68 protein-coding genes and 1 tRNA gene (1 of these 69 running past the window's edge) are annotated in these 53189 nt (G+C 70.0%); 57 read left to right on the top strand and 12 right to left on the bottom strand.

The window, feature by feature from the left end; translation table 11 throughout:
* The 5 genes in view from ACW4TU_RS18575 to ACW4TU_RS18555 are tightly spaced (at most 2 nt apart) and all read left to right on the top strand, a layout consistent with a single transcriptional unit that may run on beyond the window.
* Window positions 1–359, top strand: partial view of a hypothetical protein gene (locus ACW4TU_RS18575; RefSeq protein ID WP_457428941.1) — the end only. The gene continues 1276 nt to the left of window position 1, outside the view; the window shows 359 of its 1635 coding nt (coding positions 1277–1635); its start codon lies beyond the left edge, outside the window; the stop codon is at window positions 357–359.
* Entirely contained in the window at window positions 356–517 is a 162-nt protein-coding gene (locus tag ACW4TU_RS18570; protein ID WP_457428940.1) for a hypothetical protein, read from the top strand. The genes ACW4TU_RS18575 and ACW4TU_RS18570 overlap by 4 nt, the downstream gene beginning before the upstream one ends.
* A 2-nt stretch (window positions 518–519) precedes the next feature.
* Window positions 520–1086 carry a hypothetical protein gene (locus tag ACW4TU_RS18565; protein WP_457428939.1) on the top strand — a complete coding sequence of 189 codons (567 nt, stop codon included), beginning with the start codon at window positions 520–522 and terminating at the stop codon, window positions 1084–1086.
* A complete protein-coding gene (locus ACW4TU_RS18560; protein WP_457428938.1) occupies window positions 1083–1331 on the top strand; it encodes a hypothetical protein in 249 nt (82 codons plus the stop codon). Before ACW4TU_RS18565 ends, ACW4TU_RS18560 begins: the two co-directional genes overlap by 4 nt.
* Window positions 1309–2049, top strand: coding sequence for a hypothetical protein (locus tag ACW4TU_RS18555; protein ID WP_457428937.1), 741 nt, complete (start codon window positions 1309–1311; stop codon window positions 2047–2049). The genes ACW4TU_RS18560 and ACW4TU_RS18555 overlap by 23 nt, the downstream gene beginning before the upstream one ends.
* Window positions 2050–2119: 70 nt before the next feature.
* Here the strand turns inward: ACW4TU_RS18555 and ACW4TU_RS18550 are convergent, their stop codons facing one another.
* Both ACW4TU_RS18550 and ACW4TU_RS18545 read right to left on the bottom strand, forming a co-directional pair.
* Window positions 2120–2578, bottom strand: a complete 459-nt coding sequence (locus tag ACW4TU_RS18550; RefSeq protein ID WP_457428936.1) for a DUF6221 family protein — start codon at window positions 2576–2578, stop codon at window positions 2120–2122.
* Between the two features lie 5 nt (window positions 2579–2583).
* Entirely contained in the window at window positions 2584–2859 is a 276-nt protein-coding gene (locus tag ACW4TU_RS18545; protein ID WP_457428935.1) for a hypothetical protein, read from the bottom strand.
* A 184-nt stretch (window positions 2860–3043) separates the two neighbouring features.
* On the opposite strand from ACW4TU_RS18545, the gene ACW4TU_RS18540 reads away from it, so the two are divergent.
* The 39 genes from ACW4TU_RS18540 (at window position 3044) to ACW4TU_RS18350 (ending at window position 30716) form a co-directional block, all read left to right on the top strand.
* Window positions 3044–3343 (top strand): hypothetical protein, encoded by a 300-nt coding sequence (locus tag ACW4TU_RS18540; protein WP_457428934.1) that lies wholly within the window; start codon window positions 3044–3046, stop codon window positions 3341–3343.
* Entirely contained in the window at window positions 3340–4056 is a 717-nt protein-coding gene (locus ACW4TU_RS18535) for a hypothetical protein (RefSeq protein WP_457428933.1), read from the top strand. Before ACW4TU_RS18540 ends, ACW4TU_RS18535 begins: the two co-directional genes overlap by 4 nt.
* Entirely contained in the window at window positions 4053–5729 is a 1677-nt protein-coding gene (locus ACW4TU_RS18530) for a hypothetical protein (protein ID WP_457428932.1), read from the top strand. The genes ACW4TU_RS18535 and ACW4TU_RS18530 overlap by 4 nt, the downstream gene beginning before the upstream one ends.
* Window positions 5730–5731: 2 nt before the next feature.
* A complete protein-coding gene (locus tag ACW4TU_RS18525) occupies window positions 5732–5893 on the top strand; it encodes a hypothetical protein (protein ID WP_457428931.1) in 162 nt (53 codons plus the stop codon).
* Window positions 5890–6048 (top strand): hypothetical protein, encoded by a 159-nt coding sequence (locus ACW4TU_RS18520; protein ID WP_457428930.1) that lies wholly within the window; start codon window positions 5890–5892, stop codon window positions 6046–6048. The genes ACW4TU_RS18525 and ACW4TU_RS18520 overlap by 4 nt, the downstream gene beginning before the upstream one ends.
* Window positions 6049–6058: 10 nt before the next feature.
* Window positions 6059–6556, top strand: a complete 498-nt coding sequence (locus ACW4TU_RS18515; RefSeq protein WP_457428929.1) for a hypothetical protein — start codon at window positions 6059–6061, stop codon at window positions 6554–6556.
* Complete coding sequence (locus tag ACW4TU_RS18510; protein WP_457428928.1) at window positions 6553–7254, top strand: hypothetical protein; 702 nt, start codon at window positions 6553–6555, stop codon at window positions 7252–7254. The genes ACW4TU_RS18515 and ACW4TU_RS18510 overlap by 4 nt, the downstream gene beginning before the upstream one ends.
* A 159-nt stretch (window positions 7255–7413) precedes the next feature.
* A complete protein-coding gene (locus ACW4TU_RS18505; protein WP_457428927.1) occupies window positions 7414–7593 on the top strand; it encodes a hypothetical protein in 180 nt (59 codons plus the stop codon).
* Between the two features lie 139 nt (window positions 7594–7732).
* Window positions 7733–8137, top strand: coding sequence for a hypothetical protein (locus ACW4TU_RS18500; protein ID WP_457428926.1), 405 nt, complete (start codon window positions 7733–7735; stop codon window positions 8135–8137).
* Window positions 8138–8729: 592 nt separating this feature from the next.
* The gene (locus ACW4TU_RS18495; RefSeq protein ID WP_457428925.1) at window positions 8730–8987 is read left to right on the top strand and encodes a MerR family transcriptional regulator; all 258 of its coding nucleotides are present in this window, start codon (window positions 8730–8732) and stop codon (window positions 8985–8987) included.
* A 1-nt stretch (window position 8988) separates the two neighbouring features.
* Window positions 8989–9273: an HNH endonuclease gene (locus ACW4TU_RS18490; RefSeq protein WP_457428924.1), complete on the top strand. Its 285-nt coding sequence runs from the start codon at window positions 8989–8991 to the stop codon at window positions 9271–9273.
* A 2-nt stretch (window positions 9274–9275) separates the two neighbouring features.
* Entirely contained in the window at window positions 9276–9461 is a 186-nt protein-coding gene (locus tag ACW4TU_RS18485; protein ID WP_457428923.1) for a hypothetical protein, read from the top strand.
* A gap of 6 nt (window positions 9462–9467) precedes the next feature.
* Complete coding sequence (locus tag ACW4TU_RS18480) at window positions 9468–9617, top strand: hypothetical protein (protein ID WP_457428922.1); 150 nt, start codon at window positions 9468–9470, stop codon at window positions 9615–9617.
* 27 nt (window positions 9618–9644) lie between these two features.
* The gene (locus ACW4TU_RS18475) at window positions 9645–9863 is read left to right on the top strand and encodes a hypothetical protein (protein WP_457428921.1); all 219 of its coding nucleotides are present in this window, start codon (window positions 9645–9647) and stop codon (window positions 9861–9863) included.
* A 108-nt stretch (window positions 9864–9971) separates the two neighbouring features.
* A complete protein-coding gene (locus ACW4TU_RS18470; protein WP_457428920.1) occupies window positions 9972–10610 on the top strand; it encodes a hypothetical protein in 639 nt (212 codons plus the stop codon).
* Between the two features lie 16 nt (window positions 10611–10626).
* Complete coding sequence (locus tag ACW4TU_RS18465) at window positions 10627–11067, top strand: AAA family ATPase (protein WP_457428919.1); 441 nt, start codon at window positions 10627–10629, stop codon at window positions 11065–11067.
* A gap of 173 nt (window positions 11068–11240) precedes the next feature.
* On the top strand, window positions 11241–11528 hold the full coding sequence (locus tag ACW4TU_RS18460) for a hypothetical protein (protein WP_457428918.1): 288 nt from the start codon (window positions 11241–11243) through the stop codon (window positions 11526–11528).
* Entirely contained in the window at window positions 11464–12999 is a 1536-nt protein-coding gene (locus ACW4TU_RS18455) for a terminase (RefSeq protein WP_457428917.1), read from the top strand. The genes ACW4TU_RS18460 and ACW4TU_RS18455 overlap by 65 nt, the downstream gene beginning before the upstream one ends.
* Window positions 12996–13229: a hypothetical protein gene (locus ACW4TU_RS18450; protein ID WP_457428916.1), complete on the top strand. Its 234-nt coding sequence runs from the start codon at window positions 12996–12998 to the stop codon at window positions 13227–13229. The genes ACW4TU_RS18455 and ACW4TU_RS18450 overlap by 4 nt, the downstream gene beginning before the upstream one ends.
* Window positions 13226–14380, top strand: a complete 1155-nt coding sequence (locus ACW4TU_RS18445) for a phage portal protein (protein WP_457428915.1) — start codon at window positions 13226–13228, stop codon at window positions 14378–14380. Before ACW4TU_RS18450 ends, ACW4TU_RS18445 begins: the two co-directional genes overlap by 4 nt.
* Window positions 14377–15063, top strand: a complete 687-nt coding sequence (locus ACW4TU_RS18440; RefSeq protein ID WP_457428914.1) for an HK97 family phage prohead protease — start codon at window positions 14377–14379, stop codon at window positions 15061–15063. The genes ACW4TU_RS18445 and ACW4TU_RS18440 overlap by 4 nt, the downstream gene beginning before the upstream one ends.
* Window positions 15064–15207: 144 nt before the next feature.
* The gene (locus tag ACW4TU_RS18435) at window positions 15208–16575 is read left to right on the top strand and encodes a phage major capsid protein (RefSeq protein ID WP_457428913.1); all 1368 of its coding nucleotides are present in this window, start codon (window positions 15208–15210) and stop codon (window positions 16573–16575) included.
* 65 nt (window positions 16576–16640) lie between these two features.
* Window positions 16641–16970 carry a hypothetical protein gene (locus ACW4TU_RS18430; protein WP_457428912.1) on the top strand — a complete coding sequence of 110 codons (330 nt, stop codon included), beginning with the start codon at window positions 16641–16643 and terminating at the stop codon, window positions 16968–16970.
* Between the two features lie 54 nt (window positions 16971–17024).
* Window positions 17025–17582, top strand: coding sequence for a head-tail connector protein (locus ACW4TU_RS18425; RefSeq protein ID WP_457428911.1), 558 nt, complete (start codon window positions 17025–17027; stop codon window positions 17580–17582).
* Window positions 17583–18047, top strand: coding sequence for a hypothetical protein (locus ACW4TU_RS18420; RefSeq protein WP_457428910.1), 465 nt, complete (start codon window positions 17583–17585; stop codon window positions 18045–18047). It begins immediately after the preceding gene.
* A 27-nt stretch (window positions 18048–18074) separates the two neighbouring features.
* On the top strand, window positions 18075–18290 hold the full coding sequence (locus tag ACW4TU_RS18415; protein WP_457428909.1) for a hypothetical protein: 216 nt from the start codon (window positions 18075–18077) through the stop codon (window positions 18288–18290).
* Between the two features lie 3 nt (window positions 18291–18293).
* Window positions 18294–19280 (top strand): phage tail tube protein, encoded by a 987-nt coding sequence (locus ACW4TU_RS18410; protein WP_457428908.1) that lies wholly within the window; start codon window positions 18294–18296, stop codon window positions 19278–19280.
* An 11-nt stretch (window positions 19281–19291) separates the two neighbouring features.
* The gene (locus ACW4TU_RS18405; protein WP_457428907.1) at window positions 19292–19804 is read left to right on the top strand and encodes a hypothetical protein; all 513 of its coding nucleotides are present in this window, start codon (window positions 19292–19294) and stop codon (window positions 19802–19804) included.
* A gap of 11 nt (window positions 19805–19815) precedes the next feature.
* On the top strand, window positions 19816–20373 hold the full coding sequence (locus ACW4TU_RS18400) for a hypothetical protein (RefSeq protein ID WP_457428906.1): 558 nt from the start codon (window positions 19816–19818) through the stop codon (window positions 20371–20373).
* Between the two features lie 74 nt (window positions 20374–20447).
* Complete coding sequence (locus ACW4TU_RS18395) at window positions 20448–24233, top strand: hypothetical protein (protein WP_457428905.1); 3786 nt, start codon at window positions 20448–20450, stop codon at window positions 24231–24233.
* Window positions 24234–24247: 14 nt separating this feature from the next.
* The gene (locus ACW4TU_RS18390) at window positions 24248–26560 is read left to right on the top strand and encodes a LamG-like jellyroll fold domain-containing protein (RefSeq protein ID WP_457428904.1); all 2313 of its coding nucleotides are present in this window, start codon (window positions 24248–24250) and stop codon (window positions 26558–26560) included.
* A gap of 1 nt (window position 26561) precedes the next feature.
* Entirely contained in the window at window positions 26562–27008 is a 447-nt protein-coding gene (locus ACW4TU_RS18385) for a hypothetical protein (RefSeq protein ID WP_457428903.1), read from the top strand.
* The gene (locus ACW4TU_RS18380) at window positions 27008–27601 is read left to right on the top strand and encodes a hypothetical protein (RefSeq protein WP_457428902.1); all 594 of its coding nucleotides are present in this window, start codon (window positions 27008–27010) and stop codon (window positions 27599–27601) included. The genes ACW4TU_RS18385 and ACW4TU_RS18380 overlap by 1 nt, the downstream gene beginning before the upstream one ends.
* A 13-nt stretch (window positions 27602–27614) precedes the next feature.
* Window positions 27615–28685, top strand: a complete 1071-nt coding sequence (locus ACW4TU_RS18375; RefSeq protein ID WP_457428901.1) for a sialidase family protein — start codon at window positions 27615–27617, stop codon at window positions 28683–28685.
* A 74-nt stretch (window positions 28686–28759) separates the two neighbouring features.
* Window positions 28760–29032 carry a hypothetical protein gene (locus ACW4TU_RS18370; RefSeq protein ID WP_457428900.1) on the top strand — a complete coding sequence of 91 codons (273 nt, stop codon included), beginning with the start codon at window positions 28760–28762 and terminating at the stop codon, window positions 29030–29032.
* Complete coding sequence (locus ACW4TU_RS18365) at window positions 29032–29220, top strand: hypothetical protein (protein ID WP_457428899.1); 189 nt, start codon at window positions 29032–29034, stop codon at window positions 29218–29220. The genes ACW4TU_RS18370 and ACW4TU_RS18365 overlap by 1 nt, the downstream gene beginning before the upstream one ends.
* Window positions 29217–30170 carry a hypothetical protein gene (locus tag ACW4TU_RS18360; RefSeq protein WP_457428898.1) on the top strand — a complete coding sequence of 318 codons (954 nt, stop codon included), beginning with the start codon at window positions 29217–29219 and terminating at the stop codon, window positions 30168–30170. Before ACW4TU_RS18365 ends, ACW4TU_RS18360 begins: the two co-directional genes overlap by 4 nt.
* Before the next feature lie 18 nt (window positions 30171–30188).
* Window positions 30189–30440 carry a hypothetical protein gene (locus tag ACW4TU_RS18355; RefSeq protein WP_457428897.1) on the top strand — a complete coding sequence of 84 codons (252 nt, stop codon included), beginning with the start codon at window positions 30189–30191 and terminating at the stop codon, window positions 30438–30440.
* A 9-nt stretch (window positions 30441–30449) separates the two neighbouring features.
* Entirely contained in the window at window positions 30450–30716 is a 267-nt protein-coding gene (locus ACW4TU_RS18350) for a hypothetical protein (protein ID WP_457428896.1), read from the top strand.
* 25 nt (window positions 30717–30741) lie between these two features.
* Here ACW4TU_RS18350 and ACW4TU_RS18345 read toward each other — a convergent pair whose 3' ends face one another.
* Window positions 30742–30864, bottom strand: a complete 123-nt coding sequence (locus ACW4TU_RS18345) for a hypothetical protein (RefSeq protein ID WP_457428895.1) — start codon at window positions 30862–30864, stop codon at window positions 30742–30744.
* 556 nt (window positions 30865–31420) lie between these two features.
* On the opposite strand from ACW4TU_RS18345, the gene ACW4TU_RS18340 reads away from it, so the two are divergent.
* Window positions 31421–32575, top strand: a complete 1155-nt coding sequence (locus ACW4TU_RS18340) for a hypothetical protein (RefSeq protein ID WP_457428894.1) — start codon at window positions 31421–31423, stop codon at window positions 32573–32575.
* Window positions 32576–32676: 101 nt separating this feature from the next.
* Here ACW4TU_RS18340 and ACW4TU_RS18335 read toward each other — a convergent pair whose 3' ends face one another.
* Window positions 32677–32862, bottom strand: coding sequence for a hypothetical protein (locus ACW4TU_RS18335; RefSeq protein WP_457428893.1), 186 nt, complete (start codon window positions 32860–32862; stop codon window positions 32677–32679).
* Window positions 32863–32915: 53 nt separating this feature from the next.
* On the opposite strand from ACW4TU_RS18335, the gene ACW4TU_RS18330 reads away from it, so the two are divergent.
* The 4 genes from ACW4TU_RS18330 (at window position 32916) to ACW4TU_RS18315 (ending at window position 35950) form a co-directional block, all read left to right on the top strand.
* Complete coding sequence (locus tag ACW4TU_RS18330) at window positions 32916–33560, top strand: HAD family hydrolase (protein ID WP_457428892.1); 645 nt, start codon at window positions 32916–32918, stop codon at window positions 33558–33560.
* 105 nt (window positions 33561–33665) lie between these two features.
* The gene (locus ACW4TU_RS18325) at window positions 33666–34853 is read left to right on the top strand and encodes a helix-turn-helix domain-containing protein (protein ID WP_457428891.1); all 1188 of its coding nucleotides are present in this window, start codon (window positions 33666–33668) and stop codon (window positions 34851–34853) included.
* 96 nt (window positions 34854–34949) lie between these two features.
* Window positions 34950–35561: a hypothetical protein gene (locus ACW4TU_RS18320; protein ID WP_457428890.1), complete on the top strand. Its 612-nt coding sequence runs from the start codon at window positions 34950–34952 to the stop codon at window positions 35559–35561.
* Window positions 35558–35950: a hypothetical protein gene (locus ACW4TU_RS18315; protein ID WP_457428889.1), complete on the top strand. Its 393-nt coding sequence runs from the start codon at window positions 35558–35560 to the stop codon at window positions 35948–35950. Before ACW4TU_RS18320 ends, ACW4TU_RS18315 begins: the two co-directional genes overlap by 4 nt.
* 76 nt (window positions 35951–36026) lie before the next feature.
* On the opposite strand, the gene ACW4TU_RS18310 is transcribed toward ACW4TU_RS18315, so the two are convergent.
* The gene (locus tag ACW4TU_RS18310) at window positions 36027–36269 is read right to left on the bottom strand and encodes a helix-turn-helix transcriptional regulator (protein ID WP_457428888.1); all 243 of its coding nucleotides are present in this window, start codon (window positions 36267–36269) and stop codon (window positions 36027–36029) included.
* Between the two features lie 542 nt (window positions 36270–36811).
* Window positions 36812–36884, bottom strand: a tRNA-Arg gene (locus ACW4TU_RS18305).
* A gap of 248 nt (window positions 36885–37132) precedes the next feature.
* On the opposite strand from ACW4TU_RS18305, the gene ACW4TU_RS18300 reads away from it, so the two are divergent.
* Both ACW4TU_RS18300 and ACW4TU_RS18295 read left to right on the top strand, forming a co-directional pair.
* The gene (locus ACW4TU_RS18300) at window positions 37133–37882 is read left to right on the top strand and encodes a hypothetical protein (protein WP_457428887.1); all 750 of its coding nucleotides are present in this window, start codon (window positions 37133–37135) and stop codon (window positions 37880–37882) included.
* 350 nt (window positions 37883–38232) lie between these two features.
* A complete protein-coding gene (locus ACW4TU_RS18295) occupies window positions 38233–38799 on the top strand; it encodes a DUF1062 domain-containing protein (RefSeq protein ID WP_457428886.1) in 567 nt (188 codons plus the stop codon).
* A 145-nt stretch (window positions 38800–38944) separates the two neighbouring features.
* On the opposite strand, the gene ACW4TU_RS18290 is transcribed toward ACW4TU_RS18295, so the two are convergent.
* The 3 genes from ACW4TU_RS18290 to ACW4TU_RS18280 all read right to left on the bottom strand — a co-directional run bounded on the left by ACW4TU_RS18290 (window position 38945) and on the right by ACW4TU_RS18280 (window position 43517).
* A complete protein-coding gene (locus ACW4TU_RS18290; RefSeq protein ID WP_457428885.1) occupies window positions 38945–40297 on the bottom strand; it encodes an enolase C-terminal domain-like protein in 1353 nt (450 codons plus the stop codon).
* A gap of 149 nt (window positions 40298–40446) precedes the next feature.
* Complete coding sequence (locus ACW4TU_RS18285) at window positions 40447–42156, bottom strand: IclR family transcriptional regulator domain-containing protein (RefSeq protein ID WP_457428884.1); 1710 nt, start codon at window positions 42154–42156, stop codon at window positions 40447–40449.
* Between the two features lie 59 nt (window positions 42157–42215).
* Window positions 42216–43517, bottom strand: a complete 1302-nt coding sequence (locus ACW4TU_RS18280; RefSeq protein ID WP_457428883.1) for a M6 family metalloprotease domain-containing protein — start codon at window positions 43515–43517, stop codon at window positions 42216–42218.
* A 270-nt stretch (window positions 43518–43787) separates the two neighbouring features.
* On the opposite strand from ACW4TU_RS18280, the gene ACW4TU_RS18275 reads away from it, so the two are divergent.
* Complete coding sequence (locus tag ACW4TU_RS18275; RefSeq protein WP_457428882.1) at window positions 43788–44429, top strand: TetR/AcrR family transcriptional regulator; 642 nt, start codon at window positions 43788–43790, stop codon at window positions 44427–44429.
* 119 nt (window positions 44430–44548) lie between these two features.
* Entirely contained in the window at window positions 44549–46081 is a 1533-nt protein-coding gene (locus tag ACW4TU_RS18270) for an MFS transporter (protein WP_457428881.1), read from the top strand.
* A 102-nt stretch (window positions 46082–46183) separates the two neighbouring features.
* Here ACW4TU_RS18270 and ACW4TU_RS18265 read toward each other — a convergent pair whose 3' ends face one another.
* Window positions 46184–46693 (bottom strand): MarR family winged helix-turn-helix transcriptional regulator, encoded by a 510-nt coding sequence (locus tag ACW4TU_RS18265; protein ID WP_457428880.1) that lies wholly within the window; start codon window positions 46691–46693, stop codon window positions 46184–46186.
* Between the two features lie 133 nt (window positions 46694–46826).
* On the opposite strand from ACW4TU_RS18265, the gene ACW4TU_RS18260 reads away from it, so the two are divergent.
* Window positions 46827–47618: a dioxygenase family protein gene (locus tag ACW4TU_RS18260; protein WP_457428879.1), complete on the top strand. Its 792-nt coding sequence runs from the start codon at window positions 46827–46829 to the stop codon at window positions 47616–47618.
* An 80-nt stretch (window positions 47619–47698) separates the two neighbouring features.
* Here ACW4TU_RS18260 and ACW4TU_RS18255 read toward each other — a convergent pair whose 3' ends face one another.
* Entirely contained in the window at window positions 47699–48217 is a 519-nt protein-coding gene (locus tag ACW4TU_RS18255; RefSeq protein WP_457428878.1) for a GNAT family N-acetyltransferase, read from the bottom strand.
* Between the two features lie 188 nt (window positions 48218–48405).
* On the opposite strand from ACW4TU_RS18255, the gene ACW4TU_RS18250 reads away from it, so the two are divergent.
* Together ACW4TU_RS18250 and ACW4TU_RS18245 are read left to right on the top strand one after the other, a co-directional pair.
* Window positions 48406–49407 (top strand): sigma-70 family RNA polymerase sigma factor, encoded by a 1002-nt coding sequence (locus ACW4TU_RS18250; RefSeq protein WP_457428877.1) that lies wholly within the window; start codon window positions 48406–48408, stop codon window positions 49405–49407.
* A gap of 471 nt (window positions 49408–49878) precedes the next feature.
* A complete protein-coding gene (locus tag ACW4TU_RS18245; protein WP_457430186.1) occupies window positions 49879–50460 on the top strand; it encodes a TetR/AcrR family transcriptional regulator in 582 nt (193 codons plus the stop codon).
* A 31-nt stretch (window positions 50461–50491) separates the two neighbouring features.
* Here ACW4TU_RS18245 and ACW4TU_RS18240 read toward each other — a convergent pair whose 3' ends face one another.
* Complete coding sequence (locus tag ACW4TU_RS18240; protein ID WP_457428876.1) at window positions 50492–51457, bottom strand: helix-turn-helix transcriptional regulator; 966 nt, start codon at window positions 51455–51457, stop codon at window positions 50492–50494.
* A gap of 62 nt (window positions 51458–51519) precedes the next feature.
* Here ACW4TU_RS18240 and ACW4TU_RS18235 point away from each other — a divergent pair, with 62 nt between their 5' ends.
* Complete coding sequence (locus tag ACW4TU_RS18235; protein ID WP_457428875.1) at window positions 51520–53037, top strand: MFS transporter; 1518 nt, start codon at window positions 51520–51522, stop codon at window positions 53035–53037.
* Window positions 53038–53189 lie beyond the last annotated feature (152 nt).

The raw sequence follows: 53189 nt of genomic DNA, 5'->3' as shown, positions 1-53189 counted from the left end.
TCTCCGCACTCCACCCCTCGGTCATCGCACCCGCACCCGACGTCGACGAGGACGGCTGGCAGATCCTGTATCTCCAGATCGGCGGCACGCAGGCGTCATGGCACATCGCACCCCGCGACACCGAGCTGTACAAGCACGTCGAGTACGTCACCGCCGACGACCGCCGGGCGCAGTGGGACGGCCACACCACCGAGGAGAAGTACGCGCACATCGGGCAGCACGCCGCCCGGCTCTACGCCGAAGCGCGCGGCCGGACCGAGACCCCCGCTCATGAGCGGTACCGGTTCGCGACCACATGGGCTGAGTACGAGGCGGGGCGGCGCGCCGCCCTCGCCGAGTCCACCCAGGAGCAGTCATGACGGCCGTCGGCTGGGACGCGGACGGCTCGGAGGGCGAGCACTGCGGTGGCCCCTGCTGCCACACCACCCCACGCATCCGTCCACCCCGCAGCCCCGGACTCCTCGCCCGCATCCGTAAGGCGCTGCGTGCCGCCGCCAGCACACCCAAGGAGCAATGACCGTGGACACCCCGCCCCCGGCGCCAGCCACAGCCGAACGCCTCGCTGCCCTGCGACACCAACTCGTACAGGAGGGCATCGCCCGGGCCTACCTCAACGCGAGACAACCCGCCGTAGAGACAGCGGGCGCGGCCCTCGCCGAGTTCGCGCGCTGCCTGCGGGAAAACCCGCCGACTCCGCCACGCCAGAACGTCTTGCTTATCCGGGACGAGACCCACAGCTGGAGTGAGATCGGCGGTGTCGTCGGGATCGACTTCGGGTTCGAGCCGCGCGAACGGGTCGTCGTCTGGCCCCGCCAGCACGGCAAGAGCGCCCTCACCCTCGAGGCGACGTTCCACCAGACCGACGGCCTTCGGGACCTGTTCGCCCGGGTCGACGCCCACGTCCACGCCCGCCGGCAGACGACAGTGACCCGCCTCGCTGACGAGTTCCACCGGCCCCGATTCCTGGTCCGCCGCCAGTTCGACGCGGTACAGGACGTCCTCGAGCAGGCCGGGATCGGTGACGGCTATGGCGGCCTCACCATCCGGCAGCCCGTACGCCCACCCGTCCCCGCCCCGTCCCGATGAGCGGCCCGCCGCCCGGCACGCAGTTCCGTCTGCACCTGCGGCACCGGCTGTTCGACGGCTGGATCGAGCCGGGCGGCCTGGCCGTCGCCCTTGAGGACTACGAGTACGGCCTCACCACCTGCGCCGCCACGGTCGAGGACCTGCTCCGCGGCTACGGCGGCGGCTACATCCAGTGGCCCGACGAGTACGACGCACCACCAGAACAGCACGAAGGGGAACCCAGTGACCGAGACCCACACCGCTGAGCCCTCCGCCCCGGCCGGCACCCCGTGCACGGCCGCCACCTGCCACCGCACCCTCCGCGACCACGAACTCAGCCTGGGCCAGAGCATCTGCGACCCATGTGTCGACGTCATCGCGGTCTGGCTGGGCGAGATCCCCCGGCAGATCACCGTCCTCGAGGGCTCCCTGCAGCGCGAGACCACCGGCCCGGGCGGCGGCGGACGCACCACCCACCCCAACGCACCCCTGCCCGGCCGCGACGACGTCCTCAACCTCCTCGCCGTCTTCGCGTGGGCCGACGGAATCTGCGACCCCTACGGCGACGCCCACGAAGACCAGCACGGACCGCTACCCATCGCCGGCGTCCTCATCCCCTGGGTCAGACTCATCACCGAGGAACGCCGCTGGAACCCACCCACCGTCCTCACCCCGCAGGCCCTCGCCGCATGGCTCGCCGCACCCCGCCCCCTCGACTGGGCATCACGCCGCCCCTGGGCAGGAGACATGCGCGACGAACTCCACGCCCTGATGCGCACCATCCGCAACGCCACCTACCTCCGCCCCCGCCGACGCCCCGTGCAGACGCCATGCCCCCGCTGCGAAAGCCTCACCCTCGTCGAGACCGACCACCAGCTGTACATCGAGTGCACCCGCGAGGAGTGCGGGGGACTCTTCACCCGGGACGAGCTGGCCTTCGCCGCAGCCATCCACCCCGACGTCCTCGCCCACAACGCCGCATAGAGTGAACCCGGGACACGAAGAGCCCCGCCGCCCCATCACGACTGGGGCGGCGGGGCACTTCTGCGTTCAGCTACGGCCGCCACTCCTCGCGGTATCCGGGCCGGTCCGCGTACGGCAGCGCGAGTAGGCGCGGCACTGGATTCATTGCGTCGAGGAGCAGCCCGAGGTCGAGGCCAGGCTGAGGGAACTTCGGCGGATCGACCGCCTCCCGGCTCGCACGCTCGTTCCAGTAGACGACTTCGGTGAGGATCCGGCGCTTGGCTTCGATGTCGGCAAGCTTCGCTTCAGCCCGCTTCCTGACAGTCTCGGGCTGGAACCGTGCAACCAAGAGAGCATCGGCCTCATGCCGGGCTCCGTCGAGCCGCACGACGGGCGTGCTCTCGGTCTCGATCCAGGAGTGGTCGAGGTTCACACCGTAGCGAGCACGCCACCGGCCCGCAGTCGCTTTCTCAGCCGCCCAAAGGTCCTTCCGGGCGTGGGCTTCATCGAGGGCTAGCTGCTCGCCGAGCCACCGCACCAGCTCATCCACGCCACTCACTCCTCGGCTTGCGTCGCGCGGGGTCGGTCCTTGCCCGAGCCGGTGTAGCCGCGCTCGATGTCCTGCACCGTCGCCAGCCCCACGCCCAAGGCCTGCGCGATCCTCCGATACGCGACAGGCGGATCTTGCGCGCGCATCTCCAGCACGACCTGGCGGCGCATCTCCCGCCATCGCTTGCCGCGTTGCGCTTGATCGGCCATCACCTCGCCGATCGCCTTCGCGCGCTGCTCTGGATCGGTCATCGCTTCCACCGCGTCCATGGCTTCGATCACGCGTTGAGCCTCCTCGGTCACACCCGGCCTCACATTCTTCGGGCGGGCCGCTTGCCCAGAGTGTACGGGGCCCCGTACAGTCTGTGGAAGTAGCCCGCGCTACTACGCACAAAGCCCCCGGCCCGGCGCTACGAACGCCATACGGGCCGGGGGTACCCACCCTGACTCTCACGAAAGGGCAGGCATGCCCGACCTTACCCAGCCCGACCCCGTCGACGTAGGCCTGCGCGTCCTCCTCGACCAGCCGTCCTACGCCGCGCAGGTCCTGATCACCCTGGCCCGCGTCCTCGAGATGGACGCCCGCCACGAGATGACCGGCCTGGTCCGCGAGCGCGCCGTCGACACGATCCTGCGCACCCTCCCCGACGCCGTCGCCCGAGACAGCCTCGCCCGCGCCTACAACGTGATGCCGGCCCTCACCCTCGACACCACGCGCGGCCAGTACGCCCTCCTCGTCCGTGACGCCGCCCGGGGGCTGGGATGACGAACGAGCAGATCCTGCCCGAGCCCGTACGCGACCTCCTCGCCGCTGTCCTCGAGGCCCTCGACCTGCCCCACCCCGCCACCACCGGCGACACCGAAGCCCACGACCGCCTTCTCAGTGCCCGCGCCCGGCATGCCTGCATCGCGCTGCGCTCCGTCCTCGACGACGACGGCCGCGGTATGGGCCCGGCTTGGGACGCCGCCTACCTGCGCGAGCGCCTGGCCGAGCACCCGGTCGCCGGGTACGTCACCGCCGACCAGGCGCACGCCGCTCTCGACGTCGGTCAGTCGTGGTCCGAAGCCGTCACCCTTCCCACCGGGGGAGGACCGGTGAACGGTCGGCCCGCCCCGGCCGCGCAGCCCGGCGACGACGGGTACGACCACACCAAGGCCACCTGGTACACGAAGCCCGGCCAGGACATGACCGACGACGAGGTCAACGAAGCCCGCGCCTACTACCAGTCGATCGGCTCCACCTCGATGGAAGCCGAGTGGCTGCGCCGCCACGGCCTCCCCGAGAACTACGGCGACCCGGCGCCGGAAAAGCCGGTTCACTCGGACGTCGACGCGTCCGCCGCCGAGCTCCTGGCCGCCGCCCACGACGACTACGCCACCGCCCGGCTCCGCAGTGAGCCGCAGCTCCCCGTCCTCAGCCCGGAACTCGCGGCCCTGGCCGCCGAGGCCGACGCACTCGCCGAGAGCGGGGACCTGTGATCCGGGACCAGCTCACCAGATGGGCCGTCGACCAGCCCACGGCGACCGCCCTCACCGCCCTCGTCCTCCTGGCCACCCTCACCGCCCTCGTCGTCCTGGTCGTGCGCCGTACGAGCGGCCCCGTCCTCACCGCCGGTTGCGGCGCGATCGTCGCCACCGCCTTCTCCGGCGACACCAGCTGGCGGTTCGCCGGCCACCAGCTCGGCATGGCCGACTCCGAACGCCTCGGCCTGTTCGCCGCCGGAGAGATCGCCCTCCTCGCGTGCGCGGTCATGGCCCGCGCCAACAAGAAAGCCACCGCCACCGACACCACCGCCGGCACCCCGGGCGTGCCCGGTGTCCTCGTCTGGTGCATCACCGGCGTCCAGACCATCCCGGCCTACGCCGAGTCCGGCCTCCTCGGCGGCACCGTCCGCACCGTGTTCGGTCCGGTCATGGCCGCCCTGCTCTGGCACCTCGCCATGGGGCTGGAGATCCGCGTCGCCAAGCCCGAGGCCCTGTCCTCCGGCCTGCCCGCGCAGATCGGCGCCGAGCTCCGCGAACGCCTCCTGTCCTACCTGGGGCTCGCGGCCCGGAACCGTACCGCGGAACAGATCTCACGCGACCGGGCCACCGCCCGCGCCGTACGCCTCGCATCCCGCCGCTGGCTCGGACCGTGGGGGAGTGCCGCGCTCGCCGCGTCGGTCGCCCGCTCCGGCGCGGCCGTCCACGGCGAGCAGCGCCACCAGCTCCTGCAGCTCCTCGCCGGACGGCGCACCGCCACCGAGCTCCGCACCGTACCCATCGCCTCCCCCTGGGTACCCGAGCCCGTACCCGGCCCGTACCCGGCCACCCCGCTCGGCGTCACCGGCGCCCAACTCCGCACCATGGACCCGCTCGCCGCGATCCGCCAGGTACACGCCGCACGCCCCGACCGCACCCCCGCCGAGACCGCCGCCCTGTGCACCGAGTACGGCGTACCCGTCTCCGAGACCCAGGTACGCATCGCGCTACGCGCAGGCAACCCCGACCCCGTACCCGCTGTACCTGACGTACCCGAGCGGCCCCAACCGCCCACCGCCGCCGACCCGCTGCCCGCCTCACCCGAGCCCGCGGACAGCCCGGCCCCGGCCGTACCCGCCACCCATGTACCCGCCGTACCCCTGACACGCGCCGTCGGGAACCTGACCCCTGGCCTGCACCTCGACCTCACCACCCACGCCCGGGCACACCGCGACGTCCTCTGCGCCGTACCCGCCACGATGATCGGCACCCCCCGTACCCGCACCCAGGTACACGCCCGCGTACCCGACGCACCCACAGGCCTCGAAGACACCGGCGACTTCATCCGCCGCCGCGCCCGCGAGGAACGCGAGGCGACCAACGCGCACCCCCGTACCCGGACCGAGGTACACGCCGCACCCCGGCCCGTACCCGTACCCGAGTACACCCCTGTACCCGAGGTACGCCCCGGCGCCGAGCCTGTACCCGCCGTACCCGCTCCCCGGCCGGACGCGTCGGGTACGGACGACGCGGACGTACTCGACCGCGCCCGGCTCGTCGACGCCGAGCACCGCCGTACCCGCCAGCGCCCCGCCTCGATCCGCGCCCTCAAGAACGCACTCGGCATCGGCCAGGCCCGCGCCGAGCGGATCCGCGACGCCCTCGACACCGAAGCCCGGAAGGCCAACTGACCATGCCCGCCAACCCCGTCATCTACCTGGCGCTCGCCGCCGGCATGCTCGCCGGACTCCTCGGCTGGAACCACCCCGACACCGAGACACGCACCATGTGCCGGTTCGTCGGCGTCGCCACGCTCATCGCCTCGGCAGTGATCGCCGCCAGGGAATGGCTGTGAGCGCCGTCTGGCCCATAGCGATGTTCCTCAGCGCCATCGGCCTCCACGCCCTGGCGCCCCGCCGCGCGCCCCTCCTCTACCTCGGCCCCGCCGCCTGCACCGTCGCCCTCGTCACCCTCGCCGCCGCCTACGTCGCGGCCGTCTGGAGCACCTGACATGCCGTACATGGCCATCAACCTCGGAGGCGTAGCCCTCGGAGTCGGCATCGACCTCGCCTTCCTGCTGCGCTGGTGGCTCAGGGAGAAACGCCGCTGGGGAGCCCTCGTCCCCTTCGTCCTCGCCAAGCTGTACGGGATGCTTGCCGCCCTGGCCGCACTCGGCGCCGTCTCCCTCCTCGGCGCCGTCACCTGGGTCGCCCTCTGGGCAGGCAACCTTGCCGGATACATGGGCCTGGTCTGGGGAGTCGGCGGCAGCGCACCGGACGTGACACGCGCGCAGCAACTGGCCCTGACGCCCGGCGGATACGTGATCGTGTTCCTGCTGACGGTCATCCTGCTCGGCCTCCTCAAGTGGGGTCCGAAGCAGTCCAAATCGAAGATCGTCATGGGGTGCCTGGCGGGGATCCTCGTAGCCCTGTCAGGGAACGTGGCCGGCGTGGCCGCGATCCCGCTCGGCTCCGGTGTGAACCTCGCCGGTATCGGCTTCACCGGGGTGTTCGGATGAGCACCGACGCGCAGCCGGAGACGGAGACCGAGGAGACCGCCGAAACAGGGGAGGAAACGGAGCCGGGGGAGTCCGAGGGGATGAGCGAGCGCACCGCGAAGCTCATCCTGACCCTGATCCTCCTCGGCGCCATCTGGACGGTCGTCGTCGTCCTCCCGGAGACCGCCTACATCGTGACCGGCGTCCTCATCACCCTCGGCTGGCAGAAGGCCCGCACGTGGCGGGAGCAGCGCTCCGCCGACGACGGCCAGGACCAGGAGGAGGTGCAGCCGCCGGACGTCGGCGAGGCACTCCGCCGCCTCGTCGGCGACGACAACGGCGTCCTCCTCACCCGCCTCCGCGACGACCTGCAGCTCCCCAACACCAAGGCCGTGAAGGCGCTCCTCGACGCTGACGGCATCCCCTTCAAGGCCGTACGCACGCGAGCGGGGAACGGGCCGGCCGTACACGTGAAGGACATCCCGCCCGCACCCTCCCCCGCCACCAACCCCCATGGCGACGGTTGTTGCTGCAGGTCAGGCGACAACACCAACACCAACAACGACCCCGCAGGGCCCGGCCAGAAGGGGTCGTCTGTGGAGGCCATCGGCGACGGCGGACGCCTCGTACGCCTCGGCGACGTCTTCGAGGCCTTCCTCGGCGAGGCCGCCAAACACCACCAGCAAGCCGCCCCCCAGGGGGAGGTGAACACCCCATGATCCGACGCCTCCTCGCCGCCCTCGGCATCGACCACACCACCTACTACTGCGCCAACTGCGGCGGCCACTTCCCCGCCGGCCACTTCCCCTGCCTCTGACGCGCCAGGCCCCGCCCGCGAACCCCTCCCGCCACGTGGCCCCGTACCCCATCCTGGACCCATGCCTGCCGCACTGAAGTACACCGGGGAAGACAAGGACCTCACCCTCGACGAGCTCGCCGCGTTCGTCGACGCCGCCCGCAAGGCTGCCGTACCGGGCGACAACCCCATCAGGGCAGACCTCTCAACGAGCGGGAAGATCAAGACAGTCGAGATCGCACTCGACCAGGACGACGACTGACCGCACCCGCCACACGCCGGGTAACGCCCGGCACCCGAGGCCCTGCCGCGAATCCCCCTCGCGGCAGGGCTGCCTTATTCCCGCCCGCAGTGACGGTGCCGGCCGCTACGATCCGCGCACCGATGTCCTTGGGGGAATCATGCGCCGTACCACTCTCCTGCTCGCCGCCTGCCTTGCGCTGGCCGGCTGTTCCGATTCCGGCGGGGACAGGGCCGCATCAACGCCCTCGCCGAGGCCCTCGCCGTCCGTGGCCCCGGTGATCCCGTTCATGAAGTCGATAGAGGTCGCCCGCTTCGCCTCGTACGAGACGGGCATCCCGCCGTACCAGGAGCTGGAGGTGTTCCCGCCGAAGTGGTGCGCCGCCCTGGACGCCGGCCACAGTGTGGAGTGGATGTTCGGCGACGGCGGCCTGTATCCGATCGGGCAGGAGTGGGGTACGCAGAAAGGCGACGCGTACCAGCTGGTGCTGTTGGGGGTGACGGCGTACTGCCCGAAGAACGTGGCGGCCGTGACGGAGGAGTTGCGGGCGTTGGGCGAGTACTGAACGCGAGGACTGGCGGGGCCTTCGTCATGCGGCGGGCTACGGTCAGAGGCCATCTCAGGAGTCGTCCAACATCCACAGAGTCGCCCCGACCGCGAAGGACGAGCCGACCCGCGTCGCGAGGCCCCCACCGTCCAACGTGCCCTCCCTCACCCGTAGTACTGGTCGGTGTACACAGGCCCGCCCGGCTCATCCTCACAACCCTGATCACGGTCCGGACTGCCCCCATGGGACACAACGAACACGTACCCCTGCGTGAGCGAACACCCCTTCTCCGTCCACGAGTTCGCCGTCACCGTCCACACCAGCAGGAGCAACAGCACGGCAACGATCTTCTGAGTACGACTCGGCCTCCAGGCCTTCGCCGCAGCGGTGTCTGACATGCCCGCGATTGTGACCTGCGCACCCTATGAGCCGCACGGGAGTGACACATCCGTAACACCCCACGCCACACCCACAGCCGCCCGCAGGCGCAACTTCCTGGACACGCGCCCGATCAGCACTGCATAATCCGATGCCAACAGCACAGTTGTGCCCACACGCCACACCAGCCCCCGCCCCGGCGGGGGTTTCCGCATGTCAGGGGGACCCCCACATGCCCCACACCCCAGACAGGACCCCCGCCCACGGCCGCGAAGCCGCCGACGACACCATCTGGTTCACCATCGCCCAAGCCGCCGCCTTCCTCGACTGCAGCCCCCAGACCATCTACTCCTGGGAACGCCGCGGCCACCTCAAGGGCCCACGCCACGACGAGGACGGCCGGCGCATCTACAGCCAGCAGCAGATCGCCGACGCCCACCGCCGCGCCCGCCACAACGCCCGCGCCGTACGCCGCGTCGCCGCCGCCTGACATGGCCGCCAACCCGCGCAACGGGCGCCCCTACCGCGACCTCTGCGCCTGGCTCCGCGCCCAGCGCCTGCCGTGCTGGCTCTGCGGCCACAACATCGGCTACGAGCTGGACGCCCGCCACCCGATGTCCTTCACCCTCGACCACCTCATACCCCTCACCCGAGGCGGCAGCCTCCTCGACCGCGCCAACGCCCGCGCCGCACACCGGCGCTGCAACAGCAGCCGCGGCAACCGAGTTACGCAGACGCCCAAGGCAGCACCACAGCGGACCTCACGGAGGTGGTGACCATGGACCAGAGAGACGCACACACCCTCGCCGCGGCGCTCAGCCAGCTCCCCAAGACGTGCCGGTACCACGGGGACAAGACCGACCCGCCCTCCGGCCTGATCCATCGCGAGGCCTGCTGCGACACAGGGACAGCAGCACACCGGCGCAAGGCCGCCGAGGAAGTTCTCGCCCGACTGCAGAGGTGACACCCCGTGCTCTCCGGACTCCTGCACCGCATCGCCCAGCGCTGCCCGACCCATGACCGAGCCGCACACACCGTGACCGTTCGCCTGGACAACAAGGACGCCCGGTACACGCCTACACAGCCGCCCAAGCCGCTCTACCCCGCCGACCTCAAGTAGCCGCCCGCCACACCCCAGGAGCACGCAATGGCATCCCAATACGCCAACCTCAGCACCGGCACCGCCCCCGCCAACCAGGCCGCCGTCGACCTCGTCATAGGCACCGGCAGCGCCACCCTCATGGCCGGCACCGCCCCCACCGTCAACAACGCCGCCGTACCCTTCGCCGACCTCACCGCAGCAGCCAACGCCCACAACGCCCTGCTCGCCGCACTCCGCACACGCGGCGTCATCGGCGGCTCCTGACGGGCCCTGAGCGACTGTCAGTGGTGCCTGGGAGGGTGAACAGGCGAGACCCCGGCGGCTGCATGAACAGCCCCGGGGCATGGCCATACCTGATGGAAGCAGGCAGACATGGCGGAGCGTACATGCACTATCGACGGCTGTGAGCGGACGCTCGTGGCACGGGGCTGGTGCCAGACTCACTGGCGGCGGTGGCGCAGGAACGGCGCCCCCGGAACTGCTGAGGTACTGACCAAGGTCCGACGCGACGCGACCATATGTGCAGTCGACGGGTGCGAGAAGGAGCGCCAACAGCGCGACTGGTGCAGTGCTCACTACGCACGGTGGCGGAAGGGCGGCAGCCTCGGACCCGCAGCCGTTCGCGATCAGTCCATCCCACTCGGCTGCCAAGCCGAGGGCTGCGACAACCCCCACGACAGCAACGGGTACTGCATCCGCCACGCACACAGGCTGCGCCGATACGGCGACCCGACCCACACGCCGGCACGGCTGAAGGCAGGCGACCCGAACGGCTGGCGGAACGAGACCGTCGGCTACATGGGCGCCCACAACCGTGTGCGAGGCCTGCGCGGCAACGCCAAGGACCAGGCGTGCCAACACTGCGGCGACGCCGCCCATGACTGGGCCTACGACCACCAGGACCCCAACCAGTCGCACGAGGTCATGGACGGCTACCGGATGGCGTACAGCGGGGACCCGGCGCACTACATGCCCCTGTGCAAGCCGTGCCACGTCAAGTTCGACAGGTAGGAGAGTGGTGGCGGCCATGACGTTGATCGTCGTCTGTGGCCCCCCTACTGCAGGGAAGTCGTCCTGGATCGATGCGCACGCCACCGCGCGTGACATCGTCATCGACCTCGACCGCATCACCCAGGCCTTCACCGGCCCCGGCGCCCCCGCCTGGAACCAGGACCCGCTGCAACTGCGCGTCGCCCACCGTGCCCGCTACGCAGCCATCGACGAGGCCATCACGCTGCGCGACAGGGTCGACGTCTACCTCATCCACACCATGCCAAGCCCCAAGGCGCGCGCGAAGTACAAGCGCCTGGACGCACGCATCATCACCGTCGACCCGGGCCGCGACATCGTCATGCAACGCATCGAGGCCATGCGCGACCCGGAGATGAAGCGGGTCGCCAGCCGCTGGTACAACTCGCGGCCGGCCCCGTCACAAGGAGCGATGCCGCAGGCGTCCCGGACCTGGTGACCATGATCGACCCGGTGTGCCTGACCCAGTTTTTGAGGGGGAAGCGGGCGACCCAAACGCCCTTCTCGCCCGATTTTTTGCGCGGCCGAATTTAAAGATCAGTCCGCGCGAACTCGGTTCAGCTGTTTTAGTGACGTCACTCTGCGTAACGTCACTCATTGTGACTGGCGGTGATGATCTTGGGGCTCGTCGCGTCAGCGATCAAGGACGAGATCGCGCAGCTGAACGTCGAGGAAATCTCACCGGGCATGACCGCCCTCGCGCTCAGCTTGGCCCGCGCCGTCGACTCATCGTCCAAGGCCCCCACCGCGAAGGCCGTTGCGGCCCGGGAACTGCGCGCGGTGATGGCCGAACTCCGCAAGTTGGCCCCCGTCGAGACGAAGGGGGACGTCGTCGATGACATTGCTGAGCGACGAGCGAAGCGCCGCGCTGGCACCGATCGGCAGTCCTCGAGCGGCTGACGGCCCCTTGTACGGCTCGCAGGAGCCACCCATCCAGGCGGCGGCGCCGTCGGCGTCTAGCGCGGGCCAGGAGGCGGTCGACCTTGCGGCCAGGGCGGGGCTGAAGCTGGACCCGTGGCAGCAGCACGTGCTGCGCGTAGGCATGGGCGAGAAGCCGGACGGCAGTTGGTCGGCTGACGAGGTCTGCGTCAACATCCCGCGACAGAACGGCAAAGGCGCGCTCATCGAAGCGCGGGTGCTGTGGGGCCTGTTCATCGGCGGTGAGCAGGGAATCCTGGTCTCCGCCCACGAGTTCAAGACCGCGATGAACACGATGAAACGCATCGAGCGTCTCATTCGCGGATGCCCTGACCTGCATAAACGCGTCAAGGCGTACCACAAGACCGTTGGTCGTGAAGGCATCGAGCTACATGACGAACGCGAGGTGCGGTACGTAGCGCGCTCGCGCGGGTCGGGCCGTGGCTTCACGGCGGACTGCGTCATCTTCGACGAGTGCATGATCCTCGGCGACGACGCGATGTCCGCGCTGGCGCCGACCACGGACGCTGTGGAGAACAGCCAGCTGTGGTACCTGGGCAGTGCCGGTATCGGGGGGCCGTCTCAGCAAATGGGGCGTCTTCGCCGGAGGGCTCTCGCTGCTCTGGAGAGCGGCGTACCGGATCCGGTACTGGCCTATCTGGAGTGGTCGGTCGATCCGCACGTGGACGAGTGCCCGGCGGACTGTGACCAGCACGACGACATCGCCTCCGTGGAAGCGCTGCTCAAGTCCAACCCGGCTGTCGGCTACCGGCTTCAGGTTGAGAAGAGCATGCACCGCAGGCTGACCATGGGCGACACCCTGTACGCGCGGGAGAGGCTCGGTGTGGGCGAGTACCCGTCCGACGTGGCGGACACGTGGCAGGTGATCGGCGAGGAGGTCTGGCGGTCGCTGGCGGCGTCGGAGTCGCAGCCCTCGGACCCGGTGTCGTTCTCCATCGACATGACCCCCGAGCGGTCGCATGCGGCGATCTGTGTGGCGGGCTACTGGCGAGGCGGTGTGCACGTCGAGGTGGTCGACCACCGGCCCGGCACGGGGTGGATCCTGCAGCGGGCCAAGGAGCTGCACGCGAAGTGGAAGCCGCGGTGCTGGGTGGTCGACGGCGGGGGCCCGGCCGGTTCCCTGATCGCCGATCTGGAGGACGAGGAGACCGGGCTGGGGATCACAGTGGTGCAGCCCAAGGTACGTGAAGTCGCGCAGGCCTCCGGCCAGTTCTACGACGCCGTCGCCGAGCAGGCCCTGTCCCACTTGGACCAGGCGCCGATGGCCGCGGCGCTGGCGGGCGCGCAGAAGCGGCCCCTGGGAGATGCGTGGGCGTGGGCGCGCCGGGGCGTGAACGTCGACATCAGCCCGCTGGTCGCGGGGACGCTGGCGAAGTGGGGGCTCAGCGTGGAGATCGAGGAAGCGTCGGATCCGTTGGACAACATCTGGTGAGCGGAGGATCTCGCATGGCGGCCTGGCGGGCTTGGTGGGTGGGCCTGGCGGGCGTGGCCGGCCTGGTGGTGGGGGCGGTGTGGCGGGTGCTGCCGGGTGTGGCGGGGTTGGGGCTGGTGTCGTACGGGGCGTGGCTGGCGTGGCGGCCTGCGGGGTTTTTGACGGCGGGTGTGCTGGTGCTGGTGGATCAGGTGGCGGACCGGATGTCCGGTGGGGGGAGGTCGCGGTGAGCTTTCTCCTGGGGCGGCGTGAGGTGCGGGCGCCGGCGTTCGCGGAGCCGCCGATCCCGCCGAACTCGGCGACGGGCAGCGGGTTCGCGCGGGTGGATCTGTCGCGGACCGAGGCGTCGCTACAGAAGGTCGCGGTGTGGTCGTGTGTGAACCTGGTGGCGACGGTCGCGGAGACGATGCCGCTGGGCTACTACCCGCGGCCCCGTGAGACGGCGCCGATGCCTTCGTGGCTGGCGGACCTGGGCGGGGACGGGTACGGGCTGCCGGACTGGACGTCGCAGTACACGTACTCGGCGATGCTGCGCGGCAACACCTACGGGGCGACTGGGCAGCGGGACCGGCTACGGGGCACACCGACGCTGATCCAGCTGCAGCATCCGGATTTGGTCCGGGTGCAGATGGTCAAGGGCCGTCCCGAGTGGCGATTCAACGGCGAGGAGGTGCCCGCCGATGATGTGTGGCACAAGCGGTTCCATCCGGTGCCCGGCCGGCTGCTGGGGATGTCTCCGATCGCGGTGCACGCGCTGACCATCGGCACGGGTATCAGCGCGCTGCAGTTCGGCGCGCAGTGGTTCCAGGAGGGCGCCCACCCGTCGGCGATCCTGTCCAGCGACCAGAACCTCAACGCGACGCAGGCGGCCACCGCGAAGGAACGGTTCATGGCCGCGGTGCACGGCCGGCGGGAACCGGCGGTGCTGGGCAATGGCTGGAAGTACCAGTCGATCCAGATCGCGCCGAACGAGTCGCAGTTCCTGGAGACGAACAACTACACGGCCGCGGAGTGCTGCCGGATCTTCGGGCCGGGCTTCGCCGAGATCTTCGGGTACGAGACGGGCGGCTCGCTGACCTACTCCAACATCGAGCAGCGCTCCCTGGACCTGCTGACGTACGCGGTGGATCCGTGGCTGGTGCGGATCGAGCGGGCCCTGACGGGGCTGCTGCCGCCCGGGCAGATGGTGAAGTTCAACCGGGCTGCGCTGGTGCGCACGGACCTGCTGACCCGGTACAAGGCGCATGCGATCGCGTTGCGCAACCAGTTCAAGGTCATCAACGAGGTGCGGGACGACGAGGACTGGGCGCCCGTGCCGTGGGGTGCCGAGCCGTCCAAGGACGCCCCCGCCAACGGCGACCCGACAGGAGGTAAGTCATGAGCGACAAGAGTGAGCGCGCCTCCGTCACGGGCATCGTGCGGCGCGCATTCCCGGTGGAGCTGGAGGTCCGGGCGAAGAAGGGCACCCCGAGCGTTTCGACGATCGAGGGGTACGCCTCGGTGACCGAGGCCCCGTTCGAGATGTGGGACTGGCTCGGCCCGTACACCGAGGTCGTCCGTACGGGCGCCTTCGCGAAAACCCTCGGCGAGAACCCCCAGGTGCAGCTGCTGCTGAACCATGCAGGGCTGGCCATGGCCTACACGAAGGCCGGCACGCTGCGCCTGTCGGAGGACACCACGGGTCTGCGTATGGAGGCCGACGTCACCACGACGCGGTCGGACGTGGGCGACATGCTGGCCGCGCTCGACGACGGAAGCGTGGACGAGATGTCGTTCGCGTTCCGGGTGACGCGGCAGATGTGGTCCCCCGACTTCGACCAGCGGGACATCCTCGAGGTCGACCTGCACCGTGGCGACGTGTCCGTCGTCAACTTCGGTGCGAACCCCTCTACGTCGGTCGGCGCGATGCGTGCGGCCGACTTCGACAAGCTCGGTGACGACGACGCCCGGGCGCTCATGGAGCGCCTGCAGCGCCGCCTCGCACCGCCAGCGGTACTCGAGCCGGTCCCGGCCGGGCATCCGCTGTCTCTGTACCTGGCTCAGGCCGAGGCACTGGCCCTGTAGCCGTATCCCGCCTGCATCACCTGACGCGCCGGAGTCCACGCCGGAGCGCTCCTCGGCATGCCCGAGGGACGCCACCACCTGGGCCACCACCCGGACGGTTCGCGGGCGCGACCCACCCCATCACCTAAGACGAAGGAGTGAGCCATGCTCGCATTCCTGCGCAAGCAGCTGCAGGACCTGCTCGAGCAGCGGGCCGCGCTGAAGACCGAACTCGACGGCATCCTCAAGGCGCCGAGCGAGGAGAAGCGCAATCTGTCCGACGACGAGGACAAGGTGTTCGTCGAGAAGCGCGACGCCATCAAGGCCAAGGACACCGAGATCGAGGCGGTCAACACCCGCATCGCCGAACTCGCGGACGCCGAGGAGCGCGACGCGAAGGCGGCGGAGCTGCGGGCGAAGTACCAGCCGGCGGGCCCGCAGCCGTCCGGGGCGAAGGTCACCTCGGAACCGGAGACGTACCGCAAGGGCGGACAGGATTCCTACTTCAAGGACCTGTTCCGGGCCCAGCAGCGCGGCGACCACGAGGCGATCGAGCGTCTGCAGCGCAACGACCGTGAGGTCAAGGAGAAGCGTGCGCTGAACACCACCGACGGCGGGATCGGCGAGTTCGTGCCGCCGCTGTGGATGGTCGACGAGTACGTCGCTCTGGCGCGTGCCGGCCGCGTGGTGGCCGACCAGATCGGGAAGCAGCCGCTGCCCGCCGGGACCGACTCCATCAACCTGCCGAAGCTCACCGGCGGTACGTCCACCGCCGAGCAGGCGACGCAGAACTCGGCCGTCTCGAACACGGACGCCACGTCGTCCAGCGTGACGGCCGCAGTGACGACGATCGCGGGCCAGCAGGTCGTCTCGCAGCAGCTGCTGGAGCAGTCCCCGATCAACATGGACCCGATCCTCCTCGCCGACCTGGCGGCGGACTACGCGGTACGGCTCGACACGTTCGTCATCAACAACAACGCGGCGAACAAGCGGGGCATCCTCAACGCGTCGGGCATCAACGCCATCACCTACACGGACGCCTCGCCGACCGTGGGCGAGGCGTACTCGAAGACCGGTGACGGTATCCAGCAGATCCACACGGGTCGCTTCCTGCCGCCCGACAAGATCTTCATGCACCCGCGGCGGTGGGCCTGGTACACGGTGTCGCTGGACACCGCGGGCCGGCCGCTGGTGGTCCCGGTGGCGAACATGCCGCAGAACGTCCTCGCGGCGATGGGCGACGTCACCAGCGAAGGCTTCGTCGGCACGCTGCAGGGCCTGCCCGTCTTCGTCGACCCGAACATCCCGGTGAACCTGGGCGGCGGCACGAACGAGGACCGGATCATCATCCTCCGGTCCAGCGACGTGATCCTCTTCGAGGGCACGCCCCGCGCTGAGGCGTTTCGCGAGACCTACGCCAACCAGCTCAGCGTGCTGCTGCGGTTCTACAACTACGCGGCCCTGCACTCGGAGCGCTACCCGAAGTCCATCTCGGTCGTCTCGGGTACCGGCCTGGTCACCCCGACGTTCTAGTCCCCAGTCCGTCCTGTGCCCCGGCCACGCACGTGGCCGGGGCACCTTCGCAGAGAGGTTCGGCCATGGCCGAGGAAGACAAGACCGAACAGACCGAGACGGCGGACGAGGCACAGCCCGCCGCCGAGGAGCAGGCTGCTGCCGAGGACCCCAACCGTGAGGGCGTCATCGCTGCACTGCGGCGAGAGCGTGCCGGCTACGCGCTGCGCAAGCTCGACGACCGGGTGGCCGGCGTCGACGCCGAGCTCGAACGGCTCGGCGCCGACACCGACGCACCCGAGGAACGAGAGCAGAAGGCGCCGCGGGAGACAGCTGTGGAGTCCAAGCCGCGCAGTACGGCGGCGGCCTCCAAGGCGCGCGGTGCGGCGGCCGGCCGCGCCAAGCAAGGTGAGTGACCAGCCCTTCGTGCACGGCCGCGGTGAGCCGGTACCGCAGGTGAGGGGGCGACCGTGGCGCTGCTGACGCTCGACGAGGCGAAGGCCCAGCTCGACATCGACACCACCGCCACCGACGTCGAACTGCGCGCGTACATCGAGGGCCTGACGAAGGCGATCGAGGCGCACGTCGGCCCGGTGGAGAACCGGTCGGTGACGGAGACGGTGGACAGCCGCGGCCCGCGCCTGGCGCTGATGCAGGTGCCGGTCGTGTCGCTGACGTCGCTCACGCCCATCCTCACCGGCGGCCTGGCGCTCACCGTCGCCGATCTGCACGTGGACGGCACCACGGGCGTCGTACGGCGCCGCGACGGCGGCGTCTTCTACGGCGGTCCGTGGGACGCCCTGTACGTGGCAGGCCGGGGCGAGGTGCCGGCCACCATCAACCTGGCGGCGCGGATTCTGCTGCAGCACCTGTGGCGCACCCAGTACGGGGCGTCGCGGGGGCTGTCGGGGATCGGCGGCGGCGAGGACTTCGCCGTCACCGAGCCCGTACCCGGCTGGGGGTACGCGATCCCCAACCGGGTGCTGCAGCTCCTCGAGCCGTACAAGGCACCGCCGGGGGTGGCGTAGATGGCGACGTCCCGCGTCCCCGCAGCGGTGGCCGCCCTCCTGACGATCCTGCGCGCGGCACCCGCCCTGGACGGCGTGCGCATCATCGACGGCCCAGAACCCACGAACCTCACGGTGAAAGAAATGATCTTCGTGGGGTGGTCGCCCGGCGCCGAGGCCGCCGTCGGCCTCACGCAGAACTTCAACGCGGCCGGCGCCCGCACGAGGGACGAGGACTTCCAGATCTCCTGCTACGCCGAATCGCGGGCGGGCGACAAGGACATGTCCCTGCGCCGTAACCGGGTCTTCGAGCTGGTCGGCGTCGTCGAGGCCGCGCTGCGCGCGACCAACGACGCGCAGACGGCGCCGACGCTGAACGGCACGGTGCTTTGGGCGCACCTGACGGCCGGAAACCTGCAGCAGGTCCAGAGCGAAGGCGCCATCGCGGGCCTCGCGTTCACGGTGTCCTGCCGGGCCCGTATCTGATCCACCTCACATGAACGGAGTACTGCCATGGCGCGTGTGCGCTACCTGGGCCCGGAGACGGTGACGGTGCCCGAGCTGGGCCTGACCGTCGAGCCGGACGAGGTCGTAGAGGTGCCCGACGAGCGGTTCGAGGGCTACGTCTGCCAGACCACGAACTGGGAGCCGGTGGAAGAGCCGAAGGCCGATGTGGCCCCGGTGAAGAAGGCGACCGCGGCCAAGTCGGCGCCGCAGAAGGAGGGCTGATCCATGGTGATCGGATCCGGACTCGGCGCGCAGATGGGTGTCAGCGCAGAGTCGACCTACGGGACGTTCGTCGTGCCGGCGAAGTTCTTCGAGTTCACCAAGGAGAGCTTGGTCCTCAAGAAGACCACAGCCCAGAGCGCGGGCATCGCGGCCGGCCGTCTGCTGCCGCTGTCGGCGCGGCGTGTCCTGACGCGGAAGGAGGCTTCCGGGTCGGTCGACATGGAGGTCTCCAACAAGGGGATGGGGCTGTGGCTGCAGACCCTGATGGGGACGACGGTCACGCCGGTGCAGCAGGCCGCGACCGCCGCCTATCTGCAGACTCACACTCTGGCGTCCACGGCGGGCAAGTCGCTGACGATCCAGAAGGGTGTGCCGCTGACGACCGGCACGGCCACGGACAAGACGTTCGTCGGCTGCAAGATCACGTCGGGTGATTTCTCGTGCGGTGTGGGCGAGATGCTCACCGCGTCGTTCGAGATCGACGGCAAGGACTGCGACGAGGGCCAGACGCTGGCCGCCGCGAGCTACAGCAACATGTCGCCATTCCACTTCGGGCAGATGGCCTTGAAGACGGGCACGTTCGGTGCGGAGGCGGCGCTCGACGGGATCCGCAAGGTGTCCTGCAAGATCGAACGGCCGCAGGACACCGAGCGGTTCTACGCCAACCAGTCGGCTCTGAAGAAGGAGCCGATCGAGAACGACCAGGTGAAGATCACCGGGTCGCTGGAGACGGACTACGTCGCCACCACCCTCGACGACCTGCACACCTCCGACGGCGCGACCTCGCTGGTGTGGGAGTTCGTCGGCCCGCTCATCGCCAGCACGTACTTCGAAACGTTCCGCATCACGCTGCCGGCGATCCGCCTGGACGAGGGGCCGCCGGTCGTCGACGGCTTCGGCGTCGTGAAGCCGACGTTCAACTTCACCGGCCTGTACGACGGCACCAACCAGCCCAAGATCGAATACATGTCGACGGACGTCACGCTGTGAGGTGATTCCCCATGGTCGCGGACATTCGCATCCTCGGCACCGGCCAGTTGCTGGAACTGCAGAGGCGGCTGCGCCGGGCCGGCCACGAGAACATCCGAGCATCCATGCAGCGCCGCAGCAGGCGGGCAGCGGAGCCGCTGCGCGACGACCTGCAGGACGCCGTCCGCAGCCTCGACATCGGCTCGCAGGGCCGCGGGTCGGGCAAGCGCGGCGGCCGGTCGCCCACCACCCGCCCGCTGCGGGCGAACATCGCCGACGCCGTACGGATCAGTGTCCGTACGACCGGAGCACCGGGCGCCCGGGTGTGGCTGGACAAGGGGCGCCTGCCGGCGGACATCCCGGTGGGTGTGGTGAACCGGCTGAACGAGGGCCGCCTGAGGCATCCGGTGTTCGGGAACAAGCGCCGCTGGGCGCAGCAGACCGCCACCCCTGGGTGGTGGGACAAGACCGAGCGTGCGCACCGGGACCGCATCGCCCGCGAGATGGAGCGGGTGGTCGACGACGTGCGCCGCCAGCTGGAGTAGGAGCACCCGAGTTGATCATCATCTACACGCCTGAGGGCGGTACGCCCGAGGAGTACGACGCGTCGACCCTGAAGGTGTCGGAGGTGTCGATCGTGCAGCGGACCATCGACATGAAGTGGCCGGCTATCAAGGCCGGGCTCGGTGACGAGGACCTCGATGCGATGCGCGGCGTCGCCTGGGTGCTGAAGAAGCGCGGTCAGCCCAGCCTCCGGTTCGCCGAGCTGGACCCCGGTATCACCGAGATGGTCACCCGCCTGGACAAGAAGGAGGTCCAGGGCTGGGTAGACGAAGCCGTCGCGCAGGCGGCCCGTAATCCGGAGGTGACGCCGGAACAGCTCATCGAGGCGCTTGCCGAGTTGCCGGACGCGGCGCACGACCCGGAGCACGCCCGCCGACTGATCGACGCCCTGGCGCAGGACCCAAAAGACCAGCCGGACCAGGAGGCGCCGACCGGGGAGGAGAACGGCGAGCCGCAGAACCCGACCCTGACATCGACGTCGTCCGGGACCAGTACCTCGGACTCCTCGCCCATCTCTGCCACCTCAGTCCTCTCGTCGTCGACGAGCTGACGGTCCACGACTTCTACGGACTCGTCGCCTGGATCGACGCCCACCAGTCACAGCAGGCGGAAGGCGGTGAGTAGATGTCGATGAACTTCGTCCTGACCGGACGCGACCACCTGTCCCGGGTCCTGGACCGGGCAGGGGATGCGAGTGACCGTCTCGGGCGCCGGCTGCTGACGATGTCCATCAACGGCGACGCGGCTGTGCGCCGGTTCACCAACAACTCGACCCGCAACCTCGCCGGGTTGCGGCGGGACAACGACGCGGCCGGCAAGTCACTGGGTGAGCTGAAGAAAGCGACGATGCTGCTCGCCCCGGCAGCGATCCCGGCCGCCGCCTCTCTCGCCCCGATCGCCGCCGGGGCTGGGGCGGTCGCGGTCGCTGCCGTGGCGATGGGGGCCGCGCTGGGTCCTCAGATCGCCCGGCTCGGGGAAGCTGCCGAGGCGCAGAAGAAGTATGAGGATGCGGTCGACAAGTCCGGCGCCTCGTCGCAGGAAGCGATCACCGCGCAGCAGGAGTACCTGCGCCTGATGGCGTCGATGCCGCCGGCCACGCGGCGGGCCGCGGTCGCTGTGGCGGACCTCAAGGACGAGTACAAGGACTGGTCGGACTCCCTGGCCGGGGACACGATGGCCCCGTTCACCAAGGGCGTCGCCATCGCCAACGCGCTGCTGCCCAGGACCCGCAGCCTGGTGAAGGGCACGGCCGGCGAAGCCGACCGGTTCATGACCATCATCGGCGGCGAGATGGCGTCGCCGGGCCTGGACCGCCTGAGCGGCAAGCTCGAGCGGTTTTCCACCGGCGTCCTCGACCGGATGAACGACAAGCTGATCCGACTGCTGCGCACCACCGACTCCGGGCAGGTCGGCGGGAACGTCACCAAGTTCATGACGTGGGCGTCCGCCCAGGGGCCCCGGGTGGCGGATGTCCTGTCGAGTGTGAGCACGGCGCTGATGCACGTGCTGCAGGCGGGCAGCGAGGTCGGCGTAGGGCTGCTGGACGTTGTCGGGGTGATCGCGTCCCTGGTCGCGGCCGTCCCGCCATCGGCGATCGCCACGTTCCTGCAACTGGCCCTCGCGCTGAAGATCGTGAAAGCCGCGGCATTGGGCATGGTCGCGGCGCGTACCGCGCTGGCCGCACTGGGAATCCAGCTCGTCGCGATGCAGACGGCCGCGGCGGCGGCGCCCGGGCGGCTGCGCGCGGTGACGGCAGCGATCGGCGCCCTGTCGCGTGGGGCGAAGATCGCGATGGCGGGCACGGGGATCGGGCTGCTGCTCCTGGCGCTCGGTGAACTGTCGGCCCGCGGGAAGCAGACGCCGCCGGACGTCGACAAGCTGACGTCCTCGCTTGCGCGTCTGGGCCGGGACGGGACGGTTTCCGGGGAGGCCGCGAAGGCGTTCGGCAAGAACCTCGACGGCCTGCACGGCAAGGTCCGCGCCCTCACCGACCCGAGCACCACGGACAAGGTCCAGCAGTTCGTGGTGAGTCTGGGCGGGCTGGCCGACTGGGACTCGACTCCCGTCGAGGACGCCAAGGCCAACATCGACGCCATCGACAAGGCCCTGGCCGGGTTGGTGTCCAACGGGCAGGCGGACCTGGCTGCGGCTGCCCTGAAGCGGCTGACCGCGGAGTACGGCAAGGGCGGCCGGGACACGAAGGAGTTCACGAGCCAGCTGGGCGACTACCGCGATGCGATCGCCGACGCCAAGTTCGAGGCCGAACTGGCCGCGGAAAGCCAAGGCCTGTTCGGTGCGCAGGCGCAGAAAACCCAGGCGACGCTGGCCGCGCAGAAGGCCAGCGCGGACGGGCTGCGACAGTCCATCCAGGCACTGTCGGATACGTCGCGGTCCGCTTTCGACGCGGAGACCAAGTTCGAGGCGGCGGTCGACGCTGTCACGAAGTCCCTGAAGGACAACGGCAAGACCCTCGACGCGGGCACGGACAAGGGCCGGGCGAACAGGGACGCCCTGTCCCAGATGGCCACGGCAACGCAGGACGCCGCGGCGAAGGCGAGGGAGAACGGCGCGTCGTGGCAGACCGTCGCGGGGATCTACGACAAGGGACGCAAGTCCCTCGTCGACAACATCGCCGCGATCACCGGCAACCGCAAGGAAGCCGAGTCGCTCGCCTCGCAGCTGCTGAAGATGCCCAGCCCCAAGATGCGGCTGGAGATGCGGACCGAGGACGCCACCCGCAACCTCGACTCGGTCGTCGCGGCGATGAAGAAGGCACCGGGCTCCAAGTCGGTGACGGTCACAGCGCTCACCGCTGACGCGGTCGCCCTGCTGAAAGACATGGGCTTCAAGGTCACCCGGCTGAAGGACGGCCGCTTCAAGGTCGTGGCGGAGACGGCCAACGCGAAAACGAACATCGCCGCGGTGCAGCGCGCCCGCGACGGGCTGAAGGACAAGTCGATCGACCTGGCCGCCAGGGACCGCGCATCCGCCGCAGCACGAGCGATCCAGACTGCGATCGCCGGGCTGCGGAACAAGACCGTCACGATCACCACCGTCCGGGAGACCATCGCCACCTACTCGACCGACAAACGGCCCACCGTCGGCCAGGGCGGCGTCAGCAAGTACGCCGCCGGCGGTACGCCCGAGGCGGGCGAGATGGCCATGGTCGGGGAGAACGGGCCCGAGCTCGTCGTGTTCGGGGAGGCCGCCCGGGTCTTCGACGCGACGAAGACCAAGGCCATGATGAGCGGCACGCTCGGCGCAGGCCGCGCGGCCGGGCAAGGCCTGGCCGCCGGGCTGGGATCCACGGGCGGCGTCTACACGGCCGCGCGGGCCATGGCGGCTGCGGTCACGGCCGGCATCCGTGCCGAGCTGGAGATCCGGTCACCTTCGAAGAAGACGCGGGCGCTGGCACTGGACATCGGCCGGGGCCTGATCGTTGGGCTGACCGGGTCCCGCGACAAGATCCGGTCGACGGCCGCCGATCTCGCGAAGGACATCCGTGCCGCCTTCGAGGGGCGCAAGGAGTCCGGCCTCGTCCGCATGGTCACCGCGCAGACGAACCGGCTGATGTCCCTGGCCGCGCGGCGGGACAAGCTCGCGGCGAGGATCGCGGAGGCCAAGGGCTACGCGCGCGAGGTGACGGGCAACGCCCGCAGTGGCGCCCAGCTCGGCAACCTCGGACTGGAGGTGGTGACCGGCGGCACCATCAAGACCGCCATGGGCAACAAGCTGTCCAAGATCCGCCGCTTCACCGCGTACATCAAAAAGTTGGCGGCGCGCGGCCTGCACAAGACGCTGCTGCGGCAGATCCTCGACATGGGCCCCGAGCAGGGATACGCCTACGCCGCAGCACTGGCCGAGGCGGACAAGGCGACGCTGTCCTCCGTCAACAAGGTGCAGTACGGGCTGGACACCGCGACCCGCAGCCTGGGCGAGACCGGCGCGGACAAGCTGTACGACGCCGGGAAGAACGCCGGGAAAGGCTTCCTGACGGGGCTGCAGTCCCAGCAGAAGAACATCGAGAAGCTCATGCTGAAGATCGCCACGAGTATGCAGGTGGCGATCCGGAAGGCGCTCGGCATTAAGAGCCCGTCCACGGTGATGGCGCGGCTCGGTGCCTACTCCACCGAGGGCCTGGCCGGAGGGCTGCTGTCCCGCCGGCCACTGATCGAGGGCGCGATGAGCGACCTCGCGGGCGTCATCTCCTCGCCCCGCGCCCGGGCGTCGCTGCCGCACCTGACGGTGCCGCGCCAGGCGGTACGTGCCGGGGGTGGAGCGGGGCCGGCGCAGATTCATATCCACGTCGACGGCACGGTGCTGGACCCGGTCGCGGTCGGCCGGCAGATCCAGACGGCGCTACTGGAGCTCAAGCGTGCCCGCGGCGGCGCCGCCCTCGGATTCGGGTAGAGAGGGGGCAGGGAATGACGCGGTGTGCGGTAGAGGTCGGGTTCGGGAACACGGTCACCGACAGCAGCATCACGTGGACGGACATCACCCAGTTCGCCGACATCATCACGTCGGGTATCCGGATCGACAACCGGGGTGCGCAGGACGAGCAGTCGGAGACCCAGCCCACCACCTGCTCCCTGAAGCTGGACAACTCCGACGGCCGGTTCACCCCGTCGCGGACCGGCAGCCCGTACTACCCGAACGTCAAAAAGAACTGCCCGATCCGGGTGTCGGTCATCACGGTGTCCAAGAACTTCATGAGCAACCCGTCGTTCGAGTCGGGGGTGTCGGAGTGGGTGAGCTCCGGTACGCCGACCCGGGTTACGGACGCCACGCATGTGCAGGACGGCGCCACCGCCATGAAGATCACGTGGGGTGCGGTGGCGTCCCAGACGATGACGTCCCCGGTCATCTACGGCCTGGAGATCGGCGTCCGGTACACGTTCTCCGCGTATGTGTGGGTGCCGACGGGGGACGCGCCTGTACGCCTCGTCGTGGCGGATGTGACGACCGGCTCGCAGAGCACGCTGTTCGACACGTTCCAGCGGCTGACCGTGTCCTGGACGGCGACGTCGACCTCTCATCAGGTGCGTGTCGGAGCGATCGGCACACCCACCGCGGGTGACCTGGTGTGGGTGGACGCCTGCCAGATCGAGGCGGCCAGCAGCGCCACCGCCTACGACAGCAACGGCGCCCAGGTCCACCCCCGGTTCTTCGGCATGGTCAACGAGTGGCCGACCAAATGGGCCGGTCTGTCGTCGACGGTCAGCATCACCTGCACGGACATCTTCAAGCGGCTCTCGCGTACCCCGGCGCTGCGGCCGATGCTCATTCAGGAGGTGCTGCTGGACGGGCCGCTCGCCTACTACCCGATGGGCGAGGCCTCGGACTCGGTGAGCGCGGGTGATGAATCCGGGGTCCTGGGGTCCAGCTCGCTGACGATCCAGCAGAAGGGATCGGGCGGCACCCTCACGTTCGGTACCAGTGGCGGGCCGGCCGACACACTGAACGCCCCGACGTTCACGCCGGACGACAGCGTCAACGGCCTGTACCTGCGGGCCAGCCTGGGCCAGACGTTCACGGACGCCAGCGTCAGCAACTTCGTGATGATCGAGTGCTGGTTCAACACGCTCACGCGGGGCCGGAACATCCTCACCCTTTTCACGTCCGACGAGGGCCGCTACATCATCTTCTACCTGGCGAATGCCACCGGGTACCTGACCGTCGAGACCCGCAATCCGACCTCGGGCGGTGCCGTCACCACGACCGTCGGCTCCGTGGACCTGGCCAACGGGGGTGTGCACCACCTGGTGTACGACTCGGAGACCAAGGAGATCCTGATCGACGGGGTCAGCCTGGGGACGTTCTCCGCGATCCTGACCCTGGTCAACCTGGACACCCTGCACGTCGGCGCGAGCCAGAACGGGTTCAACCTGTGGCAGGGCAGCATCTCGCACGTCGCGCTGTACGCGACGACCGCGCTGACGACGGCGACCCTGGCCACCCACTACACCACCGGCCTCAACAACCACACCGGGGAGACCGCGGACCTGCGGGTCGCGCGGTTGGCGTCCTACGTGGGCATGACCGTCCTGGCGACAGGCAGCGGGTTCAGCCCGATCGTGCGGCAGGCCGGCCTCGGATCCAGCGCCCTGGACCACATGCGGGAGGTGGAGCGCACCGAGGCGGGGCGGCTCATCTCCTCGCGCTCGGCGGCGTCGCTCGTCTTCCAGGGCCGCTCCCTGCGCAACAACCCCGTCGCCGCCTTCACGGTCGCCTACGCGGACCTGGAGACGAGCGACGTCGAACTCGCCGACGACGACCAGAAGATGGTCAACACGCTGCTCTTGAGCAGGCCGACCGGGTCGCAGACGCGGATCGCCAACCAGGCGGCACGGGCGGCGTACGGGCCGTACGAGCAGACGCTCGAGCTGTTCACCATGACCGACGACGCGATGGTCGACCGGGGGAACTGGGTCGTCTCCCGGTACGCGGACCCGCCGCCGGAACTGCGCACCGTCCCCCTGGAAGCGTCCACGCTCGGGCTGACCACCTGCCGGGCGATCCTCGACGCCGACGTCTCCAGTGCGTTCACGATCACCTCGCTGCCTGCCGAAGCCCCGGCGTCGTCGCTGACCTGCACCATCGAGGGCTACTCGGAGACCATCACCCAAAACCAGCACAAGTTCAGCCTGTTCGCGTCGCGGACCGACCTCGACACCAGCTGGGTCCTCAACGACAGCCTCTACTCGGTGCTCGGCACCACCACCCGATTGGGGTTCTGACATGGTCGCCGTGCTGCGCGCCGAGACGTTCTACCTGCCCCCGCCCTCTCTGCCCGCCGACGTGTGGGACAGCGTGCCGGCGGCGGAGCGGGCTCTGCGGTGGACCGAGGTCTACGCCCAGCGGCGCCTGCCCGACATCCCGCGCGAGCAGGCGGCCGAACCCTTGTATGCGCGGATCGACGCCGGCCGGTGGGTCGCCGAATGCGAGTGCGGGGCCGCGGACGTCGTCAGCCCCACCGACCCGCACATGCTGTGCACCGTCTGCCTCGACGGCTGGCACCCGCTTCTCTTCCCCCCGGACCCCGACGCAGTTGAGGCGGAACTGGCAGGGCTGCCGCGGCGGCACCAGTTCTGGTACCACCCCGGCGATGTCCGCTGGCAGGCCGAGCGACGGCAGCGCCTGGCGGAACAGGCCGCGGTAACTCAGCAGCTGGACGGGGACAGCTGATGCCGATCCTTGCAGCGCCCCGCACGTGGGTTTCCGGGGAGGTCGTCACCGCGACGCTCGTCAACACCGAGCTGCGTGACCAGTTCCAGGCACTCCGCAACGCCGTCAACTCCTCCGCGTCGACCACGGTCGGCAACACGACCACGGAGACGGTCGTCGCCGTGTACTCCATCCCGGCCGCGCAGGCTGCGGTCGGGTCGATCTACCGGGTCACCGCGTTCGGGAACATCAGCTTCCTGGCGTCCGCGCAGATCACGTGGCGGCTGCGGATCGGCGGGGTCGCCGGCACCACGCTGGCCACGATGGGCCCGACCACAGCCAGCGGTACGGGCCAGACGTTCAAAGAGTTCCACCTCCGCGGCAACGTCGTCTGCCTGACCACCGGCGGCAGCGGGACCTGGTACGCGGACTTCCACGAGATCCGGAACTGGACGCAGGCCGGATCGGTGGGCGAGGTGCAGCTGGCGTCCAGCGACGGCTCCATCACCCGCGACACCACCGCCGCCAACGACTTGGTGATCACCGCCCAGTGGGCGGCGGCCAGCGCCTCCAACACCCTCACCGCCCGACAGCTCGTCGAGCGGTTCGTCTGAGAGGACACCCCCTGTGTCGGTCCCGTTCACCGCAGGCGTCGACGGCTACGCCTCCTACCGCATCCCCGTCCTCACCCTCGCACCGGACGGCACGCTCGTCGCCCTGGCCGAAGGGCGTAAGGCCAGCAGCGCCGACAGCGGCGAGATCGACATCGTCCTCAAGCGGTCCGCCGACGGCGGCGCCACATGGGGCCCGCTCGCCATCGTCACCAGCCACGGCGCCAACACCGCAGGCAACGCAGCGGTGGTCACCGACCCGGCGTCCGGGGACCTCGTCCTGCTGTCGTGCGGCCACGCGGGCACCGTCACCGAAGCCGACATCATGAAGGGCCTGGCCGCCCGGCAGGTGTACGTCCAGCGCAGCGCGGACTCCGGCGCCACCTGGTCCACGCCCGTCGACATCACCACCCAGGCGAAGGCCTCGTGGATGCGCTGGTACGCCACCGGGCCCGGCCGCGGCGTCACCGTCACCGGCGGCGCCCACCCGGGGCGGCTCGTCATCCCCGCAAACCACTCCCGGGCCCCCGTCTCAGGGAGCACGGACACCGGGGCGGAGCCGAAGTACTTGGGTGCGCACGCGCTCGTCTCGGACGATGGCGGCCACACCTGGCAGATCTCGTTCACCTCGTCGAACCCGACCGGCGCCATGAACGAGAACGAATCGTGTGTGGCCGAACTGCCGGACGGGCGGCTGTACTTCAACTGCCGCGACCAGAACGGCACCGTGCCGGGCACCCGGGCGGACACCTATTCCGCCGATGGGGGCAGCACCCTGCAGTCCGCGTACCGGGTGCAGGGGACGATCACCACGCCGGTCGTGCACGGCAGCCTCCTGCAAGTCCCCGGCGGACCACTGCTGTACGCGGGGCCGGAGCATCCGGACGGCCGCGTCGCGATGGCGATCCGCCGGTCTGACGACGGCGGCCGTACGTGGTGGACCTGCCGCAAAGTGTCGGGGCTGCACGCCGCGTACTCCTCGATGGCGATGCTCGACGCCACCACAGTCGGCCTGCTGTACGAGACCGGGCCCTGGACACCGTACGACCGCATCGAACTCGTGGCCGTACCCGTCACCGCACTCTGACCGGCACCAGCCCGCTCCACCCCCGCAGCCCTGCGCCATACGGCCGGGGCTTTCTTCATGCCCTGGAGGGCCACGTGAAGCCATCGATCGGACGCATCGTCCACTACACCCTCAACCAGCAGGACGCCGACGAGATCAACCGACGCCGCACCGACTCCTTCGTGCTGGCTGGAAACCAGGCACGGGAGGGCGACATCTGCCCGGCGATGATCGTCCGGATCTTCGGCGAGACCCCGGAGTCGGCGGTCAACCTCCAGGTCCACCTGGACGGGACTGACATCTTCTGGGCGACCTCCCGCACCCTCGGCGAGGGGCCGTTCCACTGGGCATGGCCGGAGCGTGTGTGATGCAGCACTCCATCCCGGCTGACCTGGGGCAGAAGGCGTACGCCGCGTACGGTCAGGAGACCGGCGGCCTCACCCACGACGGGCGCGTCATGCCCGACTGGGAGAACCTCGGCGATCAGGTCCAGAACGCGTGGACCGCCGCCGCCCGCGCCATCTACAGCGCGGCCCTGACGGGACGGTCCCGATGACGAGGACCGGCGCCCAGAAAATCCCCGGCGCCTCGCTCGCCCACTTCTACGGCGACGGCCAGTACTCCGGCTCCGACATGGAGACCAACTGCGGCGTCGCCCACACCACCGAGGGCCGCACGCTGCCCGACTACAACGGTGGCGCGATCGCCCCCACGGTCACCGGCGTACCCGACATCGCCGGGCGGAAGATCCGCTGGTATCAGCACTACGACGTCGACGAGTCCGCGCGTGCCCTCGCCAACAAGCTCGGCGGGGTCGAGACGAACACGGCCAATGTGTTCCAGGTCGAGCTGGTCGGGACGTGCGACGACTCGAAGAAGACGACCTGGGGCAGCGCACGCGCCGGGCTCGACTACCTGCACTGGCCGACCGCCCCCGAGTGGGCGCTCGCCGAGGTGGCGTGGCTGGTGCGGTGGCTGAACGAGCAGCACGGGGTGCCGCTGACGTGCGTGCGGGACTGGCTCGCGTACGGACCGGACGCGCGGCGCCCGGGCGTGGTGCCTGCGTCGTACGGGGCGAGTCCTGCTCGCATGACGCAGGGCGAGTGGCGGGCCTTCACCGGTTGGTGCGGGCACCAGCACGTACCCGAGAACGACCACGGCGACCCCGGCTCCATGAACTTCGCCCGGGTCATCGCCCTCGCCAAGGGCACCGCTACCGAGGAGGACGACATGCCCACCACCACCGAGATCGCCGACGCCGTCGCCAAGAAACTGATCGCCGGGGGCGGCGTACTGGAGACCTCCGACGTGGACCGTGTCGCGACGGCCGTGGCCGCGAAGCTGCAGCCCATCGAAGCCGCGCAGAACGCCACGATCGACAAGCTCGTCGGCGCCGTCGCCACGCTGGCAGCGAACGTCGGCGGCCTGGACCCGGCCGCGATCATCGCCGAACTGAAGCAGGCGATCGAGTCCATCACCATCCACCTCGACGTCCCCGACGCCTGACCCGAAAGCGAGACACCCATGTCCAACGCCTCCTTCCCCGTGAAGACCGCAGCCACATACGCCAAGGACCTCACCGAGCGTGTCATCTGGACATTCCTCGTCGCCGCGGCTGGCGTTGCCCTCGCCGCCGGTCCGGCGGACATGCTCAACGCTTCCCTCTGGGAGACCGTCGGCACCGCCGGAATCGCGGCTGTCGGCTCCCTACTGAAGGGCGCTTTCGCCCGCATCGTCGGCGAGAAGAACAGCGCCTCAACCGCCTCTGGCGTGTAGGGAGTCACCTTGGACGCCACCACCATCGGCAGCCTCCTCGTCGGCGTGGGCGCGGTTGTCGGCGGCGTGGTGGCGTACCTGGGGAAGAGGGGCGAGAACGCCATCACCGGCTATACCTCGCTCACCGGCGACCTCCAGGAGGAGCGCGCTGAGCTGAAGGTCGAACGGGCCGAGCTGAAGGCGGAACGGGCCGTGCTCGCCGCGCAGCACGCTACGGATCAGGCCGAGATTTCCCGCCTGCGGAACCTCGTCATTCGACTCGGAGGACAACCGTGACCCGGACAGAACGGGTGCTCGCCGATCACTGGCGGTGGATGACTGTCTTCTGCTGGCTGGTCGTGTTGACCGGGGCGGCCGTGATCGGCTGGTCCTGGTACAGCCAGCTCGCCGACGAGGCCGACCGCCGTGGTGTCGCGGTGAGCACCCTGGCGGGCGACGTACGCGTACTGCGTGCGCAGGTTCAGGCTGCGGGTGAGACGCCGAAGGCGCCGGACCCGAGTCAGGCTGTGGAGGACCTCGACGACCGTGCCCGGGTCCCTGTTCCGATACCCGGTTCCCGGGGGCCGGCAGGCGAGCCGGGTTCGCCCGGGCCGTCGGGTTCCCCCGGATCGGCGGGCCAGGACGGTGCGGATGGTTCGTCGGGTCAGGCCGGGAGCGTCGGTGCCACCGGGCCGCCGGGCGCGACCGGTTCTGCAGGGCCAGCCGGTCCGGCCGGACCGGCCGGTCCGGCCGGACCGCAAGGAGACCCCGGCCCGGCGGGACCAGCTGGCGAGCAGGGGCCGCAGGGCCCGCGGGGTGACGTCGGTCCGGCGGGGCCGTCCTGTCCGGACGGGTATGCGCTGCAGGCGCCGGCCTGGGATCTGGATTCCCTGGTGTGCCGTCGGGGCGGAGCTCCCTCCGACGGCGGGAGTACGCCGCCCAGTTCGCTCGTGGCCGGGCTTGATCCGAGCCGCCGCCAGTACCCGTAGGAGGAATGACGGATGCCTTTGCCTGTGGGTGTGGAGACGGTGACCGTGACGGCGGGCGAGCCGCTGACCGGGTTCGACGGGGCGCTCGCGAAGGGCCGCCTGTTGTTCACGGGGCCGGACCTGGTGACGATCGGCGAGGACGATGCGGTCCTCGGCGGTACGGCTGAAGCCGTCCTCGAGGACGGCGAGTTCAGCAAGGCGCTGGTGGCGACGGACGCGACGGGGATGTCGCCGACCGGATGGACCTACAGGGTGGAGGCGGTGCTGACGAACGGGCCCGGCTGGGTCCGGTACCTCACGCTGCCGAAGGCGTCGCCCACCGTGAAGCTCGCCGACGTCCTGGTCCCGGATCCGGTGGCCGGTACGTACACGGTCCTCGTGGACGGCTCCTCGCTGCTGGCCAAGGCCGCGAACCTGTCCGACCTCGCGGACCCGGCCGCCGCCCGTACGAGCCTCGGACTCGGCAACGCGGCGACACGCAACGTGGGCACCACCAACGGGACCGTGGCGGCCGGCAACGACGCCCGCCTGGGGGATGCCCGGACGCCCACCGGTCAGGCCAGCGGTGACCTGTCCGGCACCTTCCCGAACCCGGCTGTGGCCAAGGTCAATGGGGTCGCGGTGTCGGGGACGCCGTCGACGGGCAAGGTGCTGACGGCGACGTCGCCGAGCGCGGCCACCTGGCAGACCCCGTCCGGCGGCGGCGGACTCGTTGCCAGCACGGACGGGCGCATCGATCAGCAGATCATTGTGCTCAGTGCGGCGGCGGCCTGGACGATCGTCGCCACCTCGGGTGGGGTCGAGATCGGGAAGTCGGTCCCGGCGAGCGTTGGCGACCACGTCTGGTACAGCCCGTCGTTCCTGCGTATCGGCGGAGTCGTGTTCCTCGACATGGCCATCAAAGCAGCGGGCGGTGGGGCGTCCCGGTACACCAGCTCGGGCACGGCTACGCCGGAGCCGGAGGGCTACGCGCCCTTGTATCCGCAGGCCTCGTTCGTGGGTGTCGTGGGTATGCGGGAGTTCATCGTTCAGCCTGGCGAGGTCGACGGCGACGGCATGGTCACGATCGTGTTGGCGTACAAGGGGCCGGCTGACGGTGTGAACCAGAAGCTGTACTTCGGGAGCGGCTACAGCGGGGCGATCTTCGTGGCCAACATGGGGCAGTGATGATCTACCAGTCTGGGAGCAGATGGTAGATCGGGTAGTAGCAGTAGGTGTTGGGCCCTCACCGCCTTCGGGCGATGAGGGCCGTTTCGTCGTGTCCGGGGTCAGGCTGCTTCGGCGGTGGTTTGCTCGGCGCGTACGGCGGTCGCCCAGGCGGTGACGAGCAGGTTGTATTCCTGCCGCTGCTCCGGTGTGAGCGTCCCGCCGGCGCGGTTCCAGAGCGTGCGGATCTGCTCGTTCAGCTCGGCAGCAGACCGTACGGAACCACGGGCCGGGACGTTGGGGGGCATGGGCACAAGCGTACGGGTCGGCTGTCCCTCGGCCCCGGGCCTAGGCTGCCGGTGTGATTGACACCATCGTGTTCGACATCGGCGAGACGATCACCCGCGATGATCGGTACTGGCGCAACTGGGCTGAATGGCTGGACGTTCCGGGCCACACGCTGTCCGCGCTCGTCGGTGCCGTTGTCGCCCAGGGCAGAGACAACGGCGATGCCATCCGGATGGTCCGCCCCGGCGTCGATATCGACGCCGAGTACCAGGCCCGCGAGGCGGCCGGCTTCGGCGAGCTCCTTGACGAGGGCGACCTGTACGACGACGTACGCCCCGCTCTCGCCGCGCTCCGCGCACAGGGCATCCGTGTGGTCATCGCTGGGAACCAGACCGTCCGCGTTGGCGAACTCCTCCGCCATCTCGACCTGCCCGCGGATCTGATCGTTACCTCCGGAGAGTGGGGCGTTGCGAAGCCGCGGCCGGAGTTCTTCGCCCGGGTCCTGGAGGTAGCCGACTCGGTACCAGGAAGGACGGTCTATGTCGGGGACCATCCGGCGAACGACGTCTTCCCGGCGAAGGAGGCCGGGCTGCTCGCCGCGCACCTGCGCCGCGGCCCGTGGGGGCATCTGTGGGCGGACGATCCTGCTGTGGTGGCGGCTGCGGACTGGAGGATCAGCAGCCTCACCGATCTCGCGTCTATCACAGCGGGTAGCTGAAACCCGAATGGCCCCACCCGCCCGGGGGGCTGGTGGGGCCATTCGGGTACACCGGGCATACGCCGCAGGTACCGTTCGAAGTGGATGCCTCGAACTGGAGCAAGTATGCCCGGACCCCTGCACGGTGGGGTAGGCAGAAGGATCGCCTACTACCGCAGCGTCACGCGCCCGAAGATGACGCAGCAACAGCTCGCAGACGCTGCCCGCGTTGCCCTCGGCACGATCCGCAAGATTGAGCGCGGGGAGCGTGGCGTTACCGTCGCCACCCTCGACGCCATCGCGGACGCGTTGGGCGTCGACCCCTCCCGTCTGTGCACCGACCGCGACGCCGCCCGCACCACAGTCCATGACCAGATGCCCGCGCTCTCTGCGGCGCTCGCCACGTACGACTTGCCGGACGACGGCCCGGTCCGGCCCCTTCACGAACTGCGCGAGGCCGTGGACGAGACTGTGCAGTGGCGGCTCGCGTCGCAGTACACGCGCATCGCCCGCACTCTCCCTGGCCTGCTCGCCGAACTCGCGCGCGCTCGTTACGAAGCGCCGCCGGACCAGCGGCGGGAGCTGGCCGAACTGCTTGTCACCGCCTACCGGTCGGCGGACGCCGTGGCCTACAAGTTCGGTGCTCGCGATCTCTCGGCCAGGCTGGTCGAGCTGATGCGGTGGACTGTCCCCGAGGCGGAGGACGTACTGCTGGCCGCGTCGGTCGCCTACGTACGGACGGAGACCTTCTTCGCCGCGCAGGCACACGCCCCGGGGCTCCGCGCCCTGGAGCAGGCCATCGACGCCACCCCCGCCCCGGCATCGGCGTCACAGACCGCCGCACGCGGTGCCCTGCACATGAGGGCTGCCGTCATCGCTGGGCGCACGCGCAACGCCGCGTCCGCGCAGACCCACATCAGCGAGGCCCGCAAGCTCGGCGACCAGGTGCCCGAAGACATCTACAACGGGACCGCGTTCGGGCCCGATTCCGTCCGCGTCCACGAGGTGTCCCTCGCTGTCAGCCTCGGCGGCGATCACCTAAGCCGCGCCCTGGACATTGCGCGGGAATGGAAGCCGCCGATCGATCTGCCGGCGGAGCGCCGCTCCGGCTTCTACATCGAGCTGGCCCGCGCGCAGCTGTGGTCCGGCCTTGCCGACGATGCCTTCGAGTCGCTGAAGGTCGCCCGCGGTATCGCTCCCCAGCACACCCGCGAACACGGCTGGGTGCGCGAGGACGCGGCCACCCTCCGGCGTCTGAAGCGGGCCGACTCCGAGAGCCTCACCAACTTCGCCGAGTGGTGCTCCGCAACCTGACGACAGGTACCCCCGTACCCCTTGCTGGGGTACTTGTGCCCCTTGCCGACGCCCACCATCTGTCACACGAGCAAGAACTGGCAGATGGGAATGGGAATGCCTGACGCTCTCCCGCTCGCGCCCACGGTCATCGACGGCGGGGTGAGCATCGTGCGACTGCACGGCGAGGCCTGCTTCGACTGCGGTGCGGTCGGTAAGGACCTGCGTGCAGCTGGGGCCGTCGTGATCTGCGGCAGTGCTCGCGTGTGGCAGACCGTCACGTGCGGATGCCGACGCAACGCGGGCCAGGACTGGCTCCTGGCCTGCGCCCCGAACCCTGCGGATGTGCAGCGCGCGTGGGACGCCGGGCAACTCGCCGGGTTCCCGGCCGGCCTGCGCTGGCGTGTCGCCGAGTCACGGCTCCTGCACTCAGTAGAGGCCGTCGGCTGGATCGGCGGGAACCGGATCGGCCCCGTCCTCGCAGACGTACACCGCGACACCGCGTGGTGGCTCCTACCGGCCGACCTCGCCGACGGACTGGACGGGATACCCCGGCTCACCGTCCGGCCCCCCGGCTGGATCCTCGAATGCCCGCCCGTCCTCCGCTCGGTGGACGGCCGCTGGTGGCTCGAGCGACCAGACGGGTCCGGCCAGCTCACCGATCCGCTGTTACTCGGCGCCGCGTTCCGCGCCGGCCGCGCTCGATTCCCCACGGAGGTAACCCGATGACCGCCACCACACCCGACGCTGACGCTCCGACGCTGGGGGAACGGCTGCTCGAGAAGGCCGCACACCCCCGGGACAAGGCCGCCCTACGCGCCCTCATCGAGGAGGAGACCGTCCTCGCGCGCGAGAACGTACGCCGGGCCCTGATCGTGACGAACGATCGCGGCGCACCAGTGGGCTGCGCGTGGGACCGCCTCGCCAAGGAGCGGTTCGGCCTCGACCTGGACGAGGAGCAGCGCATCTTCCTCGACGTCATCCTGTCGATCGCGGGCCCGCATCATGTGAATCTCGGCTGGCTGATGGAGATCGACGACCGGCGCCTTGCGATCGTGCTGCGCGCGATGACGGAGATGGCGGGCAACGACACCATCGCGATCGCCACCCGTATCTGATCTCTCGCCGTCGGCCCCGTGGCCGGCCGCGAGGAGGGGGAGGCCGCTCTACGTCCCCCGTTGGGGCGGCCTCCCGTCAACGCACGAGATCGGCGAGTGACATGTCGAGGACTCGGGCGATGCGTAGGAGCGTGACCAGGGCGGGGTTGGCCTGGCCGGCCTCTATGTCCTGGTAGAAGCTCCTGGCTACAGGCACCGCCAGGAAGACGTCTTCCTGGGTGAGGTTGCGGAGCAGCCGGGCTTCACGGATCCGCTCGCCGATTCGGCGGCGTTCTTGCAGGAGCCATTCGTCGTCGCCGTCGGTCAGATTGCGGAGCACTCGACAAACGCTCTGACCAGCGTGATCATAAGTCAGCCCAGTGAGACAGGGCTTTTTCCGATCATGATCGGTATGTCTGCCTTGCTGCCGGGCAGTGAGACAAGTGGCGCGACGGGCCCCTGAAGCGCACGCAATACCCAGCCCTGCGGCGAGGTGGCATATGCCGCAGGGCTAGAGGTACGGTGCTTAATCGAACACTTGTTCACACGAACGGGTGAATGACTACTTCCACATGCGCCTGTTAGACATGTAGTCAGGCGCAACCCATGAGCGTGTCGGGTCGTCCCACATGTGGTGCCCCCCTCTGTGGCGGCCCGGCACTTGGGGCGGCCCCCGCGTTTCCGCCGGCGCGGAACGCGGGGGCCGCTTCGCTGAGCCCCTGACCTGCGTAAAGCGCATGATCATTTGGGAGGGATTTGGGAGCCGTGCTCCCGTAGTCGGTCTGTAGTCAGACTGTTTGAGGGTGTAGCCAGAGTGCGCAAGACGAAGGCCCAGGTCGCGGAATCCCTTCCGCGACCTGGGCCTTCGGTCGTTTTACCTTGTGCCCTCGGCAGGATTCGAACCTGCGACACCGGCTTTAGGAGAGCCGTGCTCTATCCCCTGAGCTACGAAGGCGGGGCTAGTAGGAAACCTTAGCGGATGTGCGCCGACGAGTGGCCGCCGTATAGGGGCTGCGGAGCGGACTGGCGAGTCGGAGTGCCTCTGACCTGGATCAAGGTGATCGCCCCAGTGCACTCCAAGACCGCGGACGGTGACCACAAGCTCGCCAGCGCCGGCGCCAGCCACCGCCCCAGGAACAGATCGATCGCCGGGTACCGTGAGCGGGTTACGCGCGACAAGTGTCCCGATGCGGGGAACGAGACATGACGTCTCCACTCTCCGGCGGCAGTCAGGAGGCCGCGCCCGTGCAGCGGTGGGAGAGGGAAGGGCTGGCCCGGCTGCAAGCCGCTCTCGTGCGGGACATGCTCCGGTTCACGGCGGCATCCCTGGGGGATGGCCCTGTCGTCCGGGGTGTGCTTCCGGACCCGGACGGGCGAGGCGTGGGGCGGGTGGTCGTCTGGGACGGCCACGATTTCGGGACCTCGGTGGCCTACGACCTGCCTCTGCTCGACCGTCACGGTGACAACATCCCCGCTTCCGATCTGGCTGCTGCTCTGCGGCAGGCGGTGCGGGGGCGGCAGGTGCCCGGCGCTCGACGGACCGCGGCGGGAGCGGGCCACGACCGTGACGGGCACGGCATCCCCGTCGTGGCCGCGGAGAACATCGGGCTGCTCCTGGAGGACGGCCCGGAGTTCGACCTCACGGACGCCCTCCACGGGGCAGCCGCGGGGATCGCCCCGTCCGGAGGATGCGAATCCGCCGGGGAGCTTCGTCTGCTCGGCTTTCTTCTCCTCGACCGGTACAGCGCGCGTCTCTACGTGACCGGCGAGGGGCTGGTCGACGTGGTCGGCCTCGACGTGTCACTTCGCGACGAGGCAGGAGCCGTGGTCGTGGGCATCACGGGCCTGGCCGCGGCCCTGCCCTCCCTCATCGCCGACGACCAGTTGCGGTACAACCCTTCGGACGCCGTGGACCCGTACTGCTCAAAAGTGTTCGACCTGGCCCACTGGTAGAGCACTGTCGATCACGTACAAGTCCTCTGTGACTGCATCACCGCTCGCGCGGCGACGGTGGTACCGAGAGTCCTGACGGCGAACACTCCGACCGGGACGGAGCCCAACCGTGCCTGCGCGCGGACAGCCATACCCGAAGGCCCAGGCCCAGGCCCAATCCCAGGACCGCATCAAAACCAGTGGAGCGGCGCCGCTGTGCGCCGTTACCGTGCTGCCGGACCAAGTCGTCTGGGTGAGGACGTGCCGTTGTACACCGTGTGAGACCTCCCGAGTGCTGATTCGTCGCGCGTCGCGTCTGTGCGCCGCGCTGCTTTTTGCTGCGGACTTCTCACTGGAACCGGTGTACTTCTGTGCTCGAAAACTGGGTGGTCACGCCCACCTGCCTGCCTCTCGTCCTCCGCCGTTGTCACGCATGCGCGTCGGAGCGCTTCCGGGCAAGCGGCAAATTCCGCGTCAACGCCAACCACAAGCTCATCGACGCGTGGCTCCTCGTGCTCTGTACGGCGTGCGGGGACACGGCGAAGCTCACGGTCCTGGAGCGGGTGAACGTGCGCTCCGTACGACCTGAGCTGCTGGACCGGCTGCATGACAACGACCCCGGCCTAGCAGCTGAGTTGCTCCAGGATCCGGTCGTAAGGCGCCGTAATCGCATAGCCCTCGACTGGGACCGCGCCTGGCGCCTGGACACCGGCGGTCCGGGCCACCCGGACCGACTGGACCGCTCGGACCGCGAGGTACTCGACGTCTCGGTCCGCTTCGCGGCCCGGATCCCCGTCCGGCCGGTGCGGCTGATCGCTGAAGGGTGCGGTCTTGCGCGGGCCGAGGTCGAGAGACTGATCGCGGAGGGGAGTCTCGTCTCGGCAGTGCGGCTGGGCGGGAGGCTCTCCGGCGACTTCACCTTCACGCTCAAGCGCTGAGCCCTCCTGGCCCCGGGGCCTGTCCGGCAGGATCCGCCGGACAGGCCCCGACCGGGCCGGAGCCACCGCCGATGGCCGGCCGGAGAGCCCGGTGCTCACCACCCCCTGACCTCCCACCGGGGCCGTATCCCTACCGCACCAGTCCCTACCGCACCAGGCACGGCCGCTTCCCGTCGAACTCCCACCCCGGCACCAGGTACCGCATCCCGATCGCGTCGTCCCGCGCCCCCAGCGCCTTCTCCCGGTACAGCTCATGTGCCGCGAGCACCCGCTCCATGTCCACCTGAACCCCCAGCCCCGGCGCGTCCGGCACCGCGATCTCGCCCCCGACGATCCGCGGCGGAGCGACCGTGAGCCGTTCCAGGCCCTCCTGCCAGATCCAGTGGGTGTCGAGGGCGTTGTACTCGCCCGGGGCCGCCGCGCCGCAGTGGGTGACCATGGCCAGGGAGATGTCGAAGTGGTTGTTGGAGTGACAGCCCCAGGTCAGACCCATCGCGTTGCACAGCTGGGCCACGCGTACCGAGCCCTGCATGGTCCAGAAGTGCGGGTCGGCCAGTGGGATGGACACCGACTGGAGGGCCAGGGCGTGGGTCAGCTGCCGCCAGTCCGTGGCGATCATGTTGGTCGCCGTGGGCAGGCCCGTCGCCCGGCGGAACTCGGCGAGGATCTCGCGCCCCGAGTAGCCGTCCTCCGCGCCGCAGGGGTCCTCGGCGTAGGCCAGCGTGCCGTTCAGGGGTGTGCACAGCTCGATCGCCTCGCGCAGCGACCACGCGCCGTTCGGGTCGAGGGTGATCCGGGCCTCGGGGAAGCGGTCCTTCAGTGCCCGTACGGCCTTGACCTCGTCCGCGCCCTCCAGGACACCGCCCTTGAGCTTGAAGTCGCGGAAGCCGTAGCGGGCGTGGGTGGCCTCGGCCTGGCGGACGATCGCCTCCGGGGTCAGGGCCTCCTCGTGCCGGACGCGGTACCAGTCGACGTCCGAGTCCGGCTCGCGGACGTAGTCCAGGTCGGTCCGGTCCGGGTCGCCGATGTAGAAGAGGTAGCCCAACACCCGTACGGAATCCCGCTGTTGGCCGTCGCCGAGCAGGGCGGCGACCGGTACGTCCAGGTGCTGGCCGAGGAGGTCCAGGAGGGCCGACTCGACGGCCGTCACCGCGTGCACGGTGGTGCGCAGGTCGAAGGTCTGGGCACCGCGTCCGCCCGAGTCACGGTCGGCGAACCGGGCCCCGATCTCCGCCAGGACGCGCTTGTAGTCGCCCACCTTCGCCCCGACGACCAGGGACTCGGCGTCGCGCAGCGTCCGCGTGATCCTCTCGCCGCCCGGGACCTCGCCGAGTCCCGTACGGCCCTCGGAGTCGGTGAGGATCACGATGTTGCGCGTGAACCAGGGGCCGTGGGCGCCGGAGAGGTTCAGCTCCATGCTGTCCCGGCCGGCGACCGGGTAGACGGAGAGGGCGGTGACGGTCGGCGGGCTCGTGCTGTTACCCGTACGCGTACTCATGGTCATCGAAGTCCTTGCGCAGACTGCGTATGTGGCTGCTGCCCTGTCTATATATGTAAATAGAGACTAAATGAGTGAACGGGCGGAGGCAACGGGAGCGGAGGCAACGGGAGCGGGGGCGATGGGAGCGGGGGCGATGGTGACGGCGGCTACGCCAGCGGCACCCGGGTGAACCTTCCCGCCGTCCGCAGTTCCCCCTCGATCCGTGAAGCGGTCCCGTACAGCTCCGGCAGGACCTCCGTCACACACTGCTCCGCCGTGCGCCGGGTCGTGTGCATGGCGACGTTCACCGCCGCGACGACCCGTCCCGTACGGTCCCGCACCGGGACCGCGATCGACCGCAGCCCCTCCTCCAACTCCTCGCTGACCAGGGCGTATCCCTGCTCCCGCACCTCCGCCAGCACCCGCGCGAAGGCCGCCGGGTCCGTCACGGTGTGCGGGGTCAGCGGGGCCAGGTCCCGCACCTGCCGGTGCGCCTCCGGTATGTCGGCCAGCAGGACCCGGCCCATCGACGTCGGATACGCCGGAAGCCGCGTCCCGACGGTGATGCTGGCGCTCACGATGCGCCTCGTCGCCACCCGCGCCGTGTACTGGATCTCCGCCTCGGGGATCGCACCCGAACCCGCCCCCGAGTCCCCTGACAGGACCGCCAGTGACGCCGACTCCTCGACCCGCCCCGCGAGTTCGGCCAGGTGGGGGGCGGCGATCTCGGGCAGGGAGGTGTGGGAGAGGGGCGGGAAGCCCAGGGACAGCACCCGGGGGGTGAGGGTGAAGACGCGGCCGTGGGCCTCGACGTATCCCAGGTGCTCGTAGGTGATCAGGGCCCGGCGTGCGGTCGCCCTCGCCAGGCCCGTAGCCCGCGCGACCTCCGTCAGGGTCAGCTCGGCGCGGGACTCGCCGAAGGCCGTCAGGACGGTGAGGCCCCTGGCCAGGGACTCGACGAACTCGCGGCCCAGTTCCTGCTTCGAGGCCCCGGTCCAGGCGGCCAGGCCGGAGGGGGGCGCCGGCGTCCCGGCGGGCGGGCGTACCCGCAGCTCGGCCTCCATCGCGGCCACCGTCACCCGCAGTCGCGGCAGCAGGTCGTCGCGCAGCTCGGTCGCCGTACGGCGGCTCGTGTGGCTGACGACGCTCGCGACACAGGCCACCCGGCCCGTACGGGGGTCCCGTACGGGTACGGAGACGGCCACCAGCCCCGGTTCGATCAGCTGGTCGTCCAGTGCCCAGCCGTCGACGCGGGCCCGCTCGACGTACGCCTCGAAGTCCGCGCCCGAGTCCGCGCCCGAGTCGGAGGGTCGGGGCGGGACGGCGGGGAAGCCGTGGTCGGTCGGGTCCGCCGAGCGGCGTTCGCGCCAGCGGTGCCAGTCGGCGGGCGTCCACTCGGTGGCGAACAGCGGTCCGGGGGCGGTGCGTTCGGCGGGGAGGAGGTCGCCGATGCGGAAGCTGAGGGACATCGCGCGGCGGCGGGTGGCCTGGTGGATGAACCGGATGCCGTCCCGGTCGCCGACCGCGAGCGACACCGACTCGTCCAGCTCGTCGGCGAGGGCGTCCGCGTGCGTGTCGAGCAGGGCGGGCAGCCGGAGCGCGGCCAGATAGGCGTTGCCGAGCTCCATCAGCCGAGGGGTGAGAACGGCGTCCCGGCCGTCGAGACGGACGTACCCCATGCGGGCGAGTGTCGCCGTGATCCGGTCGACCGTGGAACGGGCCAGGCCGGTCGCGCGCTCAAGACCGCTCAGGCTCAGTGTCCCGCCCGCCTCGGTCAGTTGCCGCAGCACGGCGATCCCGCGCATCAGCGGGGCGACGGCCTCGGCGGGCACAGGACCGTCCAGGACCGGCGGGACATTCGTGGCGGGGGCGACCATGGGCACACCGTAATGCCCGTACGGAGCCCCTGGCCGTACGGCCGTCGGCCCTGGCAGGCTCACCGCCGGGTGATCGCCACCCGGTGGTTCCCGTCGAGGTCCGCGCTCGTCACGGCGATCTGGATGCCCCGCTTCGGGTCCTTGAAGGTCTCGCCGGGTGCGAAGGGCGCGTCGGACAGTTCCGAGTGGACGTTCGGGCTGCGGGTGCAGCCGCCGCTGCCCCGGTGGGAGTCGTACACCGTGACCGGGCCGCGGCCGGTGTCGACGTTCGCGTCGACCCGGTAGATCAGCACGCCCGGCCGGCACACCGTCTCGTCGTTGCCCTCGCGCGTACGCAGCTCAAGGGCGTATCCCGTACGGGAGTTGACGGGTACGAAGACGAGTTTCGCGCCGCCGGGACGGGCCAGCGGGGTGAGGATGTACTCCGCCGTCCCGGCCGTCGCCGCGCAGCCGACCTGCGAGGGGTCCAGCCAGCCGAGCTTCCACTTGTGCCAGCCGAGCAGGTCGTTGTTGGCCCCCCAGTCCTCGCTCATGATGTCCCAGTGGCCGACCGCGCCCCCGCCGGCCTGCGTGTACAGGTCGGGCAGCCCGAACACATGGCCGTTCTCGTGGGGGAGGACGCGGTAGCCCGTGGTGTCGTACGAACCGGAGCCGTCGTCCTGCCGGGAGTAGACGAAGGACGCGTTGGCGACGGCCACCCCGTCCGCGACCGGTGCCTCCCTGTTCCCGGCGAAGGTGACGGACAGGACGGTGTCCAGGGCGGAGGGGCCCGCGTTCGGGGTGACCAGCACGTTCAGCAGGTCGTACGAGCGGAAGTCGACTGTCGGGTCGGCGGCGGCCACGATGTCGTGGACGAGCTTGCGGTAGCCGGGGTCGAAGGGGGCGCCGCGCTCTATGCCGTACGAGCGGAACGACCGGGGCATCCGCAGCCAGCCCGGGACGGGGGCCTCGGGGCGGTAGTCGAGGCGGCCGTACGAGCTGGTGGTGAACCAGTCCCGGGTCTGCGGGAAGAACTCCGCGAGCCGGTCGACGGCGCTGCCCTGGCCGGGGGCGTCGGAGAAGTCGACCATCAGGTTCAGCGCGCGGACGGTGCCGGTGGAGCGGGAGTAGCCGGCCGGGGTGGGCAGGCCCTCGGACATCTGGACGCCGAGGCCGCCCCGGATCGCACAGGGGCCGACCGCGGAGGTGCGGGCCAGCGGGACGGAGCCCGCGGCCGTCGTGGAACCCCTGGTGAGGTGTCCGGTGCCGGCCGAGGTGCTGACCGCGAGGGTCAGCGCGGCCACGGACACCAGGGCCGCGGCCCGGCGGGGGCGCAGGGCGCCCGGCGGGCGTATCCGACGACGGCTGGACGGCTGCTGCATGCACGGACCCCTCGCGCCACGGCAGCCGCCGGTCTCGGACTGCACCCTTTCGATCACCCTGTGTGGAGGTCGGCGCGGGCGCGCGCTGGAGGAGACCGATCGTGGGTTTCTCGCCGGAGGTTATGTGACCCAGGTCACATCAAATGTCTTCCGATCCGGGAAATAACCGGGGACCGATTCCCCGTTTAGCCATGTGTCCGAGCGAAACGGGGAGTGATCCCCCGGATCGCAACGCAGGGTTCACGAACACCGTCCATGAAGGAGTACGCCGTGCAGACCGCGATCCGTGTGCAGAAGGTGACCCGGCCCCGCGCCGACGCTCTGCGCAACCGGGAGCGGATCGTCACCGCCGCCCGCGAGATGTTCGTCGAGTTCGGCGCCGAGGTGCCGATCGACGAGATCGCCCGCCGGGCCGGCGTCGGCAACGCCACGGTGTACCGCAACTTCCCCGACCGGGAGGCCCTCGTACGGGAGGTCGTCTGCTCGGTCATGGACCGTACGTCCGAGGCGGCGGAACTCGCGCTCGCCGAGACCGGCGACGCCTTCGCGGCGCTGGAGCGCTTCGTGCACGTCACCGCCGACGAGCGGATCGGTGCGCTCTGCCCGATGATGTCCAGCACCTTCGACCAGCACCACCCGGACCTGGAGGCCGCGCGGGAGCGGGTCGAACAGCTCACCGGGGAGATCATGGACCGCGCCAAGGCGGCCGGGAGGCTCCGCGCCGATGTGGGAGTGGGCGACGTGATGGTCGTCGTGTCCCAGCTCAGCCGTCCTCCGGCGGGCACGGCGTGCACGAACATCGACGGCTTCGTGCACCGACACCTGCAGATCTTCCTGGACGGACTGCGGGCCCCGGCCCCCTCCGAACTGCCCGGCACGACCGTCACGATGGAGGATCTGCGCCGATCCTGACCGATGAGTTCAGCGCATCACCCGAGTCACCACTGACGCCAAGCTTCCAGTCGTCAACGTCGACGTACTGATTCCTTTCGCATCCTTTTTCCTCACGAAGTCCCGAAGTGGGTATCTCCATGTCCGAAACAGCCCAGGCTGTCGCCGCCAAGGCGCCGACTCCCGACTCCAACCGCTGGAAAGCGCTCAGCTTCATCGCGCTCGCCCAGCTGATGGTCGTGCTCGACGCGACCATCGTGAACATCGCACTGCCCTCCGCCCAGCAGGACCTGGGGATATCGGACGGCAACCGGCAGTGGGTCATCACGGCCTACGCCCTGGCCTTCGGCGGACTGCTGCTCTTCGGCGGCCGGATCGCCGACATCTGGGGCCGCAAGAACACCTTCGTCACCGGCCTGATCGGCTTCGCCGCCGCCTCCGCCCTGGGCGGCGCCGCGACGAACGAGGCGATGCTCCTCGGCTCCCGCGCCCTCCAGGGTGCCTTCGGCGCGCTGCTGGCGCCCGCCGCGCTCTCCCTGCTCGCCGTGATGTTCACCGACGCCAAGGAACGCGCCAAGGCGTTCGGCATCTACGGTGCGATCGCCGGTGGCGGCGGCGCCGTGGGTCTCATCCTCGGCGGCTTCCTCACCGAGTACCTGAACTGGCGCTGGACGTTCTTCGTGAACATCCCGTTCGCGATCGTCGCCGCCCTCGGCGCGTACTTCGTCATCCGTGAGCCGTCCGGCAGCCGCAACCGCTCGCCGCTCGACATCCCGGGTGTCGTCCTGTCCACCCTCGGTCTGGTCTCCCTCGTCTACGGCTTCACGCGGGCCGAGTCCGAGGGCTGGAGCGACTCCCTGACGATCGGCCTGTTCGTCGCCTCGGTGGTCCTCCTCGCGACGTTCGTGTTCGTCGAGTCCAGGGTCAAGGCCCCGCTGCTGCCCCTGCGCGTCATCACCGAGCGCAACCGCGGCGGCGTCTATCTCTCGCTCGGCCTCGCGATCATCGCGATGTTCGGCCTGTTCCTCTTCCTGACCTACTACCTGCAGATCGTGAAGGGCTACTCGCCGGTCAAGACCGGCTTCGCCTTCCTGCCGATGATCGCGGGCATGATCACGGGCTCCACGCAGATCGGTGCCCGACTGATGACCCGCGTCCCGGCGCGGCTGCTGATGGGCCCCGGCTTCCTGGTCGCCGCGCTCGGCATGCTGTTCCTGACCCAGATGGAGATCGGCTCCTCGTACGCGGCCCTGCTCCTGCCGGCCATGCTCCTGCTCGGCCTCGGCATGGGTACGGCGTTCATGCCGGCCATGTCCCTGGCCACGCTGGGCGTCGAGCCGCGTGACTCCGGTGTCGCCTCCGCGATGGTCAACACCTCGCAGCAGGTGGGCGGCGCGATCGGTACGGCTCTGCTGAACACGATCGCCGCCTCCGCGACCACGTCGTACCTCGCCGACCACATCGGCTCGGCGACCTCCCGCTCCCAGCAGCAGTTGGTCCAGCTCGAAGCCATGGTCGAGGGTTACACCAGCGCGATCTGGTTCGCCGTCGGCATCCTGGTCGCGGCCTCGGCCATCGCGTTCACCTTCATCACCGCCGGTGCCCCGGACATGAGTTCGGTCAGCGGTGAGGGCGCCGAGGAGGAGCTGAAGGTTCCGGTGGTCGCCCACTGACCCCGGCCGCCGTCCCCGTCGTACCTCTTCGGGCCACCGCGTACGTCACGCGGGGTGGGGACACCTCGTGACGTACGACCCCAGGATCTGCCCTGGTTCCGCTCAGCGGAGCCAGGGCAGATCCGCGCCCGCGTCCTTCGGCTGGAGGCCCTGGGCGACGATGTCCATGACGTCGTGGAGCGTCTTGCGCTGCTCGTCGCTGATCCGGTCGAACAGGGCCTGCCGTACGGCGCTCACATGGCCGGGGGCGGTGCGCCTGAGCACCTCCTGGCCCTGGTCGGTCAGGACCGCGAACTGGCCGCGCTTGTCCGAGGGGCAGTCCTCGCGGCGCACCCAGCCGTTCTTCTCCAGCCGGGCGATGGCGTGCGAGAGACGGGAGCGGGTGATCTTGGCCTTCATCGCCAGTTCGGTCATGCGCAGACGTCCGTCCGCCTGCTCGCCGAGGCCGACCAGCAGGCCGTAGTAGACGTGTGGCATGCCGGCGTCACGCTGGAGCTGGCGGTCGAGATGGTCCTCGAGAAGGGTGACCGCGTGCATGTAGGCACGCCAGGTGCGCTGCTCCTCGTCGGTGAGCCAGCGAGGCTCCTCGTCAGATGTAGATGCCGTGTTCATGTACTCCACTCTACGTTCCCCGTCCTTGAATTTTAAACCAAAACGATGTATGTTCAGTATGCGAGAAGCTTGAGACTTCAAGATGCAGACTTGAAGCAGAAGAGGTAAAGGTCCCGGGAGGGAAGCAGTCGACATGTCCGCCGACATCCAGGAGCGCATGCCCGCGCTCTACATCAGTCATGGCGCCCCTCCGCTGGCGGACGACCCGATCTGGCCCGGTGAACTCGCCGCCTGGTCGGCCGGCCTGCCCCGCCCCAAGGCGATCCTCATGGTCTCCGCCCACTGGGAAGAGGCCCCGCTCGCCATCGGCGCCATCGAAACGATCCCCCTCGTCTACGACTTCTGGGGCTTCCCCGAGCACTACTACCAGGTCGAGTACGCCGCCCCGGGCGCCCCCGCACTTGCCGAGTCCGTACGCAAGCTGCTGCGTGCCCCCGGCATACCCGTCCAGGACGTCCCCGACCGCGGTCTCGACCACGGCGCGTACGTCCCGCTGGTGGAGATGTTCCCCGAGGCGGACATTCCTGTCCTCCAGATCTCGATGCCGACCCTCGACCCGGTGAAACTGATGGACATCGGGCGCAAGCTCGCGCCGCTCCGCGACGAGGGCGTGCTGATCGTCGGCTCCGGCTTCTTCACCCACAACCTGGCGGCCCTTCGCCACTCGGGCCCCGGTGTGCCGACCTGGTCGAGCGAGTTCGACGACTGGGGCCGCCGGGCGCTGGAAACGCGGGACGTGGACGGCCTGCTGGACTTCCTGAACAAGGCTCCCGCCGGCCGGTACGCCCACCCGCGCACCGAGCACTTCGCCCCGCTCTTCGTGACGATGGGCGCCGCCGACCTGGCCGGCGAGCTGGACTCCCAGCGGTCGGTCATCGACGGTTTCTGGCTGGGGATGGCCAAGCGGTCGGTGCAGTTCGGCTGACCCCTCAGGGCCGGTGATCGGCCCTTTCGGGCAGGTGCCCGGCGGCCGTAAGGGCTACCCGAACGGGCGTGGGAAGGGGATCAGAGCTCCTTCTCGTACCAGGCGACGTCCCAGTACCGGCCGAACTTGCGGCCCACCTCGCGGTACGTGCCGACGTACCGGAACCCGAAGCGTTCGTGCAGCCGCACGGACGCCTCGTTCGGTGGCACGACCCCCGCCAGGGCGCGATGCACGTCCTCGCCGGCCAGGGCCTCGAAGAGTGCCTCGTAGAGCAGGGTGCCGATGCCGCGCCCGCCCGCGTCCGGGGCGAGGTAGACGGTGACCTCGACCGTGGTGGCGTAGGCCGGCTTCGCACGGAAGGGGCCGGATGTGGCGTACCCCAGAATCCGCTGTGAGTCCACATCCGTGGCAACCATCAGGCGGTGCGGGCCGTCTTCAGGGTAGGAGAGCAGCCAGGGGCGGCGCTCCTGTGGTGTGAAGGTTTTGGTGTCGAAAGTTGTGGGTGTCTCCCGCACGTAATGGTTGTAGAGCTCGGTGAGGGCTGCGAGATCATCCTCGACCCCTGGCCTGACCTGCACCTTTGTACGTTCCGACGACATCGGGCCTCCTCTGCGGCGGGACAGGGTACTGCAAGATCAGAAAAACAGGGGGACGGGTGGGGAATTCTGTCCTGATTCCAGTCGTTGTTTCCTTCAGAAGCTGGGCACGCGAGGAGTGTGCTGAGCGTTCAGTAACCAACAGGGACACCCAGGACCACCCGCTGGCCCTCCATCGCAAGGGAGCAAGCATGGCAACCCGTGCCGTCGCCCGTCGTACGTCGTCCGCCACCGGCGGGGCCGTCGGCGGCGCACGCAGTGTTCGCGCCCATGGCGGCGAGATCGCCGACCGCGACCTGGTCGGCATGTACTTGGACGAAATAGCCCGGACCCCTCTGCTCGACGCCGCGAAGGAGGTCGAGCTGTCGCAGACCATCGAAGCCGGTGTGTTCGCGCGCCAGATCCTCGACGGCGAGACAGAGGCCAACGCCGACGCCACCGCCCCGGAGCTGGAGGCGCTCGTCGCCGAGAGCGAGCGGGCCAAGGACATCTTCATCCGCTCCAACCTCCGGCTGGTCGTCGCCGTGGCGCGCCGCTACCCCCGCAGCGGCCTGCCCCTTCTCGACCTGATCCAGGAGGGCAACGCCGGTCTGGTGCGCGCGGTCGAGAAGTTCGACTACCGCAAGGGCTTCAAGTTCTCGACGTACGCCACCTGGTGGATCCGGCAGGCCATCACCCGTTCCATAGCCGACCAGTCGCGCACGATCCGCCTTCCCGTCCACCTGGTCGAGGAGCTGGGCCGGATCCGGCGCGTACAGCGCGAGTTCAACCGCAAGAACGGACGGGACCCGGAGCCCGCGGAGATCGCCGCCGAGCTGGACACGAACGCGGCGCGCGTGGTCGACGTCCTGGACTGGGCCCGCGACCCGGTCTCGCTGAACATGCCCGTGGACGACGAGGGCGAGACGCAGTTCGGCGACCTCCTGGAGGACACGTCGGCGGTGTCGCCGGAGCAGTCCGTGCTGACCCTGCTGCGCAGCGAGGAACTGGACGACCTGATCGGCCGCCTCGACCAGCGCACGGCCTCCATCATCAAGATGCGGTACGGCATCGACGACGGCCGGGAGCGGACGCTGACGGAGGTCGGCAAGGAGCACGGGCTGACCCGTGAGCGGATCCGGCAGATCGAGAAGCACGCGCTGCTGGAACTGAAGAAGCTGGCCCGGGACACCGGGTTCGACGCGGCGGCGTAGTTCCCCGCACCCCTCAGGGGGCGCATTCGAGAGCTTCGCGCGCCGGGAGGCGTACGACTGTTGGTGGTCGCGTGCGCGGGGTGGCGGAAGGCCGCGCAAAGATTGCGGTGCGAGGCTGGTTCAAATCGCGGGCCCGGGGCACAAGACCTCAGGGCCCAGGACTTCGGGTCCGGGCGGAGACGCCTCGGACCCCCTGAGCCGAGTCCCGACGCAACCCCCCCCAGCGTCGGGGCTCATCCCGAGCCGGGCTTCGGCACCTACCCCCCCCAGGTGCCGGGGCCCGGCTCTCTTTCGCGCTCTCTTCCGCCCGGTGGATCGCTTGAGCTGCCCAGCGATTGGTCCAAGGGCGGGGCACCCCGTACCTGAACCCCGGGGTGGCCCGCCGAATGGCAGATTGTGCCACAGCGGCATAACGTGGCGTCCGTGTCCCACCCCAGTTCGCTCACCCAACGGCGTAAGCACGAGACCCGGATGGAGATCGCCCTGGCGGCGGGGCGGCTCTTCGTGACACACGGGCTGCGAGCCACCCGCGCCGAGGACATCGCCCAGGCCGCCGGGGTCGCGCCGCGCACCTTCTACCGCTACTTCGCCACCAAGGAAGAGGCCATCGGCCCCCTGTTCGGCGCGGGCACGGAGCGCTGGGCGCAGGCGGTGCGCGAGGCCCCGGCCACACTGTCCGTGCCGCAGGCACTGGAGCACGCGGTACGGCAGGTGCTGACGCCCGGAGCCGAGGTGTCACAGGGCGCCCTGGACCGGGCCCGCACCCTGCTCCGGCTGGCCGAGGAGAGCCCCGGCCTGCTGCGGGTGTGGGCGGAGCGGTGCCGGTCGGCGGAACGCGCACTGGCCCAGGCGCTGGCCTCCCGGGGCGCGGGCCCGGCCGGCTCACCCGAGACCCGCTTCACCGCCGCCGTCGCCAGTGCCGCCGTACGCGTCGCCTTCGAGACCTGGTCGGCGGGGGACGCCCCGGCCGACGGCCCGACCGGCCCGGCGGCACTGGCGGTGCGCAACCTGGGAACGCTGCGGGACTTCCCGTGGAGCGGCGCGAGCTCCTGAGAGCGGTCGGCAGGGCGGTGGCGCCGGTCGGTCAGCTCCCCGCCGCCCGGGTCATCCGGGCCCCCAACTCCCGTACCCGCTCGACCAGTTCGGCCGGTTCCCGGACCGTGAACTCGCAGTCGACCGACGCCAGCCGCACCGCCAGCTGCTCCACGGCGTCGCCGACCGAGGAACGGATCCGGCAACTGTGCTCGTCCAGGGGCTCCGGGGTGCCGAGCCAGGCCGGGACGCGGGCGGCGACATACACGGCCGGGGCGGCGAACGTCGCCTCGAACACATAGGCCTCCTGCCGTACGTGCATCGAGCGGCGCAGATACTCCGCCGCGTCGCCCGTCGGCAGCTCGCGCGGGGTGAAGCGGGCGCCTGTCGCGAAGGGGTCGCTGACCCGGTCGACGCGGAAGGTGCGCCAGTCGGCCCGGTCGAGGTCGTAGGCGACGAGATACCAGCGGCGGCCGGTCGACACGAGCCGGTGGGGCTCGGTCAGACGCTTGGTGGGGGTGCCGTCCTTGGCGCGGTAGGCGAACCGCAGCCGCTCCTGGCCGGCCACCGCCGAGGCCATCACGGTCAGTGTCTCGGGCGCGATGACCGCACCGTCTCCACTGGTCAGCGGGGTGGTCGCGGCTTGGAGGGTGGAGACACGCCGGCGCAGCCGGGACGGCAGGACCTGCTCCAGCTTGGCCAGCGCCCGTACGGAGGCCTCGTCCAGCCCCTCGACCGCGTGCCCGGCACCCGCCCGCAGCCCGACCGCGATCGCCACCGCCTCCTCGTCGTCCAGCACCAGCGGGGGCATCGCCTTGCCCGCGACGAGCCGGTACCCGCCGTCGGAACCCTTGCTCGCCCGCACGGGATAACCGAGTTCACGCAGCCGGTCGATGTCCCGCCGCACGGTACGCCGGGACACCCCGAGCCGGTCGGAGAGCTCACCGCCCGGCCACTCACGGGGTGTCTGGAGGAGGGAGAGGAGCTGAAGGAGCCGGGCCGGGGTGTCCGTCGTCATGAGTTCCAGGATGCCGCACCACTAGGACACGATCTGACCTAATGGGGTTCTAGGTTGAACACATGACCTCCACCGAAACACCAACCGGCCTCGCTGCCGTGCCCGACCGTGCACCTGACCGGCGGCGCTGGTTCGCCCTCGCCATCGTGATGACCGCGGCCTTCATGGACCTCGTCGACGTCACGATCGTCAACGTCGCGATCCCGTCCATCCAGCGCGAGGCCGGCGCCTCCTTCAGCCAGATCCAGTGGATCACCGCCGGCTACGCGCTCGCCTTCGCCGCCGGCCTCGTCACCGGCGGGCGGCTCGGCGACATCCACGGCCGCAAGCGGCTGTTCCTCGTCGGCATCGGCGGCTTCACCCTCGCCTCCGCCCTCTGCGGCTTCGCCGCCAACCCGGAGATGCTGGTCGCCTCCCGCATCCTCCAGGGCGGCATGGCGGCGATGATGGTGCCGCAGGTCCTGTCGATCGTCCACGCGACCTTCCCGGCGCACGAACGCGGCAAGGTGTTCGGCCTCTTCGGCGCGATCGTGGGCCTGGGCGCGGTGACCGGTCCGCTGCTGGGCGCGCTGCTCACGGAGTGGGACCTGTTCGGCCTCGGCTGGCGGCCGATCTTCCTGATCAACCTGCCCGTCGGCATCGCGGGACTGGTCCTGGGCCGCCGTTTCATCACGGAGTCGAAGGCCCCGCGGGCCATGAAGCTGGACCTCGTCGGCGTCGCCCTCGTGACCCTGGGCCTGCTGATGCTGCTCTACCCGCTGACGCGCGGACGCGAGCTGGGCTGGCCGCTGTGGGGGTACCTGTCGATGGCGGGCGCGCTCGGTGTCTTCGGCGCGCTGGTGGCGTACGAGAAGCGCAAGACGCGGATCGACGGGTCGCCGCTGGTCGAGCTGTCGCTGTTCCGGGTGAAGAGCTTCGCCGCGGGCATCGCCGTGCAGACCGTCTTCGGGGTCGGCCTGGGCATCTTCTTCCTGGTGTGGACGCTGTACATGCAGATGGGGCTCGGCTGGAGCGCCCTGCGGGCCGGGCTGACCGGCGTGCCCTTCTCGATCGCGGTGTCGGTGGCGGCCGGGATGTCCGTCCAGAAGCTGGTCCCGCGCTTCGGCCGCAAGGTGCTCCAGGCGGGCGCGCTGGTGATGGGCGCGGGTGTGCTGATCTACATCTGGGAGTCCGGCCGCTACGGCCTGGCCATCGCCTCCTGGCAGATGGCGCTCCCGCTGGTCGTCATGGGCGCCGGCATGGGCCTGATCGTCGCCCCGCTGACGGACGCGGTGCTGTCGGAGGTGCCGAAGGAGCATGCCGGGTCGGCGTCCGGGCTGATCAACACCGTGCAGCAGATGGGCAACGCGCTCGGGCTCGGGCTGGTGTCGGTGGTGTTCTTCGGCGCGATGGGGGACCGGCTCGCGCCGAGCGAGGTGGGACCGGCGTTCGTGGACGCCTTCCAGAACGCGCTGGGGTGGGTGGCCGCGCTGATGGGCGTGATCTTCCTGGTGATGTTCGCGCTGCCGACGCGGGCCGCGGTGGCGGACGTGGCGGAGACCGGGGCTGAGGAGCAGCGGGAGAAGGTGCTCGTCGGCTGAGCGAGCGGAACCGAGCAGAACCGGCCAAGAGCGGTGGAGCGGGGCCCGGCACCTCAGGTGCCGGGCCCCTTCCCCTGTGCGTGTCCGCACCGCATCCCTTACAGAAGCCTGATTGTGTCCACATCGCGCCCGAATCTGTTTACTTTGCGGAA

This window comes from Streptomyces kryoterrae (genome assembly GCF_054072135.1).
The sequence above is the reverse complement of the archived record's forward strand: the minus strand, read 5'-3'. Positions and strand labels throughout refer to the sequence as shown.

What these genes read in the sequence shown, in the direction of transcription:
- ACW4TU_RS18570 (WP_457428940.1), top strand. Translation starts at nt 356, where the DNA reads ATGACGGCCGTCGGCTGGGACGCGGACGGCTCGGAGGGCGAGCACTGC.
- ACW4TU_RS18560 (WP_457428938.1), top strand. Translation starts at nt 1,083, where the DNA reads ATGAGCGGCCCGCCGCCCGGCACGCAGTTCCGTCTGCACCTGCGGCAC.
- ACW4TU_RS18540 (WP_457428934.1), top strand. Translation starts at nt 3,044, where the DNA reads ATGCCCGACCTTACCCAGCCCGACCCCGTCGACGTAGGCCTGCGCGTC.
- ACW4TU_RS18535 (WP_457428933.1), top strand. Translation starts at nt 3,340, where the DNA reads ATGACGAACGAGCAGATCCTGCCCGAGCCCGTACGCGACCTCCTCGCC.
- ACW4TU_RS18525 (WP_457428931.1), top strand. Translation starts at nt 5,732, where the DNA reads ATGCCCGCCAACCCCGTCATCTACCTGGCGCTCGCCGCCGGCATGCTC.
- ACW4TU_RS18515 (WP_457428929.1), top strand. Translation starts at nt 6,059, where the DNA reads ATGGCCATCAACCTCGGAGGCGTAGCCCTCGGAGTCGGCATCGACCTC.
- ACW4TU_RS18510 (WP_457428928.1), top strand. Translation starts at nt 6,553, where the DNA reads ATGAGCACCGACGCGCAGCCGGAGACGGAGACCGAGGAGACCGCCGAA.
- ACW4TU_RS18505 (WP_457428927.1), top strand. Translation starts at nt 7,414, where the DNA reads ATGCCTGCCGCACTGAAGTACACCGGGGAAGACAAGGACCTCACCCTC.
- ACW4TU_RS18500 (WP_457428926.1), top strand. Translation starts at nt 7,733, where the DNA reads ATGCGCCGTACCACTCTCCTGCTCGCCGCCTGCCTTGCGCTGGCCGGC.
- ACW4TU_RS18495 (WP_457428925.1), top strand. Translation starts at nt 8,730, where the DNA reads ATGCCCCACACCCCAGACAGGACCCCCGCCCACGGCCGCGAAGCCGCC.
- ACW4TU_RS18490 (WP_457428924.1), top strand. Translation starts at nt 8,989, where the DNA reads ATGGCCGCCAACCCGCGCAACGGGCGCCCCTACCGCGACCTCTGCGCC.
- ACW4TU_RS18485 (WP_457428923.1), top strand. Translation starts at nt 9,276, where the DNA reads ATGGACCAGAGAGACGCACACACCCTCGCCGCGGCGCTCAGCCAGCTC.
- ACW4TU_RS18475 (WP_457428921.1), top strand. Translation starts at nt 9,645, where the DNA reads ATGGCATCCCAATACGCCAACCTCAGCACCGGCACCGCCCCCGCCAAC.
- ACW4TU_RS18470 (WP_457428920.1), top strand. Translation starts at nt 9,972, where the DNA reads ATGGCGGAGCGTACATGCACTATCGACGGCTGTGAGCGGACGCTCGTG.
- ACW4TU_RS18465 (WP_457428919.1), top strand. Translation starts at nt 10,627, where the DNA reads ATGACGTTGATCGTCGTCTGTGGCCCCCCTACTGCAGGGAAGTCGTCC.
- ACW4TU_RS18460 (WP_457428918.1), top strand. Translation starts at nt 11,241, where the DNA reads ATGATCTTGGGGCTCGTCGCGTCAGCGATCAAGGACGAGATCGCGCAG.
- ACW4TU_RS18455 (WP_457428917.1), top strand. Translation starts at nt 11,464, where the DNA reads ATGACATTGCTGAGCGACGAGCGAAGCGCCGCGCTGGCACCGATCGGC.
- ACW4TU_RS18440 (WP_457428914.1), top strand. Translation starts at nt 14,377, where the DNA reads ATGAGCGACAAGAGTGAGCGCGCCTCCGTCACGGGCATCGTGCGGCGC.
- ACW4TU_RS18435 (WP_457428913.1), top strand. Translation starts at nt 15,208, where the DNA reads ATGCTCGCATTCCTGCGCAAGCAGCTGCAGGACCTGCTCGAGCAGCGG.
- ACW4TU_RS18430 (WP_457428912.1), top strand. Translation starts at nt 16,641, where the DNA reads ATGGCCGAGGAAGACAAGACCGAACAGACCGAGACGGCGGACGAGGCA.
- ACW4TU_RS18420 (WP_457428910.1), top strand. Translation starts at nt 17,583, where the DNA reads ATGGCGACGTCCCGCGTCCCCGCAGCGGTGGCCGCCCTCCTGACGATC.
- ACW4TU_RS18415 (WP_457428909.1), top strand. Translation starts at nt 18,075, where the DNA reads ATGGCGCGTGTGCGCTACCTGGGCCCGGAGACGGTGACGGTGCCCGAG.
- ACW4TU_RS18410 (WP_457428908.1), top strand. Translation starts at nt 18,294, where the DNA reads ATGGTGATCGGATCCGGACTCGGCGCGCAGATGGGTGTCAGCGCAGAG.
- ACW4TU_RS18405 (WP_457428907.1), top strand. Translation starts at nt 19,292, where the DNA reads ATGGTCGCGGACATTCGCATCCTCGGCACCGGCCAGTTGCTGGAACTG.
- ACW4TU_RS18395 (WP_457428905.1), top strand. Translation starts at nt 20,448, where the DNA reads ATGTCGATGAACTTCGTCCTGACCGGACGCGACCACCTGTCCCGGGTC.
- ACW4TU_RS18390 (WP_457428904.1), top strand. Translation starts at nt 24,248, where the DNA reads ATGACGCGGTGTGCGGTAGAGGTCGGGTTCGGGAACACGGTCACCGAC.
- ACW4TU_RS18385 (WP_457428903.1), top strand. Translation starts at nt 26,562, where the DNA reads ATGGTCGCCGTGCTGCGCGCCGAGACGTTCTACCTGCCCCCGCCCTCT.
- ACW4TU_RS18380 (WP_457428902.1), top strand. Translation starts at nt 27,008, where the DNA reads ATGCCGATCCTTGCAGCGCCCCGCACGTGGGTTTCCGGGGAGGTCGTC.
- ACW4TU_RS18365 (WP_457428899.1), top strand. Translation starts at nt 29,032, where the DNA reads ATGCAGCACTCCATCCCGGCTGACCTGGGGCAGAAGGCGTACGCCGCG.
- ACW4TU_RS18360 (WP_457428898.1), top strand. Translation starts at nt 29,217, where the DNA reads ATGACGAGGACCGGCGCCCAGAAAATCCCCGGCGCCTCGCTCGCCCAC.
- ACW4TU_RS18355 (WP_457428897.1), top strand. Translation starts at nt 30,189, where the DNA reads ATGTCCAACGCCTCCTTCCCCGTGAAGACCGCAGCCACATACGCCAAG.
- ACW4TU_RS18340 (WP_457428894.1), top strand. Translation starts at nt 31,421, where the DNA reads ATGCCTTTGCCTGTGGGTGTGGAGACGGTGACCGTGACGGCGGGCGAG.
- ACW4TU_RS18335 (WP_457428893.1), bottom strand. Translation starts at nt 32,862, where the DNA reads ATGCCCCCCAACGTCCCGGCCCGTGGTTCCGTACGGTCTGCTGCCGAG.
- ACW4TU_RS18325 (WP_457428891.1), top strand. Translation starts at nt 33,666, where the DNA reads ATGCCCGGACCCCTGCACGGTGGGGTAGGCAGAAGGATCGCCTACTAC.
- ACW4TU_RS18320 (WP_457428890.1), top strand. Translation starts at nt 34,950, where the DNA reads ATGCCTGACGCTCTCCCGCTCGCGCCCACGGTCATCGACGGCGGGGTG.
- ACW4TU_RS18315 (WP_457428889.1), top strand. Translation starts at nt 35,558, where the DNA reads ATGACCGCCACCACACCCGACGCTGACGCTCCGACGCTGGGGGAACGG.
- ACW4TU_RS18300 (WP_457428887.1), top strand. Translation starts at nt 37,133, where the DNA reads ATGACGTCTCCACTCTCCGGCGGCAGTCAGGAGGCCGCGCCCGTGCAG.
- ACW4TU_RS18290 (WP_457428885.1), bottom strand. Translation starts at nt 40,297, where the DNA reads ATGAGTACGCGTACGGGTAACAGCACGAGCCCGCCGACCGTCACCGCC.
- ACW4TU_RS18285 (WP_457428884.1), bottom strand. Translation starts at nt 42,156, where the DNA reads ATGGTCGCCCCCGCCACGAATGTCCCGCCGGTCCTGGACGGTCCTGTG.
- ACW4TU_RS18280 (WP_457428883.1), bottom strand. Translation starts at nt 43,517, where the DNA reads ATGCAGCAGCCGTCCAGCCGTCGTCGGATACGCCCGCCGGGCGCCCTG.
- ACW4TU_RS18270 (WP_457428881.1), top strand. Translation starts at nt 44,549, where the DNA reads ATGTCCGAAACAGCCCAGGCTGTCGCCGCCAAGGCGCCGACTCCCGAC.
- ACW4TU_RS18265 (WP_457428880.1), bottom strand. Translation starts at nt 46,693, where the DNA reads ATGAACACGGCATCTACATCTGACGAGGAGCCTCGCTGGCTCACCGAC.
- ACW4TU_RS18260 (WP_457428879.1), top strand. Translation starts at nt 46,827, where the DNA reads ATGTCCGCCGACATCCAGGAGCGCATGCCCGCGCTCTACATCAGTCAT.
- ACW4TU_RS18255 (WP_457428878.1), bottom strand. Translation starts at nt 48,217, where the DNA reads ATGTCGTCGGAACGTACAAAGGTGCAGGTCAGGCCAGGGGTCGAGGAT.
- ACW4TU_RS18250 (WP_457428877.1), top strand. Translation starts at nt 48,406, where the DNA reads ATGGCAACCCGTGCCGTCGCCCGTCGTACGTCGTCCGCCACCGGCGGG.
- ACW4TU_RS18245 (WP_457430186.1), top strand. Translation starts at nt 49,879, where the DNA reads ATGGAGATCGCCCTGGCGGCGGGGCGGCTCTTCGTGACACACGGGCTG.
- ACW4TU_RS18240 (WP_457428876.1), bottom strand. Translation starts at nt 51,457, where the DNA reads ATGACGACGGACACCCCGGCCCGGCTCCTTCAGCTCCTCTCCCTCCTC.
- ACW4TU_RS18235 (WP_457428875.1), top strand. Translation starts at nt 51,520, where the DNA reads ATGACCTCCACCGAAACACCAACCGGCCTCGCTGCCGTGCCCGACCGT.